The sequence below is a fragment of the Serratia sp. CY38905 genome, from assembly GCF_052168875.1.
Lineage (GTDB): Bacteria > Pseudomonadota > Gammaproteobacteria > Enterobacterales > Enterobacteriaceae > Serratia > Serratia sarumanii.
On sequence record NZ_JBJNLV010000019.1, the window covers coordinates 1 to 47,499 of the forward strand.

Below are 47,499 nucleotides of genomic sequence, written 5' to 3' on the forward strand. Positions count from 1 at the left end.
CACCGTCACACCCGGTGGGATTGTTGGGTTTCTCATCGTGAGTTACCGGTTCAATATTCCAGACAGACTCGTGGTTCATTTGAGCGTCCATGCCCGCCCTGAACTCCGGGCACACTATAGGTCACATCACCGCACCACACCTGATTTGGCTCGGTCACGGCGAACTGCCGTTCAAGGTAGTTAGGGATAGCAACATGTTCATGACCACCACGTTTATACCGGTAAGTCGGCTGCTGACAGCTGACCAGCCCCAGCTCTTTCATGAGTCTGCCAGCAAGCCAGCGCCCCATCTGGTAGCCTCTCTGGGTTGCCATTGTGGCGATGCTTCTTGCTCCGGCAGAGCCGTGGCTGATGCCATGCAGTTCAAGTACCTGGCTGCGTAATACAGCCCGTCTGCCGTCTGGCTTTTCAGGACGGTTTTTCCAGTATTTGTAGCTGCTGCGATGGACCCCGAACACATGGCAGAGAGTGGCCACAGGATAACGCGCCCTGAGTTTCCCGATTATCGAGAACTGTTCAGGGAGTCTGACATCAAGAGCGCGGTAGCCTTTTTTAATATTTCATTTTCCATTTCAATACGTTGTAGCTTTTTCCTGAGCTCACGGATTTCAATTTGTTCCGGGGTAATGGGGGAGGCTTTTGGAGTTTTTCCCTGCCGCTCATCACGTAATTGTTTCACCCATCGCGTCATTGTGGAAAGGCCGACATCCATAGCGCTGGCTGCATCTGCCACGGTGTAATTCTGGTCAACGACCAGTTGAGCGGATTCGCGTTTAAACTCTGCGCTGAAATTTCTTTTTTTCATTATGGCACCTGTGTTGTTCTGAGGTGAGCATATCACCTCTGTTCAGGTGGCCAAATTCAGTAAACCACTTCACCCTGAGCACGGCGCTGATAAAGCGCTCCGATCGTTACGCCAAATAACCCCAGCATGACCGACCCAAAAGCCACAGGATCCAGTGCAAAACTATGCTGGCCTGGCGAGAGCACCAGGAAAACGCCCGCAAAGCCAATCGCAATACCCAGCCATTTCCGGGGATGCAGGGACTGACGGTGCATGAGTGAAACCAGTATTGCAGTCAGTACCGGCTGCAGGCCGGTGATGAGCGCCACAATGCCTGACGGCATGCCACGATGGATGGCATAAAAGCATCCGCCCAGAAAGAAGCTCTGCAGGAAAAGTCCGACAATCAGGTTGCGAACCATTCCTCTGCCGGACGGAAAACGGGCCCTGAACCCCAGTGTAAGCAGCAGAAGGACCAGACAGGAAAATGCGCCACGCAGGAATAAAAGATGAAACGGCGCGCTGTACTGCACGGTAAATTTGGCTGCGACAAACCCTGACTCCAGAGGAATACAAAAAGCCAGGGCGCAAGAGTAATGAGCCATTTTTTTGTGAGGCAGTGATATTCATAGTATTGCAGGTGGGTTCTTGTCGGGCGATATGAAAGGGGATCTTCCCGGTCACTATTGTGTGCACCGGGAAGGAAGGTGATCAGACTGCGGGTGACCACAGGTCGTAATTCAGTGCGAAGCTGTTACCTTCACGGATAACCTTACCGGTAGTAGGCAGGTTGAAGTGCATACCACTGACAGCCAGGTTATCGCTCGCTGCGCGGTCAAGCACTTTGCTACGGATGGCCGCCGCCGCCGCAGGATCGCTGTCGAACGCGATAGTAACGTCAGGCTGAGCAACCTGAATGTGCGGGAAGTGAACAATATCACCCCAGATGAGCAGCGACTCTTTTTCATCACCCAGCAGATAACCGGTATGTCCTGGTGTATGGCCGAACAGCGGTACAGTCTGAATACCTGGTAAAATCGCTTCCTCGCGGAATGGCACCAGTTTGTCGTCATAAGCGCTGAAGGCGTTCCTTGCTACTTCAAAGAACGGCTTGAATGCGTCAGGCGCGCCAGCGGAAATGGTTTCATCACGCCAGAAAGCGAGTTCTTTCTCATGCACAAACAACTGCTGAACATTGCGGAAAACGGGAGTCTGCAGGGGGCCTGCAAGCCCGCCGATATGGTCAGGATGCGCGTGAGTCAGGAGAAGGGTATCAATCTGAAGCGGGTCAATGCCTGCCGCGGCCAGGGCTACCTGAAGCCGACCGCCCCAGCCATTGATACCTCCGGCACCACTGTCAATCAGGATGGTTCGCTCAGGCGTCTGGATAACGTAGACGTTGATATTAATACGGGGTACTGCTGGCACACCGCGCTTCTGCAGTAAATCCTCGGCACGTGAGCCGTCAATACCAGACAGCAGCTCAAAAGATACGTCCAGATAGCCATCACTCAGCATGGTCACAGTCATGTCACCTACTTTTTTGCGATTGATAGCCGGGGCCTGCCAGTTCAGTTGTGAAGTCATATTGGTCTCCGTTACGATTAGAGGTCATCAGGTTTTACTTTAGCAATAGTAACGAAATTTCTGGTTCGAACTGCTCATCCTGCTACGTAAACCGCTCATTCTTAAAATCCGGAGCACAGCAGGTTATATTGCTTTTGCCTTTCTCATGTAAGGTGTCGGTATTATCTTTACCGGAGCCTGTAATGGACATTATTGGAATTATCATGTCGGCGGGAAAAGCCTCTGACCAGTCCTCAAGCACCCGACAATAGTGTCCCGCCTCAATCCCCGCCAGGGCAGAAGACTCCGGCAGGTAGGCCAGGCCGTAGCCATCTTTTACTGCCTGAAGCATTGGATAAATGCTTGAAAAAGTAAGCTGCCCGTCCACTTTTTTCACAATCTCCCCCTGCCTGACAAATTCCCAGCCATACAGCGGGCCTGTGGGTGACAGACGTATATTGATGCAGTCATGTTTTTCCAGCTGAGAGGGATGTAGCGGCAGACCTCTTTCTGCAAGATAGGTGGACGATCCAATGACGACAAACCGTATGTCCGGTGCGATTCGGACGGCCACCATATCCTTTAATATGTCATCACCAATTCGGACTCCGGCATCAAAATTGCCCTCAACAATGTCGACAAAACCGTTCTGCTGCGACATTTCCACCTTGATATCCGAATATTTTTTTAGTAACGGTGACAATCGTGGCCAGAGACATTCATGAATCATGTGATCTGATACCGTAAGTCTGACCAGCCCAGCCGGTGTATGGCGCAGTCTCTGAAGAGCTGTCACGCCCGCTTCAATGCGCGCAAGACCGGGTTCAAGCGTCAGTAATAATTGTTTACCGGCTTCGGTGACAGCCACCCGCCTGGTTGTACGCATAAGTAACGGCATGCCAACGCGCTCCTCGAGACGACGTATCGTGTGTGAAAGCGTGGATGCCGAGATCCCGAGGCGGACAGCAGCCCGTGAAAAACTGCACTCCTGTGCTACTGCCATGAATGCAACATAGTCATTAAAATCGTGACGCATACCGTTCCCGTTCAGGATCTCCGATAACATTATCAGAACCATTTAGGTTCATGATGCCGATTCTGTGAGCCATCAGGCAACCCCCCCGTTCCGCTCATCCGATCATAATTTTTATAAATCTAGATATTGATAAATCTCAATATGTGGAATAAAGTGTCGTGGTTCTGCGGCTACATCGGCCGAACGACGACATGCCAGGTCGTAAATGCTGAGACATGGCGTTTCAGTGATATTGAAAATTCGCTATATCAGGATATGTAATGAAGACGAAAAACCTGTTCTCTCCCACCAGACTAGGTCCCTACACCCTGAAGAATCGTGTTGTACTTCCGCCTTTAACCCGCTCACGGAGCTCACAACCGGGTGATATTCCGAACGAACTGATGGCTGAATATTACGCACAGCGCAGCAGTGCCGGGTTTATGGTGACCGAAGGAACACAAATCGAACCTCGTGGGCAGGGTTATGCGTGGACCCCGGGGATCTACAGCTCACGGCAAGTGGAAGGCTGGAAGAAAGTGACGCGGGCAGTGCATGAAAAAGAAGGCATCATTTTTGCCCAGCTCTGGCATGTCGGAAGAGTATCCCATAACTCCCTGCAGCCATGTAACGCCTCGCCTGTCGCTCCGTCGGCGATACCGGCAGGGGAAAACGTTAAGGTATTCATCGAAACCGGGCCGGGAGAGGGTGCGCTGGCTACCGCTTCCTGCCCCCGCGCACTGGAAAAAGAGGAAATTAGTGAGATTGTCAGGATGTACGCCGGGGCAGCTCAGAACGCCCTTGATGCCGGTTTTGACGGTGTGGAAATTCACTGTGCAAATGGATACCTGGTTAACCAGTTCATGTCATCCCATAGCAACAAAAGAGAGGATGAATATGGTGGCTCATTACATAACCGGCTGCGGTTTCTGCGCGAAGTGACGCAGGCTGTCGCTGATGTGGTCGGTAAAGACCGTGTGGGAGTCCGTTTTGCTCCGCTCTTTCAGACCACGGATGAAGTAAGGGTCTATCTTGGCCTGGTGGAAGATGATCCCCATGAAACCTATACCGAAGCCGTTAAAATTCTTGAAGAAATCGGAATAGCCTATATTTCTCTTGCTGAAGCCGACTGGGATGATGCTCCCGAATTGCCTGAAGCATTCAGAGCTGAAGTCCGTAAGTTATTCAGCGGTGTAATTATGTATGCCGGGCGATATACGCAAGAAAAAGCCGAACGGATTATCGGTGCTGGCTGGGGAGACATTATCGGATTTGGCCGCCCGTTCATAGCTAATCCGGATTTACCGCAGCGCCTTTATCATGAATGGCCACTGAATCCGGTCGATCCAACAACCATGTATGGTGGAACGGCAAAAGGCTACACAGATTATCCCGCCTTTGGCTAACCATTCTTATGAGCATCAGCTTTTCAAAAGCTGATGCTTAACGTAGAGAAGTATCGTAACATTGCAATTCCTCAATGCGACAAGTGACAGAGTTTATGCCTGATATTGATTTGAATGACGTGATTAAGGCGCTGGGAAACCCTGTTAGAAGAAAAATTCTGCATATGCTCAAGGAACCGAAAATACACTTCCATCAGCCTTATGCTGATGCGGACGAGTTCGGTGTGTGTGTCAGTATCATTCAGGAAAAGGTCGGGCTCTCACAGTCTACCGTTTCTCTTTACCTCTCAGCTCTTCAACGGGCACAACTTGTTACTTCTCAGCGCATCGGTCCCTGGACGTACTACAAACGTGACAATGATAAAATAAGGGTTGTTCTTGAGTTGCTGAAAAATACAATCTGATACAGGACTGAGCACATTCAGTGTAACAGTACCGGGGGTTCGTACTTGCGATCCCGGCAGGCATTCCATGAAAGCGCACTAATTCCTCAATATCAGGCTGCAGACCGGTCATAAGAGGCTAATAGTTTTGCAAAATATCCACCAGTTTGGGTCAAATCACTCTGTCGGTTGGTGTGCATACTCGGTGCAAGGACCTGCAGATATTTAAGATGGCGGATAGCTTGTTACAGTGCCGCTGATGACATTCCGACCCTGTTGCCGTCCGGGTAAGATAATACCTCTGACAGCGGTCATAAAAGCCCAACATAATTGTCTTTCGAGCCATATATTAATCGCTCATCGCGCTCTCTTTTTCGAAGAGGTGTCACTTAATCATGATCGGTCAGTACAAAAAGACAGTGCTTTTCCAAATTCCGGACGGTTGTATGCGAAAACGGTGAAGCTCAACAAATGGTGTCATCGCTGTGCAATGCTCTGCGGGCTCATTCTTTCAGTTAACTGTTTGGTTACAGCTTCAATGAAGTATTTCAGTTAATTCACAGCGAGGGTTTGAGGAAACCACGCTGTGATTACCCAACGCTCATCCGGAGCATCCGGATTGAACTGTCGCTGGAGCTTGTTGGGCGACACGATACTGGCCTCGCCTTTACATGCCCTCGGGCTCCGGTATCCGACCTGAGCCTTTATCCCGACACGTTTCATCAGTCGCCAGACTCTGTTCACTCCGCACTGTTGCCCGCTGTCCCGCAGATCCAGATGGATTTTGCGATAACCATAGACGCATCCCGATTCCAGCCAGAACTGTTTAATCTGTCCTGTCAGTCTCAGGTCTGCCTGATGGCGTTGTGAATGCGGCTGCTGAAGCCAGGCGTAAAAACCACTGGGATGTTCATCCAGCACCCGACAGAGCAGGCGAACAGGCCAGCAATAGGTGTTGTCACGAATAAAGGCGTACCTCAGTCGGACAGCTTTGCGAAGTACGCCGCGGCTTTTTTTAATATGTCCCGTTCGTCGGTAACCCGCTTCAGCTCTTTCTGAAGACGGCGGATCTCGGCCTGAGCATCTGACTATTCTTTATTAGTGGAAGAATCCGGACCGTAGTTCTTTATCCAGGCGTAAAGGCTGTGGGTGGTGATATCGAGACGCGTTGCAACGCTGGCAACAGAATAACCGCGATCAACAACCTGTTTGACTGCTTCAATTTTAAACTCTTCAGGATAACGCTTACCGCTCATGGGCACCTCTCTTTAAGTCATCTTAAATGACTCTGAGGTGTCTGTTAAACCTGTGGCGATTCACCTCGCGTCCTTCCGTTCAGTATAGCCTCAGTCCCTGACACCACCCGAGAACGGAATGACGTCCCCTTTCTCCCTCCCGGTGTTGCGTTCAAGCTCCCTGACATACTGCTGTAAAAGTATAAGGTTATGTAACAGCTCTACATTTTCAGCCATCATCTTTTTGATTTCTTCCCTCAGCTCATTTCTCTGACGGCGATACTTTTCTTTCAGCTTGATCTGCTGCTCAATGCCCTGCTCATCAACCGGCGCGGTGCCCTGGCACGTTTTTTTCAGACTGCGGATAGCCTCCCTGACCTGCCTGTACTCAGGACAGTTATAATTCAGGGTGCCGTTTGCCAGCCCCGCTCGTTTTTCCACAGCATACTGGCTGATACGCTCCCCTGATAACATCAGTTCCCTCAGGGCCTGCTCTGCTCTTGCCTGTGTTTTTTTAACCCCCGACTGTTCGTTCGTCATGCTCTATTCATCCTTTTCAAAAAAACGGACAGCATCTGCATAAAAATCTCTCTCAAGCATCAGAAAATCCCTGTCAGCCTGAGGAGCATTATTTCGCACGGCAATCTCCAGAAGGTTGTCATAATGAGCCATCCTGCGTTTCCACACGGGAACAGAATCAGCTCCGGCCAGCATGTTCTCACATCCCGGATTGCAGGACGCTGACTGAACAACCGCCTTAAACTCGCAGTCATGGCCATTCATGCAATAAAAACCGTTTCCAAGAGATACCAGTTTTTGCCCGCCTCGTTTAGCCATGCTCATCGCTTTTTTCAGTGTAGGAAACGTCATCTGATGTAAGTGCCCACCTCTCTGGGACATCAGTAACTTCCCGCCTTCGCCATAAAGCAGGCCTTCATGCTGATAAGAAACAGCCCTGGAAGCTGAGAGTTCGGTATCAACCCTCTCAATCTCGGCAGCGAATGCCTGAGGGATCGCCCGGCTAAAATGCGAAGCGTTGAGTGCACCGGACATATACCACTCCGTCATGCCTCTGATTAAGTGCTTAAACTGCCGGATAAGATCATTAGTAGAAATCAGATCAAGACGCCTGAGGTGTACAGCAAGTGAACGGCGAAACTGATGGGTTCGCAATGGCCAGAAAGCCCCCTCCCGAATCTCCATCGCAACGCGTTCATCATCACGTATGTTTGGATTTAAAAGCCTGAACTCATCAATATGGTCACGTCGGATGAACAGATGGTGTCTTTTCACAAATTTCTTTGCCCACTCAGTCTGGCGCTGCGTCCCCATAAAAGAGAGTTTTTGCTCCGAGAACCACGACCTGATATTTAAAGACAATGGAACATTGTCCAGCGTCTTCCCGTCCAGGCCTGTCATGATTTGATTAATTCTGCGTAAATGCTGAAAAGGCTTTTCCACATAGCGACAAACAACCCAGTCTTCGTGACTTCCACCTTCCGGGGCGAACTTATGCAACACCGAACGAAGTCCCAGGATATCACCATCATAAATCAGTGAACCGTGCATCACGCCAAGCACTTCGCTGTGTCTCATCCCCGACATGGCCTGTATCACATTCATGACTTTTAACGTCAGCTCAAAATGCCAGGTGTTCAGCTTTATGTGATCAACGCCAATAAAATCAGATCTCCAGCGCTTATTTTTATGTACCGAGAACCAGCCCTGCATCCCGGGGCCAAGTGTCGCGAAAAGCGCCCGAATTTCCCCGGCAACAATATTGTAGTAATACGCGGCCCGGTAATCCGGTATGCTTTTTGCTGTCCCTCTTTTACGGGCTTCCAGCATCGACGTATAGTAAGGCGAATCATAAAAACCGTTTATGATAGCGCACAGCCGGGAAAACCCGTCAAAATCGAAATCACTGATTTCAGCATCCAGTTCAGTAATCAGCCCTTCCCAGACAGACATCATAAGACTGAAAGGCATACAATATGTCTGGTTTGAATCATCCACACTGTTGTAACTGTCGAAGCTAATATCAGGAAAGTAACCGTATTTTCGAAGACGGGTATGACCTGTCAGCGAGATATCCGCCAGGTCCATAAAGTAATTACGTAATGTTCTTTCAGAACGCTTCCTGCCGTGCTCATCCTCCTCCTTCATCTTTACAATGAAAGCATTCCGGACAAGCGGAAAACGAAGCTGAAACAGACTGCGATACCCCATAGACTCAATAATACGGGCTCCCGCCACAATGTTTGCACATTTCCGGATCAGGGACTGCGTCTTCGCGGTCCTGCCGACAATCCAGAGCAGGCTGGCTGAGATGATTTTGGCTTCAAGACGCAGTTCAGGATCCCGTATGCCTGAAAAATTAACGGTTCTTAACGTTTCACCAATATGGGTTCTGACATAGCGATTGGTCCAGACATCATCCCTGAAATAAATATTCAGCGTCTCCTCATTGATAAAACGCATATCATGTTCATCTGAGCTGGCGATAACCAGGCAGTTATTCAGACGTTCAAAGCTTTTGTTTTCTAGTGCCTCACAGATGATATCCTCAGTCGGAAACTCATCCCCTGAACGAAGCGGCGTTCCGGCAGGAAACTCCGCCATTCGACTACGGCTTACCTCTTTTTTCTTCAAATCTGCCATACCGGAGCCACACCTTCTCGCTGAAGTTTAACGCGCGCTTTTTTCAGGGTCGCCTCATCTACCAGCCCAAGCCGTAAATCAATCTTCAGGAGTAACGTTTCATAACGCTCCACAGCATTGACCGAACCGATGTACAACGGTTTTCCATACTCGATAGCATGCCTGAATGACAGCAGGAGCCATACAGACTCCAGCGTTTCCACAACGCAACTTTTTGAACATTCGACACAATGAGAAAAATCCGCACAAGCCTTTGGTGTCCGGCCAAATCGTTTTTGCTTTTTTATAAAGCGCAATTCAATATCTGTAGGCGGCTCCTGCGATCGACATCCCAGGCCATTCAATAAAAGATCCACACCCTCATCGCTTCCACGCAGATCGATCCCCAGCTCATCAGCAACTTTTACCCGCTCGGATAACGCACGTGTCGCAATCCCCTGATTCATAAGCGTATCAAGTGCAGCACTGAAGTTTTCCTTCGCCCCCTGTGGGTTACCTGCAGCATAATTCCGCCTGTAAGTGCCCCAGTTATGCTGTGCTTTTTCCGCCGTAATCAGACCATTCTTTAATGTTCTGTCCGTATACTGCTCAGACGTTTTGCGCAAGCCAGAAACGGTAATTGATGGAAGCGAGGGATTAAGCTGCCGCATCGTGGCCCACGCCCCCTCAGAGTTAGAAAATTTAGTCAGATGACTGGGATTAAGAGAATAAAGCTTACGGAATTTCACCTGCGGCTCACTCAGAAACAGCGCCTGTACCGGAGGGAAGTTATCTGCGGAAACCAGATAGTTAACGATGTCGTCCCTGAGCCTGATAAAAGACAGAAACCAGTAATAGCCCGCACGTTTGGTCACATACTCCGATTTACCTATCGTCAGACGTATATACTTATTCGCTCTCCCCTTATAAACATAATCAGTGCTGATACCCTTTTCATCCAGATGTATATCATCCCGCGTCAGACCCAGAACCTGAGAGGTGTTTCCCCATGTGTGGTAACAGAACAGAAAAAAAGAAGTAAGAAAGTAATTTTCCAGAACGTCCCTGATGATGATCTCTGCCCTGCTGACCCCGTTCTCTCCCGGATACCGGAAATACGCTTCATAAACAGGTGCCAGCAAAGACGGTGAGAAATGCCGCACCCCTTTTTCCGATTTAGCGATATGCTCCCGGATACATCCCGCAAGGAACTCATTCATGGATGACAACTGCCTCAGGATCTCGGAAAGTTCATTCCTGGTATAGCTATCCCTTCCCTGCTGCTGATACGTTCCTTTCGGTAAGAATTCATATTCATACCGCCTCTGAATCTGCCCGCCCGTAAGCAAAAACCGGTTGACCACGGACAAGTAGTGTCTTGCCATCCTGACTGAAATTTTTCGCCGACGAATATCGTTCATGAGATGTTTAATATACATTTCAACGCCTTCAGCCGTGCCATAGTCATACTGATTGACTGACTGCCATATAAAAAACATATTGAGATAACGGAAAATGGTTAACCTTCCGGCGGGACGGTAAGACAGAAGAAATCGTTTCAGAGAGGCAATAAAATCGCGTTTTTCAGGGCGGGCAAGATGCGAATGTTCACTAAACCATCCGGGGAGCAACACATAATCTGAAAAATGAGCCTGAAGATAAACGTCAAGTAAATAATATCGGTTCAGATCCCGCTGAGTGATGTGTCCGCTGACCGTCTCCCATGACAGCACATTTTCGGCCATCCACGTTATCTGCGTTTCACTCCGGCTCATATATGGCTCCATCGCGACCTGCAGCACCGTCAATCAATGCGTCCATGACCCCGGCGACTGCATCAGAAATCTGGTTTTGCTGAAGAAAGACGATGTATTTCATCGTCGTATTTTCGCTTTTATGGCCCATCCAGTATTTTACTGTACCCAGCGCATTTGCGGCCTGATCGGGATAGCAACTCAGTGCCGAGCGTAAAAAATGGGTCGCAAACGTTGCCCGCAAATCATGGGGTTTATGTCTGAACACATTTCCCGGAGCAGACCGGGCCAGGCGATGGCGAAAACTGTACCAGCGGGAGTAAAAGGCTTTTTCAGACATCCGTTTCCCGTTTGCCATTAAAAATAAAGGCTCGTGCCGCCCTTCCCCACCCTGTCGTGCACGCCATTTTTGGATCTTCTTTTCATACTCCTCATCCGCCAGATAATCCAGAACCTGCTCGTACAATCGTCTGGTGATGAAGAGTTCTCGCGTCATCCCAAACTTCGTATGAACTCCGCATCTCGGACCAATATGAAGCCCCCTGATGGTCAACTCAGATACAGGGACACTGGCAAGGTACTCTTCAGTAAAGAGTGACGACGGCAGGGTCAGCATTTCATCCAGCCGTAACCCACAATTTTTCATCAGCACAATCATTAAACTGAACAACCCGGACTCAGATTTCAGTGCCTCATCCAGGATATGAACCTCTGCATCATTCAGTGGGTTGATTGTCCTTTTTGTTGTGCTGGTTATCCTGATGGCAAGATCCGAACTTATCACCTTGCGTCGCCCGTCAACGACTTTTTCGACCAACGTAAAAAATGAGCTGGCAGCCAGCTCACCACACTTGCCCAGAAATACGTAAAACCGTCGGATAACGCTGATGTACACCGCCGCGGTGGATGAGGCGATGCGCCCCTGCCTTACGGCCCCCAGAAGATACTCCCTGAAGCCATATGTAGGGCTTTGGTATTTCAACGTTCCCGGGGTGAAAGGGTCAAGTCCGTTATCCTCCAGCCACCTTATCCAGCGTAAAAATGCCCGGGCTAAAGGCTTTAAATCCCTGGCCTGCAGGATAGCTTTATCCATAAGATAAAAGTGTACATATCGGCTCAGTTTTCGATTCTGGATGCCGCTAATATAAGGTATTTCAGCATACAGAAATCCGGGTTCAAATTTCAGTTTCGGCTCTGTTGCATCCAGTTTGCTGACACGCCCATAACGCGCATGAATGTTAGTGATTATCCTCACAGTCTGTCGCCCTGAAACGCCACCTCATGCCTACACTATAAATCCGGAAGAAGAAAAAACAAACAACCAGGTTGCCGGGAGTGAATATGCAAATCAGGAGGAAAGTAAAAGATGTAACGACACCATCACGATGCAATACATTGACCTCAACACGTTACCCGGACCATACGTGATAAACATCACAAATCCTTTGAGTGAAGAACTTAAGATGTGATTTTCATTTCCCGGCACAAACCGTGCCCTTAAAAAACAGGCAACGGATACATCTTAATGCCAGAAGTAAACCTTAATTGATTGAATACAGCCTGAGTCCATTGCAAAAATAACACACAGGGTAAATTCGCATATACAGAACCCAACGAAAAGCAAAAGAAACCTGTAACACATTTCGTTTACCTGTCACTTTCAATTGTAAAAGCCAGCAGAAAAAGCGCATATAACTATATTTATCCCTGCGGGGACTTTTGTTTGTGCTATATATTTTTTACAGAGAACCGCAACGCGTCCAAACACAAGAATATATTTACCTCTGGAAAATGGTCTGACTCCCTTTCACGTGGTTGTAGTGACCTGTTCTGTGATTCATGTAATGTCTTTTCTGGATGAGGAAAATATGTCATCACTGATATTTTATACAGACGAAGCACAAGCACTGATTGTAACAGATACCCTTGCCGTCACCGATAATGGGGAGCCGTTATCTTTTGTTTCCAAAGCAGGTTACATCCCCGCGAATTCAACTTCGAAGTGCAATTCCCGATTAAAAATCAGGCTGCTTTCAGAAGTTCGTCAAAAACCACCTGTGGTTGTTTAAATCCCAAGCATTTGCGCGGCCTGAAGTTCAGCCGCTTTTCGACGGCTGACAGTGCCTCTGCTGTCACCACACTCAAATCACTGCCTTTGGGCACATATTGCCGCAGCAGACCATTGCTATTCTCATTCTGTCCCCGTTCCCATGCACTGTATGGATGCGCAAAGTACACCTGCGCTTCCAGCTCTGCTGCAACACGTTCATGTTCGACAAACTCGCTACCATTGTCAGCTGTGATGGTATGGACATGTGCCTGGTAGGGTTTCAGCATGCTGATAATGGTGTCCGCCACCGCGCTGGCTGTTTTGCTGGGAACGTATTGAACCAGGTAGAGCCGGCTCTTACGCTCCAACAGACTCACTATTGCACCGCTGCCTTGCTTACCCAACACGGTATCGACTTCCCAATCTCCCACACGGCTCCGCTCATTGACTATCGCAGGGCGTTCATCAATCGATACCGGATTGGGAATGACACTGCGTTTGCTGTTCTTACCCTTGCGATAGCGTTTGTGACCCTGACGCAGATGCCGGTATAGCGTGCCACCGTTGGCCTTGTCGCGTGCCACATAGCGGTATATCCACTCGTGGCTAACCGGGCAGTTAATCATGTCTCCAACGCCACTGATTTGCTCGGGACTCCAGTCCGCGACCAGCGCCATGCAAACAAAGTCGATGGTATCAGACGGGACAGTACGCTTCTGACTCGTCAGCCGTCGTGCCGTGGCAAGTTGGTGAGCCTGCTGCGGCTGATAGGCCTGCCCAGCACAATTACGACGAAGCTCACGACTGATAGTCGATGGATGAACCCCGAGCTGTTTGGCAATGCGGGCCTGTGACAGGCCATGGTCACGGAGGCAGGCAATCTGGTATCGTAGCCCCTCGGTCAACTGCTGGTATTTCATGGTGTATCGCTTTGTTTCTTTGGCGAGAAGAAGCGTACCCTAACTGGTAGTTGACCGCCTCTCTCCTATGCACCATGGGCATTGCACTTATTATCTGAATTCACGCCCCAGCTAAGAACCATCATAGCAGGTACGGGGGCAGGTGGATTTTCTAACACCTGGTTGCTTGAAGCATCAACCAGAATGGTCGTATCAGGTATACAAAATCTCAATTATCATACATCGGCCTGTCTAAGGAGGCTGTGGAAACAATACAAGCATGACCATGCAATTCCCTCTTCTTCAACGGTGACAACCAGTGTTTATCAGTTCGCAATTTGCGAGGAAACAGGAAATATCGTTTCGTTCGCCTATCGCTCAGTCCATGATTTCGAATCAGAGCAATTACAATACGGAACAGGAGTAAAACCTGAGTGCCAAATCCTGGATGGGGATTTGTTGCAGACAATTCCTGTAATGATGAATGAACAAAGGGCTATACAGGCGACATACTCACACCCGGAACGGATCCATATTGGCGGTGAGATGATTGCGCATTATCTGACATCATCTATGTATCAATGCTTTAAGATTGGGGAATTTGAGGATTTCAGAACTCAGGGAGAGTATATATTGAGCAGGATTTAGGCAAAACGCGGTTCAGATAAAGTGCTTTTAACAGGCTTGCTGAACATTAAAAGGATATCTCTCAATTACGATGAATAGCTTGAATTCTAAAAATAGAAAAGTAGAGTTTAACTCTAAATACATAAAAACAAGAGTAAACGAGCAGCCGCCGTAGCAGCCGCGCATGATATTCACCGAGAAACGGATCATGTCATAGGCCGGAATGCGATCCTGGCCGTAGGACGGGTGCGGCACGCGCTGATAAGGCAGCGCGAAGACGCTGTCCATCTCCGGCGTGGTCAGCGGGATCGCCGGCGGGTTGATCCACACGTAGCGGTCGCCGTGTTTCTGCATCAGCGCACGGGCGCAGCCCGGGTTGGTTTCATGGTGCAGAATGCGCGAGGTGTGCGCATAAAGCACCTTGTCGCCCTTCACTTTCTCGAAGGACGGCAGCAGCACGTAGGTCTTCTCCCACGGCTTCGGCTTGGCGGCGCGCACGTTGACAGGCTTGGCTTCCGGCTCTTTCGGCTTGGCGCCGTCGGCACACGGCAGATCGTCGCCGTACGGGTTCGGGATAGGTTCGATGCGGCCCGGCTTGTCGAGGCGGGTGGAATCCACGCCGCTCCAGCCCGGCAGCGCTTCTTTGCGCATTACGGCGGTATTGCGAATATCGTGGATGTCGCCAATCTTCTCACCGGCGGCCAGGCGATGCGCCACTTCCACCAGCGGGCGTTCACCGTTGCCGTAGATCAGCATGTCGGCCTTGGAATCCACCAGCACCGAGCGGCGCACGGTATCCGACCAGTAATCGTAGTGGGCGATGCGGCGCAGGCTGGCTTCGATGCCGCCCAGCACGATCGGCACGTCTTTGTAGGCTTCTTTACAGCGCTGGCTGTAGACCAGGGTGGCGCGATCCGGGCGTTTGCCGCCGACGTTGCCGGCGGTGTAGGCATCGTCGTGGCGCAGTTTGCGATCGGCGGTATAGCGGTTGATCATCGAGTCCATGTTGCCGGCGGTGATGCCGAAGAACAGGTTCGGTTTCCCCAACCGCATGAAGTCTTCTTTGTTGCTCCAGTCCGGCTGCGCGATGATGCCGACGCGGAAGCCCTGCGCTTCCAGCATGCGGCCGATGATCGCCATGCCGAAGCTCGGGTGATCGACATAGGCGTCGCCGCTGATGATGATCACATCGCAGCTGTCCCAGCCCAGTTGATCCATCTCTGCTCGCGACATCGGTAAAAACGGCGCGGTGCCAAAACATTCCGCCCAATAAGGCTTATAGGAAAACAGTTCACGATCGGGTTGGATCAGGCTGGTGGTGCTCATTCTGCTGCTCTTTTTACAGGTTAATTAATCGCCGGGCGGCGATTATACGCACTAGCTGCAAAAAGAGCATGGTTATTTCGCTAACCGTTCACTTCGAATTCATAAACGTCGCTGCGGCACAAGATATCGCTGAACTCCAGCGCCTCACCCTGGGCATTGCGGCTGGTCTGGGTGATGTGCAACAACGGCGCGCCGCACGGCACGTTGAGCAGCTCGGCAACCTCGTCGCTGCAGGATACCGCCTTCAGCAGAAAGTGTTTATCTTCGGGCACGATGCCGCGCGATTGCCATAACGCATACAGCGAATGTTCCAGCTGCCCCGGTTCGGGCAGGAAGCGCGGCGGAATATAGGTGGTTTCCAGCGAGACCGGGCTGCCGTTCAGCAAGCGCAAACGCCGCAGTTTGACCACCTCATCCCCTTCCGTCAGCCCCAGCGCCGCCGCGGCCTTGGCCGGCGCGCCGACCCGGGTGCGCAGCAGCCATCGATTGCTGACGCTGCTGCCGTGACGCAGCGCCTGAGCGGTGAAACCGCTGTCCTTATCGAGGGAATAGCCAATGTGCATCGCCACGCGGGTGCCAACGCCCTGCTGTCGCAAAATCAGCCCCTTCTCCTCCAGCAGTTTCATCGCCTTGCTGACGGTGACGCGCGACAGCGCCAGGCCTTCAGCCATCTGCCGTTCGGGCGGCAGAAACGCCTCCGCCGCCAGCACCTGCTGCCTGATTGCGGTTTCTATCGCCATCGCCAGCTGAATATAACGCGGCGCTACCGCCCCCTGCGCCAGATGGCCACGCAGCCAGGCCATAAAATCCGTCATTCGCCCGCCCTCTTACCTATGCCATTTGTCTGGATTTCGTTTTTTATCCTATCGCCGATCCGGCGATAAGCCCCTCACCTTAACTAAAATATCGCTAATGTTTTCAGAGTGGCATCACAATTTTTGCCTAATGGACTTTCATTGGATCTAGATCGCGCGTAATCTGTGCTTATTGATGTTGATACATCAATCGCACCAACACCAGGGACCCACTTTAAAAACAATAAAAAACCCGCTGCCAGCCCTAAAGGATACCCTTGATGGCCGGTAGCGGGGATATACTGTCAGCACAAACGGCCGAGAATAAGCAACGTAGCTAATGGATAGCTTGCTCACTGCTCATAGCCACATCACAGGATCCCCTCGCGGTGGGCGCAACGGATCGATGTCGGCAAATAGAAACGTTCCCGCTTCGCCAAACCCCGCTGCAGACCCACTCTTTGACTACACTCATTGGCGCCGTGCGGCCGACGTGCCTCACCCGATAAGGCGGATACCGCCCTCACTTTGACAGACCCGGCGGTCTCAGCCGCTACACACTGCGCGGAATCGGCGTCTTCACCGACAACGGAATAGCCGGCGTCAACCGCGCCAACGGAATCGATTTTCAGTCAACTGCGGCGGCCCTCGCGGCCCTGCGCTACAGGGATCATTTGCTATGACCGATATCAATCGCAATGAAGCATGGAAGGTAGAAAGCACCGGTATCGATCGGGTGCCGGACGCGGAACAGACCGGCAAGCCCATCGAGCTGTTTTGGATCTGGTCGGCGGCCAATATCGGCATTCTCGGCGTGGTGTACGGCGCCATTATCGTCGGCTTCGGCTTATCCTTCCTGCAATCGGTACTCGCCGCGCTGGTCGGCGTCGCCAGCTTCGTGCTGGTCGGTCTCACCAGCTTCGCCGGCAAGCGCGGGCGCACCTCTACGCTGACGCTCTCGCGGGTGATTTTCGGCCTGAAGGGCAACGTGGCGCCCACCCTGTTCAGTTGGATCAACCTGATGGGCTGGGAAGCGGTCAACGTGATCACCGGCACCCTGACGCTGGCGGCGCTGTTCGAGGCCTTCGGGTTGGGTAGCAGCCACCTGCTGACCGCGCTCAGCCTGCTGCTGTTCGGCGGGCTCACTGTCATCGTCAGCCTGCTGGGGCAAAATACCGTGGTCTGGATGCAAAGCTGGTTCAGCCGCATCTTCGGCACCATGACGCTGATCGTGGTGCTCTATATCCTGTTCAACACCGAGTGGAGCCAGGTGCTGGCGCTGCCTTCCGGCAGCTGGTTGACCGGCTTCCTGCCGGCGGTATCGGTGATTGCCGCCGGTACCGGCATCAGTTGGGCGATCGCCGGCGCCGATTACAGCCGCTATCAAAGCCCGAGCTCGTCGAGCAAAAGCATTTTCGCCGCGGTAATGGGCGGCGCCTGTTTGCCGCTGATGCTGCTGATGCTGGCCGGCATCCTGCTTTCCGTGCAGCTGCCCGATCTGGCCAGCGCCGCCAACCCCATCGCACTGATAGGCTCGGTGCTGCCCGCCTGGATGGCCATTCCTTATCTGCTGGCCGCCACCGCCGGCATCGTCACCATCGCGGTGCTCAGCCTGTATTCCGCCAGCCTTAACCTGCTGACTATCGGCGTGCAGGTCAAGCAGTGGCTGGCGGTGTCGATCGACGCGGTGGTGGTGTTGGGCATCGCCCTGTATGTGCTGTTCATCTCCGGTGATTTCATGGGGCCGTTCATCTCCTTCCTGGTGTTCTGCGGCGTCTTCCTGGCGGCCTGGGAGGCGATTTTCCTGCTCGATTACCTGTGCCTGCGCCGCCGCCACGGGTATGATGGCAACGCTTTGTACGGCCTGCATGGCCAGAACCGCGGCGTGCGCAAAGCCCCGCTGTTCTGCTGGTTCCTCGGCGCCCTGTGCGGCCTGCTGGTCACCAAAACCGGTTTTATCGACGGCCCGCTGGCCAAAGGCCTGTTCGCCGATTCCAGCCTGGGGCTGTTTGTGTCGTTCGCGGTGAGTCTGATCGCTTACGGTCTGTACCTGACCCAACGCAGAGAACATCAATGAGTGAGTGGGAAGCTGTAACACCTGTCCTGGTGATTGGGGGCGCGGTCGGCGATCTGGTGATGACGCTGCCGCGCCTGCCGACCAGCGGCGAAGATATCGAAGCCCAGCCGCAGGCGCGGCAAATCGGCGGCTGCGCGTTCAACGTGGCGCGCGCGCTGGTGCGCCTGGAAACGCCGGTGATTAACGGCATGCCGGTTGGCAACGGCGAATGGGGCGCGGCTGCCGAAGCCGCCATGGGCGAGCTGGGGCTGGAGGTGCTGTTACGCCACGGCCAGATGGACAACGGCTGGTGCCTGGCGCTGGTGGAGCCGAACGGCGAACGCACCTTCATCACGGTTTCCGGCTGCGAAAGCCAATGGAATAAAGCGCAGCTGGCGACGCTGCCGCTGACGGAGCACACCCTGATCTACGCCAGCGGCTACGAGCTGGCGGGCGAAAGCGGCGAGGCGCTGCGCGAGTGGCTGACGCGCATGCCGTTCGACCAACCGCGCCTGATCGATCCCGGCCCGCGCATCGCTCAGCTCAGCGAAGATTTCTTCGCCATGCTCAGCGACAGCCACACCCTATTGACGCTCAACCGCGACGAAGTGGCCGCGCTGTGCGGCGGCGGCGACGCCGTGGAGGCCGCGCAGCGCTATGCCGCCGCCCGTAACCTGACGCTGATTTGCCGCCTGGATCGCGACGGCGCGTGGATCTGCGACGGCCGCACGCCGCCGCTGCACGTGCCCGCCTATCCGGTAGACGTCGTCGACACCATCGGCGCGGGCGATGCCCACTGCGCCGGTTTGCTGGCGGGCTTGTCCGCCGGCTGGCCGCTGCCGCAGGCGGTCGATCTGGCCAACCGGGTCGCCGCTTGCGTGGTGGCCAGCCTCGGCGCCGCCAATCCGCCGGACCGGCAGCAGTTGCAACAGCGCTTCCCGCAGGCCTGACGTTTCAAGGCGCCGTCACGCGGCGCCTTCTGCCTTACTGCGCCGCCGCCGCGCTCTCCTGCGGCGGGTGGCGGTAGTTGAAGCTCAACGCGAACACGATCCCCAGCACCAGCGTATACAGCGCAAACACCAGCCAGATGCTCTGCCAGTCTTTCACGCCGTCATGGCTGAAGAAGTCCACCACCTCGCCGCTGGCGAGCGCCCCCAGATAGGCGCCCAAACCGTTCACCATGGTCATGAACAGCCCCTGCGCGCTGGCGCGGATGCGGCGATCGGCCTCTTTCTCGACGAAGATAGCGCCGGAGATATTGAAGAAGTCGAACGCACAGCCGTAGACGATCATCGACAGCAGCAGCAGAACGAAACCAAAGCCGACCGGCGTGCCATAGGCCAGGAACAGGAAGCGCAGCGTCCAGGCCGCCATGCTGATCAGCATCACCTGCTTGATGCCGTAACGGCGCAGGAAGAAGGGAATGGTGAGGATAAAGAACACTTCGGAGATCTGCGACAGCGACAGCAGCACCGCCGGATACCGGACGCTAAGGCTGTCCTGATACAGCGGGTTGAGCGACAGATCGTGCAGGAACGGGTTGCCGAAGGTATTGGTTATCTGCAGCGCCGCGCCAAGCAACATGGCGAACAGGAAAAACAGCGCCATGCGCCGCTGGCGGAACAGCACCAGCGCATCCAGCCCCAGCACGCTCACCCAGCTCTTCGACTCGGCCGCGCGGTTGGTCGGGCAGCGCGGCAGCGTCAGTGAATAAGCGGACAGCAGCAGCGACGCCGCAGAAGCCAGATACAGCTGCAGATTGCTGAGCTCGATTCGGCTGAAGCCGACCAGCCACATCGCCAGAATGAACCCCACCGTGCCGTACACCCGCACCGGCGGAAAGTCCTTCACCGTGTCAAAGCCGTGCTTTTCGAGACAAAAATAGGAAATGGCGTTAGAGAGCGCGATGGTCGGCATATAGACCATGGCGTTGAACAGCATCACCCAGAACATCAGCATCGGTTGCTCGACCTGCGCCGCGCAGTACAGCGCCAGCGCCCCGAGCAGGTGACAAAGCGCATACAGGTAGTTGGCCTTCATCCACCGATCGGCGATGATGCCCGCCAGCCCCGGCATGATCAGCGCGGCGATGCCTTTGGCGCTGTAAACCATCCCCACCTGCATGCCGCTGAAATGCAGCGTGTTGATCATGTAGGAGCCCAGCGTCACCAACCAGGCACCCCAGATAAAGAACTGCAGGAAAATCATGACCTTCAATCGTGCTTTTATCGCCATCGCCATCACCTTGTTATTATGCTTTCAACGATGATTGGTGCGGCGGGCCCCTGCAGCCCACCGCCGGTTTGCCTGCGGTGTTACAGCGTTTTGAACAGCTCGCGGATCAGGCGCATGAAATCGTCCGCCGCCAGCGCCGCGCAACTGAGCGTTTGTTCATGGGAGAGTGGCGTATCCGACAGCCCTTCGGCGTAGTTGGTCATCGCGGACACCACCAGCACCTTGAGGCCGCAGTGGCGCGCCGTCAGGACTTCCGGCACGATCGACATGCCCACCACGTCGCAGCCCAGGGTCTGCATCATGCGGATCTCCGCTGGCGTTTCGAAATTCGGCCCGGTGTAGGCGGCGAACACCCCTTCCGCCAGCGGAATGCCCGCGCTTTCGGCCACCGCCGCCAGCCGGGCGCGCAGATCGCGATCGTAGGCGTTCGCCAGGCTGAAGAAGCGCGGCCCGAAGCGCTCGTCGTTGGCGCCGACCAGCGGCGATTCCGGCATGAAATTGATGTGATCGGTGATGGCCACCAGGCTGCCCGGCGCCACCGAGCGGCGCAGCGAACCGGCGGCGTTGGTCGCCAGCAGGAATTCGCAGCCCAGCAGTTTGAAGGTGCGCACCGCGGTGGTCATCACCTGCATGCCGCGCCCTTCATAGAAATGACCGCGCCCTTTCATGCACAATACCGGCACGCCTTCCAGCTTGCCGGCGACCAGTTGCCCGGCATGGCCGGCGACGCCGCTCACCGGGAAGCCCGGCAGCTCCGCGTAGTCGATGGTGACGGTTTCGGTCATCACCTCCGCCAGGGCGCCGAGCCCGGAGCCGAGAATCAAGGCCGCTTTCGGCTGGAAACCCGGCAGGCGTGCGCGGACGGCATCGGCGCAGGTAAAAGCATCTTCTTGATTAAACATCGTATTCTCTCTTTCAGCGGGGGATAATAATCCCCATAGTAGAGAGCGAGGCGCGGCCGAGACCAATACATTCTTGGCGGCCGATTTATTCCATTTACCTATAAGTTGAGCTGCGTCACAAGGAGGCGATACCCCGGATGAATCAGCCCCATGCCCTGCCCGATCCCGGCCGGATTAACTTCCGCCTGCTGCACTATTTCCGCGTGGTGGCGGAAGAGATGAACTTCACCCAGGCGGCGCGGCGGCTGAATATGTCACAGCCGCCGCTCAGCAAGCACATCAAGGAGCTGGAAAGCCAGCTCGGCGTGGTGCTGTTCAAACGCACCACCCGCTCCATGACGCTGACGCCGGCCGGCCGCACGCTGCTGCGCAACGTCGAGCGGCTGCTGGATCAGGCCGACAGCGCGCTGCATCAGGTGCAACAGATGGGGCGCGGCGAAGGCGGCCACATGGTGGTCGGCATGGTCGGTACCTCGGCCTGGGGCGGCCTGATCGCGGCGCTGCGGCGGTTCAGCGAGCAAAACGCCGGCGTCACCTGGTCGTTGAACGAGCTGACGCCCAGCCAGCAAATCGCCGCGCTGCAAAAGCGGCATATCGATATCGGGGTCTGGCGAGAGGCGCAGCAGCAGACGCTGCCGGGGTTGACCTGCCAACGCTTGGCGAGCGAGAGCATCGCCGTGGTGCTGCCGCTCGATCATCCGCTGGCGCAGCAGGAAAGCATCCCGCTGGCGGCGCTGCAGAACGACAGTTTCATCGTGCTGCCGCCGCACGAGGCCAGCCTGGGGCTGTATCTGCACAATCTGTGCCTGCAGCAGGGATTTTTGCCGGACGTCGCTTATCAGGTCAACGAACCGCAAACCCTGCTGGCGCTGGTGGCGGAGGGCTGCGGCATTACGCTGCTGCCGGACAGCTACGGCCGCATCCCGTGGCCCGGCGTCCGTTTTTGCTCGCTGCAGCAGGCGCCGCCGGCGGATCTGTACGCGGTTTACCGCGCCGACAGCGTCACGCCGGTCGTAGAGGCCTTTCTGGAGATGCTGCGGGCGCCGTAAGCGGCCCGCAGCGCAGATTACATCGTCGGCTGCACCATCAGCTGGCCGGCGGTGCCGCGATCGGCCATCTCCAACGTCTGGCTGTAATACAGGAACGGGAAGTGTTCGGAGGTAGGTTGGTTGAAATACACCAGCAGCTCGACGTCGCCATCGACCCAGACGGTGTCCTTCCAGCCGCGATCTTCCGCCATCGGCTGCGCGCCGTTGACGCGTTTGATCAGGAACTGCACGCCCTGAATATGGAACGACTGCGGCGTATCCGCATGAATGTTCCAGCGTTCCCAGGTGCCTTGCTGCGCCTGCACGTCGATGCGGTTCATGTCCCAAATCGCGCCGTTGATGCCGACGCCGCCGTCGCCCAGGCGGAAATCGCGAGTGCGGCTGGCGCTGCCGTCCAACAGCTGATCCGCTAGCAGGCGCATCGGCAGGTTGTCGGTCACCAGCGGCAGCAGGCCGGTCGGGCGCAGCGTCAGCACCTGGGTGGACACCAGAATGCTCGACGGCTCGAACAGGCCGCGCAGGCGATCCATGATGCCCGCCGCTTCACCGGCGGTGATGGTCACCTCCTCGCCCTTCGACATGTCGATCAGCACTTCCCGGCGTTCGCCCGGCGCCAGCGACAGCTGCTGCACCGCGACCGGCGCGGGCAGGAAGCCCTGATCGCTGGCGATCACGTTGAATGGGCGCCCGTCGCTGAGCTGCAGGGTATAGCGGCGCGCGTTGGAGGCGTTGAGCAGGCGCAAACGCACCCAGCCGCGCGACACCTCGACATACGGATTTTGCACGCCGTTGACCAACAGCGTATCGCCGACGAAACCGCCCTGCGACGGCGCATCGTATTGCGGCGTGCCGAAGTTATCGAAGCGCTTGTCCTGAATGATCAGCGGGAAATCGTCGACGCCGTAGTGGTTGGGCAGCGGCAGCGCTTTGCTGACCGCATCCTCCACCAGCCACAGCCCGGCCAGCCCGTTGTAAACGTGCGGCGCCATGCGGTTCGGCGTATTGGCGTGGTACCAACAGGTGGCCGCCGCCTGACGGATGGGCAGCACCGGCGACCAGTCGACGTTGGGCGACATCATGCGCGGCGCGCCGCCCATCAGCGTGCCCGGCACCTGCAGACCGCTGACGGTCATCGCCACCGGCTCCTGCAGGCGGTTGCTGTAGATCAGTTTGACGTCGTCACCGCTGTAAACCCGCACCGTCGGTCCCAAATACATGCCGTTGATGCCCCACACCGCCGCCTTGCGGCTATCCATAAACGCCCAGTGGGCGCGCTGCAGGGTCAGGAACAGCGGCTGACCGCGGCGAGACTCCAGCAGCGGGGGGATGGGTAATGGGGTCTGCGTTCCGCTCGCCTCTGCCCTCAGCGGCACGGCGCTCGCGCACAGCGCCAGGCCCGATGCCTGTATAAACTGACGTCGACTGAGTGACATATTTTCTCCATGAAAAGCAATAACTAAACCGTGTGCAAAACCCAAACGCCCGCCAATCAAGATTAGCAGGCGCTCAGGCGTTAACGGCGCTGAACGCCAATTAAAAACGTATTCTTTGAAGCCGGTAGACTCTTATTTTTTGGCGGCGTTGCGCTGGGCGACTTCGGCGTCCAATTGGGCGATTTTCGCCTCCATCAGCTCGCGGCAATGCGCCGCCAGCTCGCGCACGTTTTCTTTGCCGTATTTGCTGGTATCCACCGGCGCCAACATCTCGACGATCACGTGACCGTTATTCCAGCGATTAAGATTTATATTACCGCTGGTGGTCGATACGCAGATCGGCACAATCGGCACGCCGGCGGCGATGGCCGCGTGGAACGCGCCGGTTTTAAACGGCATCAGCCCGCGACCGCGGCTGCGGGTCCCTTCCGGGAACATCCAGATCGAAATGTCTTTCTTTTTGAACTGCTCCGCCACCTGGGCGATGGTGCCGTGCGCCTTGGCGCGATTATCACGATCTATCAGCAGATTACCGGTCAGCCAATACAGCGGGCCGAAAAACGGGATCCACACCAGACTTTTTTTACCGACGGTCACGGTGCGCGGCTGCACGATATTGGCGGCCGTCACCATGTCGTAGTTATTTTGGTGGTTGGCGATATAGATGCAGTTGCCGTTGTTGGCCGCATCGGCCGGCACGCGGGTTTCAACCTTGATGCCGAACAGCGTCGACAGGCGGCCGAAAAGGTGGCCGAAGGTCGCCACGTGGCGGGGATTGCGCGGGCTGAACAAGCAATAAACAGAACCGAAAATACACACCAGAATACAGAAAAGAGTGGCGAGAACGGCACGCAAAATCAATAACATAACAACCTCATTAGCACACTGCCAACGCAGTTTACTTCGCTGCGCAGATTCCTTTACTCATTATTTGCCGGCCAGGCGATAAGCACGCCGATGTCGCCTGCCTTTCTCGCTATTTTCCCGCCAGCCGGCAATACGCACAATAATTTTATGCGCAGAAATGTTAACTATTTGGAAAATAAACGCCAGTAAAAATAAATAAGGCGGCCACAGCATGCTGCGACCGCCCGTTAACGCTGGCGCCAACGCTTACTCTTCGCTGTCGCCGCCCGACGCCCGCACCGGCGCATCCACTTCGACGCGATCGATGCGCTGCAGGCCGCGCGGCAGCTGGGTGCCCTTGCGCCCGCGCTCGGCGCGGAATTTCTGCAGATCCTCCGGCCGCAGCGTCAGCTTGCGTTTGCCGACGTGCAGCGTGACGGACGCCTGCGGCGGCAGCACAAACAGCCAAGCCAGCTTGTCGTCACCGGCCGCCGCCTGGGCTGCCGGAATGGAGACGATCTTGTTGCCTTTGCCCTTCGACAGCTGCGGCAGATCGGCGACCGGGAACATCAGCATGCGCCCGGCGGCGGTGATCGACAGCAGCATGTCGTCTGCGCCGTGGATTTCCATCGGCGGCAGCGCCCTGGCGTTGTCCGGCAGCGTGATCATCACCTTGCCGGCGCGGTTGCGCGCCACCAAATCGTTGAAGGTGCAAACGAAGCCGTAACCGGCATCGGACGCCATCAGCAGCTTCTGATCGTCGGCCGCCATCAGCACTTGCTCAATGGTGGCGCCCGGCGGCGGCGTCAGCTTGCCGGTCAGCGGCTCGCCCTGCCCGCGCGCTGAAGGCAGCGTCATCGGATCGAGCGCATAGCTGCGCCCGGTGGAGTCGATGAACACCACCGGCTGGTTGCTCTTGCCGCGCGCCGCGCCGCGGAAGCTGTCGCCGGCCTTGTAGCTCAGGCCGGCCGGATCGATGTCGTGGCCCTTGGCGCTGCGCACCCAGCCCATTTCAGACAGCACGATGGTCACCGGCTCGGACGGCACGAAGTCGTGCTCGCTCATCGCCTTGGCTTCCGCGCGCTCGGTCAGCGGCGAACGGCGATCGTCGCCGTAGGTCTGCGCATCGGCCTGGATCTCTTTCTTGATCAGCGTGTTCAGCTTGCGCTCAGACGCCAGCAGCGCCTGCAGCTGATCGCGCTCTTTCGCCAACTCATCCTGCTCACCGCGGATCTTGACCTCTTCCAGCTTGGCCAGGTGACGCAGTTTCAGCTCGAGGATCGCTTCCGCCTGGGTATCGGAGATGCCGAAACGCTGCATCAGCACCGGCTTCGGCTCATCTTCGCTGCGGATGATGTGGATCACCTCGTCGATATTGAGGAACGCCACCAGCAAACCTTCGAGGATATGCAGGCGTTTCAGCACTTTCTCGAGGCGGTAGTTCAGGCGGCGGCGCACCGTGTCGCGACGGTAGGCCAGCCATTCGGTGAGGATCTCCACCAGCCCTTTGACCTGCGGGCGGTTATCCAGACCGATCATGTTCATGTTGATGCGGTAGCTGCGTTCCAGATCGGTGGTGGCGAACAGGTGGTTCATCACCTGTTCCAGATCGATACGGTTGGAGCGCGGCACGATCACCAGACGCGTCGGGTTTTCGTGGTCGGACTCATCGCGCAGATCTTCGACCATCGGCAGCTTCTTGGCGCGCATCTGGCTGGCGATCTGCTCCAGCACCTTGGCGCCGGACACCTGGTGCGGCAAGGCGGTGATCACCGCGCTGCCGTCTTCTTTCTTCCACACGGCGCGCATGCGCACCGAGCCGCGCCCGCTCTGGTAAATTTTGCGGATTTCATCGCGCGGGGTGATGATCTCGGCTTCGGTCGGGAAGTCCGGCCCCTGCACGAATTCGAGCAGATCGTCGAGCGAGGCGCCCGGCTTGTCGAGCAGCGCCACCGCAGCGGCGGCGACTTCGCGCACGTTGTGCGGCGGAATGTCGGTCGCCATGCCGACGGCGATGCCGGTGGTGCCGTTCAGCAGGATGTTCGGCAAGCGCGCCGGCAACATCTTCGGCTCTTGCAGCGTGCCGTCAAAGTTCGGGATCCAGTCGACGGTGCCCTGCCCCAGCTCGGCCAGCAAGACTTCGGCATATTTGGACAGGCGCGATTCGGTATAACGCATCGCCGCAAACGACTTGGGATCGTCCGGCGCCCCCCAGTTCCCCTGGCCGTCCACCAGCGGATAGCGATACGAGAACGGCTGCGCCATCAGCACCATGGCTTCATAACACGCGCTGTCGCCATGCGGGTGGTATTTACCCAGCACGTCGCCCACGGTGCGGGCGGATTTCTTGAATTTGGCGCTGTTGTTCAGCCCCAGCTCAGACATGGCGTAGATGATACGGCGTTGTACCGGCTTCAAGCCGTCGCCAATATACGGCAACGCCCGATCCATGATGACGTACATGGAATAGTTCAGATAGGCGTTTTCAGTGAATGTGTGCAGCGGTAAACGCTCTACACCATCATGAGTCAGATCACTCATTACTCAATTATCCTCAGACCGTGGCTTGGCAATCCCTGGACGACAATAAGGCATCGCTTGTCGATTCTGCCCGCGATAGTAACCCATCTGCGGGGTAGCTGTCACAGTTGGCGCAAGGATCGCCGACCGAAGCCGCTGCCATCAGGGGGTTTAGGCAAAATTCCACCGAGATTGTTGATTAGGAGTCAACACTGTTGTGCCTGCCGTCACGTTTTTACTTGCTTAGTCAGCGATTACACTCTCGTTCAGCAAGCTGTTTTTGCGCACTGCAGCGGAAAACGGCATCAATCTTAACTCTGACGGGAGCCGCAAAAGATGAGCAATATCCTGATTATCAACGCTAAAAAGCAATTCGGCCATTCCAACGGCGAACTCAATCAAACCCTGAGCGACGTGGCGGAAAGCTTCTTGCGCGATCTGCAGCACGAGGTTCAGGTCACGGTGGTCGACGACGGTTATGACATTGACGCCGAGGTGCAGAAATACCTATGGGCCGACGCGGTTATCTATCAGATGCCGGGTTGGTGGATGGGCGAACCCTGGATCCTGAAAAAATACATCGACGAAGTGTTCACCGCCGGCCACGGCAGCCTGTACGCCAGCGATGGCCGCACCCGCTCCGACGCCGGCAAGAAGTACGGCTCCGGCGGCCTGATACAGGGGAAAAAATACCTGCTGAGCCTGACCTGGAACGCCCCGCTGGAAGCTTTTACCGATCCCGATCAGTTCTTCCACGGCGTCGGCGTCGACGGCGTTTACCTGCACTTCCACAAGGCCAATCAGTTCCTGGGGATGGAAGCCTTGCCGACCTTTATCTGCAATGACGTGATAAAACAACCGGATATCGAAACGGACATCGCACGTTATCGCGAGCATCTGGCGGGAATTTTTGCTTAACTGGCAGCGAAGGGCTTAACCAACGAGGTAATGATGATCACCGTAATCGCAGAAATCAAAGTCAAACCCGGCCACCGCGCCACCGTGTTACAAGCCATTGAAAAACTGGTGCCGCTGGTGCTGGCGGAAGAAGGCTGCGGCGAATACACGCCGATGGTAGACAGCCACACGCAGGCTCCCTGGCAGAAACTGTCGCCGGATTCGGTGTTTATGCTGGAAAAATGGCAAAGCCAGACGCATCTGGAAAAACACCTGCAGATCGACCATATGCTCAAGCACCGCGAAACCATCAAGGACTACGTGCTGGGCACCGAGATCTACGTGCTGGAAAACGCGCTGTAATCCCTTCAGAGGCCCTCTGCGGCCTCTGGCGGCTCTCCCTCAAGGCGGGCGCTGACGTAGTCGAGAAAACAGGTGAGGCGCGCCGCCAGCTGGGCGTCGTGGTAATACACCGCGTTGATCGGCTGGCGCACGTCCAGCGTCTCCCGCACCAGCAGCGGTACCAGCCGGCCCGCTTCCCGATCGCGGCGGGTCATGAAGTCCGCCAGTTGGACAATGCCCGCCCCGCGCAACGCCAACTCACGCAGCGTCTCCCCGCTGGAGGCCAAGATCGTCGGTTCGATGGCGAAATACCGCGCCTGCCGGTAACGCAGCGGCCACTGGTTCAGCGATTCCGGGTAGGTGAATCCCAACAGGCAATGGCGGTGCAGATCTTCCACACCGCACGGTTCGCCATGCCGTTGCAGGTAATCCGGGCTGGCGAGGATGCGCAACCGGCTATGCCCCAGCAGGCGCGCATGGAGCGTGGAGTCGCGCAGCGCGCCGATGCGGATCGCGATATCGGCGCGTTTCTCCAGCAGGTCGATATTGCGATCGTCGGTGTCCAGCTCCAGCTCAATCTGCGGATAACGGCGGCGGAACTCCGCCACCATCGGCACCAGCACGTGCGCCATGAACGGGGCGGCGGCGTTGACCCGCAGCCGACCGGCGGGCAGCTGGCGCCGCAGCGCCATCAGTTCTTCGGCCTGATCCACCGAACGCAGGATTTCGCGCGCAGGCGCCAGGAAGCTCTGCCCTTCTTCGGTCAGGCTCAGGCGACGCGTGGTGCGGCGCAAGAGCGTAGCGTCGAGTTTCGTTTCCAGGCGGCTGAGTGCGCGGCTGACGCCGGAGGTGGTTTGGCCGAGCCGATCGGCGGCGGCGGTGACCGAACCGCTGTCGACCACCGCCGTGAACGCCAGCAGCTCTTCGAGGGTGATCTTCACGCGGTTCGCCCCAGGTTGACGGGCGCCGCATGCAACGCCCTGCGGGAAAGCAGGCCCGGCATTTCACCGGGCCAGGGTCAGGCTCAGACCGCCAATTCGGCCATGTCGCCCTTGTCTTGCAGCCAGTTGCGGCGATCTTCCGAACGCTTCTTGGCCAACAGCATGTCCATCACCGCCAGCGTCTGATCGACGTCATCCTCTGCCACCGTCAGTTGCACCAGACGGCGGGTGTTCGGATCGAGGGTGGTTTCGCGCAGCTGCAGCGGGTTCATCTCGCCCAGCCCTTTAAAGCGCTGTACGTTCGGCTTGCCCTTCTTGCGCTTCAGCTGTTCCAGCACGCCGGCTTTCTCTTCTTCATCCAGCGCGTAGAACACCTCTTTACCGAGATCGATACGGTACAGCGGCGGCATGGCGACATAGACGTGGCCGCCTTTCACCAGCGAGCGGAAGTGGCGCACGAACAGCGCGCACAGCAGCGTGGCGATATGCAGGCCGTCGGAGTCCGCATCCGCCAGGATGCAGATTTTACCGTAGCGCAGTTGGCTGAGATCTTCGCTGTCCGGATCGATGCCGATCGCCACGGAAATGTCGTGCACTTCCTGCGAGGCCAGCACTTCGTCCGAGGAGACTTCCCAGGTGTTCAGGATCTTGCCCTTGAGCGGCATGATCGCCTGATATTCGCGATCGCGCGCCTGCTTGGCCGATCCACCCGCCGAGTCCCCTTCCACCAGGAACAGTTCTGTCATGGCCAGATCCTGCGAGGTGCAGTCCGCCAGCTTGCCCGGCAGCGCCGGCCCGCTGGTCAGCTTCTTGCGCACCACTTTCTTGGCGGCGCGCAGACGGCGCTGGGCGCTGGAGATAGCCAGCTCGGCCAGCTGTTCCGCCGCCTGAACGTTCTGGTTCAGCCACAGGCTGAAGGCGTCTTTCACCACGCCGGAAACGAAGGCAGCGCACTGGCGCGAGGAGAGACGCTCTTTGGTTTGCCCGGCGAACTGCGGATCCTGCATCTTCACCGACAGCACGTAGGCGCAGCGATCCCAGATATCCTCCGCCGACAGCTTCACGCCGCGCGGCAGAATATTGCGGAATTCGCAGAACTCGCGCATCGCGTCCAGCAGCCCCTGACGCAGGCCGTTGACGTGGGTGCCGCCCTGCATGGTCGGGATCAGGTTGACGTAGCTTTCGGTTAGCAGCTCGCCGCCTTCCGGCAGCCACAGCAGCGCCCAGTCCACCGCTTCGGTGTCCCCGGCGAAATTGCCGACGAACGGCGCTTCCGGCAGGGTGATCAGGCCGTTGACCGCTTCCATCAGGTAGTCGGTCAGACCGTCCTGATAGCACCAGCGCTGTTCGGTGTTGTTCACCTTGTCGATGAAATAGATCTCGACGCCGGGGCACAGCACCGCTTTGGCTTTCAGCAGGTGAGTCAGGCGCGATACCGAGAAGCGCGGGCTGTCGAAGAACTGCTCGTCCGGCCAGAAGTGCACGCTGGTGCCGGTGTTGCGTTTGCCGCAGGTGCCGGTCACCGTCAGATCTTGCACCTTGTCGCCGTTTTCGAAGGCGATGCCGTAGACGTTGCCGTCGCGGCGCACGTTGACTTCCACCCGCTTCGACAGGGCGTTGACCACCGAGATCCCAACGCCGTGCAGGCCGCCGGAGAACTGGTAGTTTTTATTCGAGAATTTACCGCCGGCGTGCAGCCGGCACAGGATCAACTCAACCGCCGGCACGCCCTCTTCCGGGTGGATGTCCACCGGCATGCCGCGGCCGTCGTCGATCACTTCCAGCGACTGATCGGCGTGCAAAATCACGTCGATGCGCTTGGCGTGACCGGCCAACGCTTCGTCGACGCTGTTATCGATCACCTCTTGGCCGAGGTGATTTGGGCGCGTCGTGTCGGTATACATGCCGGGACGACGGCGCACTGGTTCTAGACCGCTGAGTACTTCAATGGCATCAGCGTTATAGCTGGATTGAGTCATCGTTGATTATTTTTTCGTGGTTAAAGGGAGGTGCCGGAACGGTCCGTCAGACCGCGTTTAGCCCTAAAAAATCCACAATCTGGGGGAAGTAGTGCTCGAAACCGACGAAGGCGTGGTTTCCACCCGACTCCACCGTTTGCCGACACGCAGTGTAATACGCCACTGCCTGGCCGTAATCGAGAATTTCATCGCCCGTTTGCTGCAGCAGCCAGATTAAATCCGGCGACTCCAAGGGATCGATCTGCATCACTTTCAGATCGTAAACGTGCCGAGACTCTAACACATATTGCTGGCCGGTGTAGGGGTTCTCGTTGGCGCCGAGATAGTCGACCAGCAGCTCAAACGGCTTGACCGCCGGGTTGACCACCACCGCCGGCAGCGAAAAACACTGCGACAGCCAGGTGGCGTAATAGCCGCCCAGCGATGAACCGACCAGCCCGAGCGTTTGGCCGGCGCGCTCCAGCACCATATTCTCCAGCATCTCGGCGGCCTCCGCCGGAAAGGCCGGCAGCTGCGGCACCAGCATCTCGATATCGGGATGGTGCTCGGCCAGCCAGGCCTTGAAGGCCACCGCCTTGGCCGACTGCGGCGAACTGTTGAAACCGTGCAGGTAGAGCAGTGTCGAAGGCATCAGTATCCATCCGAGTCCATATCGGGGCGGAAATCGTCGTTTTCCAGGCGGAACACCTGCGTCTCGACGCGGCCGTCCGGCAGCAGATCGAGGTAGCGCCAGCCGGGGGAGACGTCGTCAATGGTGAAGTTCGTGCAGTGCGGCTTGAATTGCACGCAGGTGGACGGCGTCGCCAACAGGCGTCGGCCCTGCCATTCCAGATCCAGATCCTGGTGAATGTGCCCGCACACCACGGTATTCACTTTCGGATAACGCAGCAGGATCGCGCCCAGCATATGCGGGTTGCGCAGGCTGTGCTGATCGAGCCAGGTGCAGCCGGAAGGCAGCGGATGATGGTGCAGCAGCAACAGCGTATAGCGCTCGGGGTGAGCCTGCAGGCAGCGCTCCATCCACTCGAGCTGGTATTCGCTCAATTCGCCGTGCGGCACGCCGAACACCTGGCTGTCCAGCATCAGCACCTGCCAGCTGTCGCCCAGCAGCACCTGTTTGGAAGGCGCGATGCCGGCTGCGGCCAACGCATCGACCATCGCCGGTTGAAAATCATGGTTGCCCGGCAGCCACACGCAGGGAGCCGGCAATTGCGCAATGCCGGCGGCGAAGTGGCGGTAGGCCTCTTGCGAATGATCCTGCGCCAAATCTCCCGTGGCGACGATCAAATCGACGTCGCGGCGCTGCGCCTGGATGGCGTCCAGCACCGCGTGATAGCTGCGATAGGTATTGATGCCGAGCAACGTCTCGTGTTCGCCGGCAAAAAGGTGGGTATCTGTTATTTGTAGAATCCTGACCGCGGCCCCACTCGCCACGGGCAGTTTAAACAGGCTTTCCAAATGGTGTCCTTTGTTATTTCAGTCTGTCTAACAAACCGGAACCGCCATCGCTCCATGCGCCAAACAGTAGCGCAGCCAATCAGCAAGAAACTGGTTAATTTGATGCTTTTCGTCGCGTTGATGCAACTTTTTATTAGGATAATCATAACGCGCTTTAAAGCGATAGATCTGCTGACTGGAACACACTTCCGCAACCATGGCGTCATGGTATAGCCGCACCGTCATCGCGGGCAGGCTCCAGTAGCTGACCGCCGGAAAGATCTGCTCGATCTCCACCAGCGACGTGTAACGCGTGGACTCAACGATGGTCAAACGATAGCCGGCGCCGTTCACCTGATAAGTCACCGTTTCGCCCGCTTCGTCGTTGCGCGGCAGCAAGCGGCGCAATTGCGCGAAGTTGGTTTCGCACAATCTCATCATTTCGGGGAAATCAGGGGTATAGCGCTGTTTCATTAGTTGGCCCACTCTTTTCTCAACGATTCATGGTGCAACGCCAGCCATTGCAATGCAATCACTGATGCGGCGTTATCGATCGCGCCCTCCTCAACCCAGCGGTAAGCCTGCTCGCGGCTGACCACGTGGACGCGGATATCTTCATGTTCTTCCGCCAGGCCGTGGATGCCCTCAGCGGTACCGGCGTCCACCTCACCGACCATGATCGACAGACGTTCGCTGGTGCCGCCGGGGCTGGCCAGGTAGCTCAGCACCGGCTTGCAGCGCCCGACCACCACGCCGGCCTCCTCCTGCGCTTCGCGGCGGCACACGTCCTCGACGCTTTCGCCGGTCTCGATCATACCCGCCACCATTTCCAGCAGCCAGGGCGAATGGCTGGTATCAACCGCGGCGATGCGCAGTTGTTCAATCAGCACAACCTCGTCGCGCACCGGATCGTAGGGCAGCAGCACCGCCGCATGGCCGCGTTCAAAAATTTCACGCGTGATTTCAGGGCTCATTTCGCCATTGAACAACCGATGGCGAAACCGGTATAAATTGAGTGAAAAAAAACCACGGTACAGCGTCTCGCGTGCAATAATTTCTACATCTTTTTTCTCGAAAGTAACGGGCGACGGCTGCGAACGGTTCATGCGCGAATTCTCCTGCTTGAGTATGCCGATAAAATAATCGGTTTTGATGACAGAAACAGCGGGACTCTCCGCCGCGGCTTTATGTTAGGCTGTTTTCCGCCGCCGGATGCGGCACGTTTGTGCGCTCGCAGGTAATAGCGGGAAACAATCCGGATTGTCAGCCATAATATCAGCTGCAGTCGACCCGGGCAGTACGCCAAGGTAAATGGGCGGTCTGAAAGGTAAAAGTTACGTGAGATGGCACATTCAGCCACCTGATGCGTACCCCAGACTCTGCTAGAATCGGCAACTATTTCGTCTATCGTCAGCGCTAACATAGCAATATTGCTGCACAACAAGGAATGCAAATGAAGAAACTGCTCCCCCTTCTTATCGGACTGAGCCTGGGCGGCTTCAGTGCAATGAGCCAGGCAGAGAACCTGCTGCAGGTCTACAAACAGGCCAGGGAAAGTAACCCGGATCTGCGCAAAAGTGCTGCTGACCGCGACGCCGCATTCGAAAAGATCAATGAAGCGCGCAGCCCGTTGCTGCCGCAGCTCGGTTTAACCGCAGGTTACGATTACACCAACGGTTATCGTGACAGCAATGGCGTTAACAGCAACGTGACCAGCGGTTCGTTGGCGCTGACGCAAACTATTTTCGACATGTCGAAATGGCGCCAGCTGACGCTGCAGGAAAAGACCGCCGGCATCTCCGACGTCACCTTCCAGACCGCTGAGCAGCAGCTGATTCTCAACACCGCCACCGCCTACTTCAATGTGCTGAAGGCGATCGACACGCTGTCCTATACCCAGGCGCAGAAAGATGCGGTATACCGCACGCTGGATCAAACCACCCAGCGCTTCAACGTGGGCCTGGTGGCGATCACCGACGTGCAGAACGCCCGCTCGAACTATGACACCGTGCTGGCGGCGGAAGTCTCCGCCCGCAACGATCTGGATAACGCGCTGGAAACGCTGCGCCAGGTGACCGGGGCCTTCTACCCGGAGCTGGCCTCGTTGAATACCGATCGCTTCAGTACCCAGCGCCCGGAAGCGGTGAACAACCTGCTGAAAGAAGCGGAAGCGCGCAACCTGAGCCTGCTGTCCGCCCGTCTGAGCCAGGACCTGGCGCGCGAGCAAATCCGCGCAGCCCAAACCGGCTATATGCCGACAATTGACGTCAGCGCGTCAACCGGCATCAGCAATACCAAATACAACGGCTCCAACACCGGCGGCGCGAATGCCGCACGCTACAGCGACTCCGATGCGGGCCAAAATAAGGTCGGCATCAGCTTCAACCTGCCGCTGTACAGCGGCGGCGCGACCAACTCGCAGGTCAAACAAGCGCAGTACGGCTTCGTCGGCGCCAGCGAGCAGTTGGAAAGCTCACACCGCAGCGTGGTGCAGACCGTGCGTTCGTCGTTCAACAACGTTAACGCCTCGATCAGCAGCATCAACGCCTACAAACAGGCGGTGATCTCCGCGCAAAGCTCCCTGGACGCGATGGAAGCCGGTTATCAGGTCGGTACCCGCACCATCGTCGACGTGCTGGACGCCACCACCACGCTGTATAACGCCAAACGTCAGCTGTCCGACGCGCGTTATACCTATCTGATCAACCAGCTGAACATCAAGTCGGCGCTCGGCACGCTGAACCAGAACGATTTGCTGCTGTTGAACGGCGCGTTGGGCAAACCGGTGTCGACCGCACCTGACGCCGTCGCACCGCAGAATCGCGCGCAGGACGCCTATGCAGACGGCTATCAGGACAATGCGCCGATGCAGCAAACCGCGGCGCCGGTACCGGCGGCCACTCGCGCATCCGCGCCGGCCGTTACCACCAGCCAACCGGCTCGCAACAGCGGCAACCCATTCCGCAACTGATGCGCGCACATTGATAAACACGGGGTTCGGCCTGCGCCGCGCCCCGTTTTTTTTGCCTCGATTTCACCACTTCTGCCCGCCGTCTCACAGCCGCCGCCACGTCAGGTGGTATCATCGTCACTCTCGTTTTCGCAGTCTGGTGAGGTTCGATGGACAACGATTCACGCTGGCAGCGCTTGATTAACGACGGCGAACTGCCGCCGCCGCTGCGCCCGACACAGGCGGTTTACGCCTCCTGGCTGCGCTGCCGCAGCCTGATGCAGCCCGACGTCTGGCAAGCACCGCACCGCGCCCAGGGCGCCACCTTCGAATCGATTTGCCGCCGCAAGAACGACCTGCTGACGCTCGGCCAGGCGGCGCTGGAGGACGCCTGCGAATACATGGAGCCACGTCGTTGTCTGTTGATGATCCTCGACGAGAGCGGCTGCATGCTGTGGCGCTGCGGCGACGCCCAAACCTGGGAACATTTACAGCAACTGGGGTTCGCCCCCGGCGCTTACTGGGCCGAAGGGCAGATCGGCACCAACGCCCCGGCGCTGGCGGCAACGGAAGGCCACCCGGTGCGGGTGAGCGGCGGGGAGCACGTGCGCCGGGCGCTGCACGGCTGGTCGTTCTGCGCTACGCCGGTCTACGACAACAGCGGCCGCCAGCGCGGTTCGATCGCGCTGGGCTGTCTGTTGGCCGACTGCGCCGCCGGCGATCTGTCGCTGACGCTGGCCATCGCCCGCGAAATCGGCAACTCGCTGAACGCCGACGGCCTGCTGGCGGAATCCAACCGCCATCTGAATCAGCTTTACGGCCTGCTGGACGGCGTGGACGACGGCGTGATGGCTTGGGATCACCGTGGCTACCTGCAATACATCAACCAGCGCGCCGCCGCCCTGCTGAAGCTGGACGAGCAGCAGAGCCAGGGCAAACCGCTGGCGCAGCTGCTGACGCTGCCCGCCCTGCTCAAGCGCGCCATCGCCGACCGGCAGCCGCTGCAACACGTCGAAGTCACCTTCGAAAGCCAGCGGCAGTTTATCGCCGCCCTGCTGACGCTAAAGCCGATTTTCGACGGCGATCGCTGCAGTTTCATCGCCCTGCTGCACCCGCTCGAGCGGCTGCGCCAGTATGTCAGCAGCCAGCTGGGGCACGTCAGCCACAGCTTCGAGCAAATGCCCTCCGCCTCGCTGGAGATGCGGCGGCTGATCCGTTACGGGCAGCAGGCGGCCAAGGGCCAGCATCCAATCCTGCTGCGCGGGGAGGAAGGGGTTGGCAAAGAGCGGCTCAGCCAGGCTATCCACAACGCCGGCGAACGCGCCGCCGGGCCGTATATCGCCCTCAACTGCCAGCTGCTGCCGCAGGCGCAGGGGCTGCGTGAACTACTGGGCAGCGACGCCAACGAAGAAGAGGCGGGCCAGCTGAGTAAATTCGAATTGGCCAACGGCGGCACGCTGTACCTCGAACAGATCGAATACCTGCCGGCGGAGATGCAGTCGGCGTTGCTGCAGGTGCTGAAAACCGGCGTGGTGATCCGCCTCAATTCCAGCCGGGTGATCCCGGTCGATGTCCGAGTCATCGCCGGCAGCGCCGCCGATCTGCCGCTGCTGGTGCAGCAAAACCGCTTCCGCCGCCAGCTGTTTTACAGCCTGCAGGCGTTCGAGATCCAGATCCCGCCGCTGCGCCAGCGGCTGAGCGATATTCCGCTGCTGGTCAAACACCATCTGCGCACGCTGGAGCAGCATTTTCAGTGTCGCTTTCGGGTGGATGACGAAGTGATGGCCCAGCTGGCGCTCTACCTGTGGCCGGGCAACGATTTGGAACTGAAAGGGGTGGTGGAGCGCGCGGCAATGATCTGCCACGGCCACCACATCCAATTGGCGGATCTGCCGGCGCACCTGCTCGGCCAGCCGTCGCTGCTGGAAAGCGATCCGCAGCCCGGCGCGCCGCTGCTGACGCTGACGGACATGGAGCGCCAGGCGATCCTGCGCGCGGCGACCGTCAGCCGCGGCCAGCTGACGGAAATGGCGCAGCTGTTGGGCATCGGCCGCACCACCCTGTGGCGGAAGATCAAACAGCACGGGATCGACATCCGCCAGTTCAAGCTGCGCGCCTGAACGCCTAGTGGCTGAGCTGCAGTACCCCGCGCGCGGCGTCCAGCATCGCCTTCTGCCCGCTGCGGGTTTTGCTCAGGCAATCCTGCATGCCGACCACCATCGGCATGCCCATCGCCTTCGCCAGAATGGCGCTGTGCGACAGGGCATTGCCGCCGCTCAGGCAGATGCCGAGCACCAGCCGCCTGTCGAGCATCACCACCTCCGAAGGCATCAGTTCGTCCATCACCAGTATCGACGGCTCTGCCAGCGCAATCGTCGGTAACGGCAGCCCCTGCAGATGGCACAGCGTGCGGCGCAGCATGTCGCGCACGTCCAGTTCGCGCGCCCGCATATAGTCGTCATCCAGCTCGCGGTACTCTTCGGCGATCGCCTCCAGCACCTGTCGCCAGGCCTGCTCGGCGCTGCACAACTGCTGCGCGATGCGGGTGTACGCCGCCTGCTGCAGATCCGGATCGTCCAGCAGCATGCTGTGGGCGCCGAAGATCGCCGCCTGCGGCTTGCCGATCAGCGTGCCGGTGCGCTCTGCCAGCCGGTTCAGATCGCTCAGCGTGCGCTGCAGCGCCTCACGCAGGCGTTGCTGTTCGCCCAACACCTCGTCCGCGCCGATTCGTCGATCGACGGTTGGCGGCCAGAAGCTGTGGGCCTGGAACACCGGCCCGCTGGTGACGCTTTCCGCCACCGGAATGCCATGCAGCGAAGGCTGCTGCCGCTCGGAAACCGTCTCGCCGAAATGCTGTTCCGCCAGCGCTTTGAACGCCGCCAGCGCTTCGTCCGCCTGCGCGCCGTCGGCGATCAGGCGAATAGTGTCGCCGTGGCGCACCTGCAGCAGCGCCAACTGATTGAGGCTGCGCGGATCGACGCACTGCCCTTGCTTTTCCAGCACCAGCTCAGCCTTGTACGGCGCCAGCGCCTCGACCAACCGCGCCGCCGGGCGCGCGTGCAGCCCATGCGGGTTTTGCACCGTCCAGGTTGCGCTTTTGCCCTGCGCCAGCGGCAAGGCCGCGCTTTTTGCGGCCGGCGAGCCTTCGCCCAGCTGCGCCTGTTTGGCCTGCAGCGCGCCCTGCGCCTCCGCCACCACCTGCTCCAGCGCGGCACCAGAGTTGGCGGCCACCACCGCCGCCAGCGTGCCTTCGACCAGCGGCGCCGCACACAGCCGCACTTTGACAGCCACGTCCGGATCCAGCAGATCGAGCGCGGTTTCGGCGCTGAGCAGCGCGCTGCCCAAATCCATCAGCACCAGAACGCCGTCACCGTCGGCGACCGCTTCGATCGCCTCCATCACTTTGACCGCGTCGGTGCCGATCGGGTGTTCCTCGTCATCCACGCCCGCCGCCAGCGCCAGTTTGCAGCCGTCGCCGCGCATCATCTGCCGCGCCAGTTGCTCAACGCCGCGCGCCAGCAACGCGCTGTGCGAAACCACCACGATATTAATCATCTCGCCTCCTGCTAGCTGCCGGCGACCTCGGCCAGCGTTTTCATCATCAACATCACCGAAGTGGCGCCGGGATCCTGGTGGCCGATGCTGCGCTCGCCCAGGTAACTGGCCCGCCCCTTGCGCGCCTGCATGGTAATGGTGCTCTCCACCGCCCGCTCGGCGCTGTCGGCGGCGCGCTGCAGCGCCTCCGCCACGCTCAGGTTCTGCTGCGCGGACTGCCCGAGGCTTTCCACCACCGGCCACCAGACGTCGCACATGGTCTTGTCGCCCGGCTCCGCCTTACCGCGCATCACCACGCCTTCAACCCCCTCTTGCATCATTTGATGCAGCTCCGCCAGATCCAGGCTTTGCTTGGCGTTCGCCGCCTGCGCCGCGCGGATGAAGAAGGTGCCGAACAGCGGGCCGCTGGCGCCGCCCACGCTCGACAGCAGCGTCATGCCGGTGTTTTTCAGGATGAAGCCTATGTCCTTGTCCGCCACCGACGGCAGCTTTTCCACCACCTTGTTGAAACCGCGATTCATGTTCAAACCGTGGTCGGCATCGCCGATCTCGGTGTCCAGCCGGGTCAGAAAATCTCGCTCCCGGCTGAACACCTCGCCGCAACGCATCAGCCAATCGACAACCTGTTGTTTGGTCAACGCCATGATTCCTCCTCAGCAACCCCAACGCAGCGCAGGCGTTTTCACCGGCGCATCCCACAAGGACAACAGCTCGTCGTCCACGTTCAACAGCGTGATGGACACGCCCTGCATATCGAGCGAAGTGCAGTAAGAGCCCACCAGATTGCGCTCAATGATGATGCCCGCCTCGGCGCAGCGCTCCGCCAGCCGATGGTATACGCCGTACAGCTCAGACAGCGGCGTGGCGCCCAGGTTGTTGACCAGCGCGATCGCTCGATCGCCGCGCGTCAACGGCTGCTTGGTCTGCATCTCGTCGCGCCACTCGCCCTGCTGACGATCCCAGACGCGGATCGTGCGCTGATAGTGGCCGTGGTCGATCAGCGTATGGAACATGTCGTCCACCGCCGCGTTGAGCGTGGTGAACGGACGGCGCGCAATGCCCGGCTCGCCGTGAATGCCGACGCCGAACTCCATTTCGTTCTCCGCCAGGGTAAACGACGGCTTGCCGGCGGCCGGCACGGTGCAAGCGCCCAGCGCGATGCCGATCGAATGCCCGTGGTTATTGATGCGATGCCCTAACGTCACCACGCTGTCCAGATCGTCGCCGCGCGCCGCGGCGGCGCCCAGCAGTTTCTCCATCAGCACGGTGTTGGCCACCCCGCGCCGCCCGGCGGTAAACAGGCTGTCTTTGACCGCCACGTCGTCATCCACCAGCACCGTCGCCACCGCGACGCCGCTGTCGTGCAGCAGCTCGGTGGCGGTTTCGAAGTTGAGCACGTCGCCGGTGTAGTTCTTGATCAGCATCAGCACCCCGGCGCCGCCGTCGATCGCCTGGCCGCACTCGTACATTTTATCCGGCGTCGGCGAGGTGAAAATCTCGCCCGGACAGGCGCCATCGAGCATCCCTTCGCCGACGAAACCGCAGTGCATCGGCTCATGGCCGCTGCCGCCGCCGGACAGGATCGCCACCTTGCCCGCCACCGGCGCATCGGCGCGGGTCACGAACAGCGGATCCGCGTGCACCAGCAACTCGGGATGGGCCTCCGCCAGCCCCTGCAACTGCTCTTCCAACACCGACTCGACCTGATTAATCAGTTTTTTCACGATGGTTTCCTCTGTAAGAACAGGGGCGCGGCGCACCGCGCCCCAACGATATCAATGATGCTGCAGCCAGGCGGCGCCCAGCCGATCCGCCGTCAGGATCGCCGCCTGCACGCCCGCGGGAGTAACCTTGAACGGCATGTTGTGAATGGTTTCGCCGGCGGCGCAGCTGGCTTCGGCCACCGCCATGATCTTCGCCGCCGCATCGCCGGTGACGCCCATCTGCGCCAGCGAGATCGGCAGGCCGATGCCATGACAAAACGCCAGCACGGTTTCAATCTGCGCCATCGGGCTGTTCTGCAGCACCAGCTGCGCCAGGGTGCCGAACGCCACTTTCTCACCGTGATACAGGTGGTGGCACTCTTCGAGCACGGTAAAACCGTTGTGAATGGCGTGCGCCGCCGCCAGCCCACTGCTCTCGAAGCCGATGCCGCTCAGATAGGTATTGGCCTCAATGATGCGTTCCACCGCTTCCGTCACCACGCCGGCCTCGACCGCCAGTTTGGCTTTCACCCCTTCCGCCAGCAGCGTGTCATAGCACAGCCGCGCCAAACTGAGCGCCGCCAGCGTCGATTTGCCGCCGGCCATGCTGGTGGCCTGGGCGTCGAAGCAGGCCTGGGCTTCGAAATAGGTGGAGAGCGCGTCGCCCATGCCGGCCACCAGCAGGCGCACCGGCGCCTTGGCGATGATGGCGCTGTCCATCACCACCATGTCCGGGTTGCGCGGGTAAATCAGGTATTCGGCGAATTCGCCCTGTTCGGTGTAGAGAACCGACAGCGCGCTGGTCGGCGCATCGGTGGAGGCGATGGTGGGAATGAGCACCACCGGCAGCTGTTGGTAGTGCGCCACGGCCTTGGCGGTGTCGAGCGTCTTGCCGCCGCCGACGCCGATCACGCCGCGGCAGCCGTGAGCCTGCAGCTCATGCCCGAGCCGGTCTATCTCCTTGCGGCAGCATTCGCCGTTGAAGCGGGCCGCATGATGTTTCACGCCGTGCTGCTGCAGGCTGCCCATTAGGGTGTCGCCCGCCAGCTGCATCACGAAGTCGTCGGCGATCACCAGATAGTGATCGGCGAGGGATTTGGCGTATTCGCCGACGGCGGCCAGCGCATTGGCGCCCTGAATATATTTGCCTGGTGACTGGATGATTCTCAACATAACCGGATCCTTGTAGGGAGTTGGCGATGGTAACGTTCAGATATCAGGTGATGATGCGCCGACTTCGCCGCCGGCTTGTTGTTGTGCTTCGACTATGAGCGCCCGCCACCCGCCTGGCGAGCCTCGCGATTTTTGTTCCATTATGGAACATCATCATAGCGACAACGTTTCATGATGAAACGCCAACGCGCGTTTTTTCGCCGCGAAAGCGAACTGGCGCACACCCCAACGTATAACTGCGTAAAGAGTCGATTCTGCGGGCGTTTCAGCTTTAATTTTGACCATGTTTCCCCTATCCTTAGCGCCACTACTGGGAAAGGGCGAAAACAGCCCGCATGATGGGATTGATAACGATGAAACGGACAAAAAACATCAACCAAGAGACGTTCCGCAAATCCTGGCGCAGTTACCGTGTCGCGCCCGTGGCTTTGGCGATCAGCGCCGTCTTTATGCTGGCCGGCTGCGAGAAGAGCGATGAAACGGTCTCCCTGTATCAGAATGCCGATGACTGTTCGCGCGCCAATCCTTCGATGAGCGAGCAGTGCACCACCTCCTACAACAATGCCCTGAAGGAAGCGGCGAAAACCGCGCCGAAATACGCCACCCGCGAAGACTGCGTCGCCGAGTTCGGCGAAGCGCAGTGCACCCAGGCGCCGGCACAGGCCGGCATGGCGGCGGAATCGCAAAGCAGCGGCAGCTTCTGGATGCCGCTGATGGCGGGCTACATGATGGGCCGCCTGATGGGCGGTTCCGGCTTCGCGCAGCAGCCGCTGTTCACCTCCAAGAACGCCGCCAGCCCGGCGAACGGCAAGTTTGTCGACGCCAGCGGCAAGAGCTACGGCCCGGCCACCGCCGGCGGCCGCACCATGACGGTACCGAAAACCGCCATGGCGCCGAAGCCTGCGGTCACCAACACCGTGACCCGCGGCGGCTTCGGCGAGACCGTAGCCAAGCAGACCAGCATGCAGCGCAGCAGCGCCACCTCCAACTCCGGCTCTCGCAGCATGGGCGGTTGATGCATGAAACGTATTGCTATTACCGAGCGCCCGGACTGGCGTGAAAAAGCGACCGAGTTCGGTTTCCGTTTCCACACCATGTACGGCGAGCCGTACTGGTGTGAAGACGCCTATTACCAGTTCACGCTGGCGCAGATTGAAGAGATCGAAAGCGCCACCGCCGAGCTGCACCAGATGTGTCTGCAGGTGGTGGAAAAAGTGGTCGGCAGCGACGAGCTGATGGCCAAGTTCTGCATCCCGAAACACACCTGGGAGTTCGTGCGCAGTTCGTGGCGCACCAATCAGCCGTCGCTGTATTCGCGTCTCGATCTGGCCTACGACGGCGTTAACCCGCCGAAGCTGCTGGAGAACAACGCCGATACGCCAACCTCGCTGTATGAGGCGGCCTTTTTCCAGTGGCTGTGGCTGGAAGACCAGATCAACGCCGGCAAGTTGGATCCTGAATCGGATCAGTACAACAGCCTGCAGGAGAAGCTGATCGAGCGTTTCGCCGAACTGAAAGCGCATCACGGCTTCGGCCTGTTGCACCTGGCGTGCTGCCAGGACAGCGAAGAAGATCGCGGCACGGTGCAATATCTGCAGGACTGCGCGCAGGAAGCCGGTCTGCCGACCGAGTTCCTGTTCATGGAAGAGATTGGCCTCGGCGAAAAAGGCCAGTTTACCGATCTGCAGGATCAGGTGATTGGCAACCTGTTCAAGCTCTACCCGTGGGAATTCATGCTGCGCGAGATGTTCTCCACCAAGCTGGAAGACGCCGGCGTGCGCTGGCTGGAACCGGCCTGGAAGAGCATCATCTCCAACAAGGCGCTGCTGCCGCTGCTGTGGGAAATGTTCCCGAACCACCCGAATCTATTGCCGGCTTATTTCGCGCAAGACGATCATCCGCCGATGGATCATTACGTCACCAAGCCGCTGTTCTCACGCGAAGGCGCCAATATCCAGATCGTCGAAAACGGTCAGGAAGTGGCGCGCGTCGATGGGCCGTACGGCGAAGAGGGCATGATCGTGCAGCAGTTCCACCCGCTGCCGAAGTTTGAAGACAGCTACACGTTGATCGGCAGCTGGCTGGTGAACGATCAGCCTTGCGGCATCGGCCTGCGCGAAGATCGCGAACTGATCACGCAGGATCTGTCGCGCTTCTATCCGCACACCATCCTCGGCTGATAGCCCCGCCGAGACCAAAACGCCAGTCTCTGACTGGCGTTTTTCTTTAGCCCACCTGCACCGACAGCATGCTCAGCGCTCCCATTTCGATACCGTCGATCGGCACGCTGATGGCCTCTTTGCCATCCCAACTGCCAAGCACGTACAGCAACGGCAGATAGTGTTCCGGCGTCGGATTCGACAGCGCCGCGCCTTCGTGGCGCATGAAATCCACCAGCGGATGGTTATCGCCCCGATAACGCAGGTTATCCCGGACAAAGTTATTGAACGATTCCGCCCACGGGTAGGCGCTGGTGTCGCCCTGCCATTTCACCATGCGCAGGTTGTGCACCACGTTGCCGCTGGCGACAATCATCACCCCCTCATCGCGCAGCGCCGCCAGTTTGCGCCCCAGCTCATAGTGATAGGCCGCCGGCTGCGTGCCGTCGACGCTGAGCTGCACCACCGGGATGTCAGCATTGGGGTACATCTTGATCAACACGCCCCAGGTTCCGTGATCCAACCCCCACTCGCCGAGATCGGCCGTCACCGGCACCGGCGCCAGCATTTGCTGCAGCTGCGCAGCCAGCGCGGGAGAGCCCGGCGCCGGATAACGGGTATCAAACAGCGCCTGCGGGAACCCGCCGAAGTCGTGAATGGTTTTGGGGTTTTCCATCGCGGTAACCGCAGTGCCGCGGGTATACCAATGCGCGGAAACCGCCACGATCGCCTTCGGGCGCGGCAATGACTCACCCAACGCACGCCATGCCCGGGTGTAGCGGTTGTCTTCCAGCACGTTCATCGGGCTACCGTGGCCAAGAAACAGTGCCGGCATACGAGAGGTGTTCATAGGGAGATCCTTAGTTCAAATTGTGCTATGCCGCTACATTACGCCCTTTGCCGCGCCAACACAGCCGGATAACCGTGATGAAGATATTCAATAAATTTGAATTAAAAGCGGAGGAATGCGCCGGCAGACAGAAAGATAAAAAATTAATATATTTCAATAGATTAATAAGATCAGTGAATGCCATGACATTACTGCCACACAGATCTAATTTGTGAATAATTTATGTATTTTTTGTTAACGCAATCTATACACTCCTCCTCTGCCGACGGGTAGCAGGCAACCCCGCCGCGCGATGGGAATTACGTCTCACCAAGGAGGAATTCATGTTCAGACTCACACTGGCAACCCGCCTGGCGCTTTCCATATCCTTGCTCACCGGCTGGACGGCCACCGCCGGCGCGGCGGACAACGCGCAGCTGACGCAGCGCGAAGATCCTTACTTCCTTCAGGCGCAAGCTCAGCTGCAACAGCGGCTGAAACAGACGCCAAACACCAACCGCGCCAAAAACGTCATTCTGGTGGTCGGCGACGGCATGGGGTTTTCCACCGTGACCGCCGCCCGCATTTTTGAAGGGCAGCAGCGCGGCGTGGACGGCGAATCCAACGTGCTGGCTTGGGAGGCCTTCCCCTATCTGGCGGCAGCCAAAACCTACTCCGCCGACGCCCAAATCACCGACTCCGCGCCCAGCGCGGTGGCGATGACCACCGGCGTCAAAACCATCAACGATCTGATGGGCCTCAACCATACGGCCACCCTCAACAATTGCGAGGATCAGCAAACCAAGACCGTCACCACGCTGTGGGAGATGGCCGCAGCGCTCGGCATGGCCACCGGCGCCGTGACGACCGCCACCATCACCCACGCCACGCCGGGCGCGACCTATGCCCATATCGCCAACCGCGATTGGGAATCCGACGCCAAAATGCCGGCAGCGGCTCTGGCCGCAGGCTGCCGCGATATCGCGCGCCAGCTGGTGGAAATGAAGTACGGCGACGGCCTTAACGTGGCAATGGGCGGCGGGCGCGCCAACTTCCTGCCCGATAGCGTGAGCGATCCGGAATACCCCGGCAAGAAAGGCGCCAGAAAGGATGGCCGCGATCTGACGCAGGCCTGGCTACAACGCTATGGCGAGCGTGGGCAATATGTCTGGAATCAGGCGCAGTTCGACAAAATCGAACCGGGTAAGGTCGATCATCTGCTGGCCCTGTTCGAGCCGTCGCACATGAACTTCGAGCACGATCGGCGGCAAGACGCAGCGGGAGAACCCTCGCTGGCGGAAATGACCGGTAAGGCCATCGATATTCTGGCCAGGAATCCCGAAGGCTACCTGCTGTTGGTGGAGGGCGGACGCATCGATCACGGTAGCCACAACGGTAACGCCTACCGTACGCTGAGCGACGCGGTCGCCCTGAACGAGGCGGTGAAAACCATCGTCGACAAGGTCAACCTGGACGAAACCCTGGTGATCGTGACCGGCGATCACAGCCACACATTGACCATCGCCGGCTATGCCAAGCGGGGTAATCCTATCCTCGGCATTTCCGTCGGCGTCGACGGCAAACCGCGGCTGGGTAGCGACGGCAAGCCTTACACCACCGTCGGCTTCGCCAATGGCCCCGGCGGCACGATCCCGCTGACCGAACGCCCGACATTGACCATGGAACAGGCCACCGCGCCCGACTTTATTCAGCCGGCGCTGGTGCCGCTGAAAAGCGAGACCCACGGCGGGGAAGATCTCGGCATCTACGCCATCGGCCCCTGGGCCCATCTGTTCCAGGGTACGGTGGAAGAGAACTACACCTTCCACGTGATGAATTACGCCAGCCGCATCGGCGAACGCCTGTCAGAACGGTAGATACAAAAAAGCCGCGTTACGCGTAATGCCGATCGTTTAAGGATCAATTGACCGATCCGGTAGTTGCTGTAAAAAGGGTTCATGGCATCATCATGGACCCTTAAAATGGAACTTTCCCAGGCTCTTGGCATTATCAA

37 protein-coding genes and 3 pseudogenes are annotated in these 47,499 nt (G+C 57.9%); 12 read left to right on the plus strand and 28 right to left on the minus strand.

Annotation, left to right across the window (positions count from 1 at the left end; genetic code table 11):
* Positions 1 to 116: 116 nt before the first annotated feature.
* The 4 genes and pseudogenes from ACJ8MK_RS24020 to ACJ8MK_RS24035 form a co-directional block, all read right to left on the minus strand.
* Positions 117 to 805 (minus strand): annotated as a pseudogene (locus tag ACJ8MK_RS24020) (IS3-like element ISEc52 family transposase); the annotation flags it as partial.
* Between the two features lie 56 nt (positions 806 to 861).
* Positions 862 to 1,389, minus strand: coding sequence for a DMT family transporter (locus ACJ8MK_RS24025; RefSeq protein WP_314523319.1), 528 nt, complete (start codon positions 1,387 to 1,389; stop codon positions 862 to 864).
* 106 nt (positions 1,390 to 1,495) lie between these two features.
* Positions 1,496 to 2,371 carry an MBL fold metallo-hydrolase gene (locus tag ACJ8MK_RS24030; RefSeq protein WP_017384065.1) on the minus strand — a complete coding sequence of 292 codons (876 nt, stop codon included), beginning with the start codon at positions 2,369 to 2,371 and terminating at the stop codon, positions 1,496 to 1,498.
* An 82-nt stretch (positions 2,372 to 2,453) separates the two neighbouring features.
* Positions 2,454 to 3,386: a LysR family transcriptional regulator gene (locus ACJ8MK_RS24035; RefSeq protein ID WP_158002126.1), complete on the minus strand. Its 933-nt coding sequence runs from the start codon at positions 3,384 to 3,386 to the stop codon at positions 2,454 to 2,456.
* 260 nt (positions 3,387 to 3,646) lie between these two features.
* Between ACJ8MK_RS24035 and ACJ8MK_RS24040 the strand changes: the two genes are divergently transcribed.
* A complete protein-coding gene (locus ACJ8MK_RS24040) occupies positions 3,647 to 4,771 on the plus strand; it encodes an alkene reductase (protein WP_023279877.1) in 1,125 nt (374 codons plus the stop codon).
* A gap of 95 nt (positions 4,772 to 4,866) precedes the next feature.
* Positions 4,867 to 5,175, plus strand: a complete 309-nt coding sequence (locus ACJ8MK_RS24045) for an ArsR/SmtB family transcription factor (protein WP_032415288.1) — start codon at positions 4,867 to 4,869, stop codon at positions 5,173 to 5,175.
* A 546-nt stretch (positions 5,176 to 5,721) separates the two neighbouring features.
* On the opposite strand, the pseudogene ACJ8MK_RS24050 reads toward ACJ8MK_RS24045, so the two are convergent.
* The 8 genes and pseudogenes from ACJ8MK_RS24050 to ACJ8MK_RS24085 all read right to left on the minus strand — a co-directional run.
* Positions 5,722 to 6,410, minus strand: a pseudogene (locus tag ACJ8MK_RS24050) (IS3 family transposase); the annotation flags it as partial.
* Positions 6,411 to 6,500: 90 nt separating this feature from the next.
* A complete protein-coding gene (locus tag ACJ8MK_RS24055) occupies positions 6,501 to 6,929 on the minus strand; it encodes a hypothetical protein (protein WP_017384060.1) in 429 nt (142 codons plus the stop codon).
* Positions 6,930 to 6,932: 3 nt separating this feature from the next.
* Entirely contained in the window at positions 6,933 to 9,050 is a 2,118-nt protein-coding gene (locus ACJ8MK_RS24060) for a hypothetical protein (RefSeq protein WP_017384059.1), read from the minus strand.
* Positions 9,038 to 10,804, minus strand: coding sequence for a hypothetical protein (locus tag ACJ8MK_RS24065; protein WP_007897920.1), 1,767 nt, complete (start codon positions 10,802 to 10,804; stop codon positions 9,038 to 9,040). The genes ACJ8MK_RS24060 and ACJ8MK_RS24065 overlap by 13 nt, the downstream gene beginning before the upstream one ends.
* Entirely contained in the window at positions 10,791 to 12,038 is a 1,248-nt protein-coding gene (locus ACJ8MK_RS24070) for a tyrosine-type recombinase/integrase (RefSeq protein ID WP_007897923.1), read from the minus strand. Before ACJ8MK_RS24070 ends, ACJ8MK_RS24065 begins: the two co-directional genes overlap by 14 nt.
* A gap of 767 nt (positions 12,039 to 12,805) precedes the next feature.
* Positions 12,806 to 13,753 carry an IS30-like element ISAeca1 family transposase gene (locus ACJ8MK_RS24075; RefSeq protein ID WP_012564931.1) on the minus strand — a complete coding sequence of 316 codons (948 nt, stop codon included), beginning with the start codon at positions 13,751 to 13,753 and terminating at the stop codon, positions 12,806 to 12,808.
* Between the two features lie 762 nt (positions 13,754 to 14,515).
* Positions 14,516 to 15,685, minus strand: a pseudogene (locus ACJ8MK_RS24080) (YgiQ family radical SAM protein); the annotation flags it as partial.
* Between the two features lie 80 nt (positions 15,686 to 15,765).
* Positions 15,766 to 16,500: a GntR family transcriptional regulator gene (locus ACJ8MK_RS24085; RefSeq protein ID WP_033654833.1), complete on the minus strand. Its 735-nt coding sequence runs from the start codon at positions 16,498 to 16,500 to the stop codon at positions 15,766 to 15,768.
* 658 nt (positions 16,501 to 17,158) lie between these two features.
* Between ACJ8MK_RS24085 and ACJ8MK_RS24090 the strand changes: the two genes are divergently transcribed.
* Both ACJ8MK_RS24090 and ACJ8MK_RS24095 read left to right on the plus strand, forming a co-directional pair.
* Positions 17,159 to 18,556, plus strand: a complete 1,398-nt coding sequence (locus tag ACJ8MK_RS24090; protein ID WP_033649075.1) for a purine-cytosine permease family protein — start codon at positions 17,159 to 17,161, stop codon at positions 18,554 to 18,556.
* Positions 18,553 to 19,485, plus strand: coding sequence for a PfkB family carbohydrate kinase (locus ACJ8MK_RS24095; protein WP_039569299.1), 933 nt, complete (start codon positions 18,553 to 18,555; stop codon positions 19,483 to 19,485). The genes ACJ8MK_RS24090 and ACJ8MK_RS24095 overlap by 4 nt, the downstream gene beginning before the upstream one ends.
* 34 nt (positions 19,486 to 19,519) lie before the next feature.
* Here the strand turns inward: ACJ8MK_RS24095 and ACJ8MK_RS24100 are convergent, their stop codons facing one another.
* Together ACJ8MK_RS24100 and xapA are read right to left on the minus strand one after the other, a co-directional pair.
* On the minus strand, positions 19,520 to 20,770 hold the full coding sequence (locus ACJ8MK_RS24100) for a nucleoside permease (RefSeq protein WP_033649108.1): 1,251 nt from the start codon (positions 20,768 to 20,770) through the stop codon (positions 19,520 to 19,522).
* A gap of 80 nt (positions 20,771 to 20,850) precedes the next feature.
* Positions 20,851 to 21,672: a xanthosine phosphorylase gene (xapA, locus tag ACJ8MK_RS24105; protein WP_047570483.1), complete on the minus strand. Its 822-nt coding sequence runs from the start codon at positions 21,670 to 21,672 to the stop codon at positions 20,851 to 20,853.
* Positions 21,673 to 21,809: 137 nt separating this feature from the next.
* Between xapA and ACJ8MK_RS24110 the strand changes: the two genes are divergently transcribed.
* Positions 21,810 to 22,721 carry a LysR family transcriptional regulator gene (locus ACJ8MK_RS24110; RefSeq protein ID WP_033654828.1) on the plus strand — a complete coding sequence of 304 codons (912 nt, stop codon included), beginning with the start codon at positions 21,810 to 21,812 and terminating at the stop codon, positions 22,719 to 22,721.
* Between the two features lie 17 nt (positions 22,722 to 22,738).
* On the opposite strand, the gene ftsP is transcribed toward ACJ8MK_RS24110, so the two are convergent.
* The 3 genes from ftsP to parC all read right to left on the minus strand — a co-directional run bounded on the left by ftsP (position 22,739) and on the right by parC (position 27,541).
* The gene (gene ftsP / locus ACJ8MK_RS24115) at positions 22,739 to 24,154 is read right to left on the minus strand and encodes a cell division protein FtsP (RefSeq protein ID WP_033636056.1); all 1,416 of its coding nucleotides are present in this window, start codon (positions 24,152 to 24,154) and stop codon (positions 22,739 to 22,741) included.
* A 132-nt stretch (positions 24,155 to 24,286) separates the two neighbouring features.
* Positions 24,287 to 25,021 (minus strand): 1-acylglycerol-3-phosphate O-acyltransferase, encoded by a 735-nt coding sequence (locus tag ACJ8MK_RS24120; RefSeq protein WP_033636057.1) that lies wholly within the window; start codon positions 25,019 to 25,021, stop codon positions 24,287 to 24,289.
* A 246-nt stretch (positions 25,022 to 25,267) separates the two neighbouring features.
* Complete coding sequence (gene parC / locus ACJ8MK_RS24125) at positions 25,268 to 27,541, minus strand: DNA topoisomerase IV subunit A (protein WP_033636058.1); 2,274 nt, start codon at positions 27,539 to 27,541, stop codon at positions 25,268 to 25,270.
* A 315-nt stretch (positions 27,542 to 27,856) separates the two neighbouring features.
* Here parC and ACJ8MK_RS24130 point away from each other — a divergent pair, with 315 nt between their 5' ends.
* Entirely contained in the window at positions 27,857 to 28,438 is a 582-nt protein-coding gene (locus ACJ8MK_RS24130; RefSeq protein ID WP_442518104.1) for an NAD(P)H-dependent oxidoreductase, read from the plus strand.
* A 33-nt stretch (positions 28,439 to 28,471) separates the two neighbouring features.
* On the plus strand, positions 28,472 to 28,780 hold the full coding sequence (locus ACJ8MK_RS24135; RefSeq protein ID WP_041038125.1) for a putative quinol monooxygenase: 309 nt from the start codon (positions 28,472 to 28,474) through the stop codon (positions 28,778 to 28,780).
* 5 nt (positions 28,781 to 28,785) lie between these two features.
* On the opposite strand, the gene ACJ8MK_RS24140 is transcribed toward ACJ8MK_RS24135, so the two are convergent.
* The 6 genes from ACJ8MK_RS24140 to nudF all read right to left on the minus strand — a co-directional run bounded on the left by ACJ8MK_RS24140 (position 28,786) and on the right by nudF (position 34,222).
* Positions 28,786 to 29,700: a LysR substrate-binding domain-containing protein gene (locus tag ACJ8MK_RS24140; protein WP_442518105.1), complete on the minus strand. Its 915-nt coding sequence runs from the start codon at positions 29,698 to 29,700 to the stop codon at positions 28,786 to 28,788.
* Between the two features lie 83 nt (positions 29,701 to 29,783).
* Positions 29,784 to 31,679, minus strand: a complete 1,896-nt coding sequence (gene parE / locus ACJ8MK_RS24145; RefSeq protein ID WP_025304305.1) for a DNA topoisomerase IV subunit B — start codon at positions 31,677 to 31,679, stop codon at positions 29,784 to 29,786.
* 46 nt (positions 31,680 to 31,725) lie between these two features.
* A complete protein-coding gene (gene yqiA / locus ACJ8MK_RS24150; protein WP_025304306.1) occupies positions 31,726 to 32,310 on the minus strand; it encodes an esterase YqiA in 585 nt (194 codons plus the stop codon).
* Positions 32,310 to 33,137, minus strand: coding sequence for a 3',5'-cyclic-AMP phosphodiesterase (gene cpdA, locus ACJ8MK_RS24155; protein ID WP_033636061.1), 828 nt, complete (start codon positions 33,135 to 33,137; stop codon positions 32,310 to 32,312). The genes yqiA and cpdA overlap by 1 nt, the downstream gene beginning before the upstream one ends.
* Positions 33,138 to 33,164: 27 nt before the next feature.
* On the minus strand, positions 33,165 to 33,590 hold the full coding sequence (locus ACJ8MK_RS24160) for a DUF1249 family protein (RefSeq protein ID WP_004937244.1): 426 nt from the start codon (positions 33,588 to 33,590) through the stop codon (positions 33,165 to 33,167).
* Positions 33,590 to 34,222, minus strand: coding sequence for an ADP-ribose diphosphatase (gene nudF, locus ACJ8MK_RS24165; RefSeq protein WP_033649068.1), 633 nt, complete (start codon positions 34,220 to 34,222; stop codon positions 33,590 to 33,592). Before nudF ends, ACJ8MK_RS24160 begins: the two co-directional genes overlap by 1 nt.
* A 347-nt stretch (positions 34,223 to 34,569) precedes the next feature.
* On the opposite strand from nudF, the gene hasF reads away from it, so the two are divergent.
* Positions 34,570 to 36,087, plus strand: a complete 1,518-nt coding sequence (gene hasF / locus ACJ8MK_RS24170; protein WP_033649067.1) for a multidrug efflux transporter outer membrane subunit HasF — start codon at positions 34,570 to 34,572, stop codon at positions 36,085 to 36,087.
* A 149-nt stretch (positions 36,088 to 36,236) separates the two neighbouring features.
* Positions 36,237 to 38,186, plus strand: coding sequence for a dihydroxyacetone kinase operon transcriptional regulator DhaR (gene dhaR, locus ACJ8MK_RS24175; protein ID WP_442518106.1), 1,950 nt, complete (start codon positions 36,237 to 36,239; stop codon positions 38,184 to 38,186).
* A 4-nt stretch (positions 38,187 to 38,190) separates the two neighbouring features.
* Here the strand turns inward: dhaR and dhaM are convergent, their stop codons facing one another.
* From dhaM to ACJ8MK_RS24195, 4 genes are read right to left on the minus strand one after another with little or no spacing between them, the layout of a single operon-like run.
* Complete coding sequence (dhaM, locus tag ACJ8MK_RS24180; protein ID WP_442518107.1) at positions 38,191 to 39,621, minus strand: dihydroxyacetone kinase phosphoryl donor subunit DhaM; 1,431 nt, start codon at positions 39,619 to 39,621, stop codon at positions 38,191 to 38,193.
* Positions 39,622 to 39,632: 11 nt separating this feature from the next.
* Complete coding sequence (gene dhaL / locus ACJ8MK_RS24185) at positions 39,633 to 40,265, minus strand: dihydroxyacetone kinase subunit DhaL (RefSeq protein ID WP_033636066.1); 633 nt, start codon at positions 40,263 to 40,265, stop codon at positions 39,633 to 39,635.
* Between the two features lie 9 nt (positions 40,266 to 40,274).
* The gene (dhaK, locus tag ACJ8MK_RS24190; RefSeq protein WP_041036734.1) at positions 40,275 to 41,345 is read right to left on the minus strand and encodes a dihydroxyacetone kinase subunit DhaK; all 1,071 of its coding nucleotides are present in this window, start codon (positions 41,343 to 41,345) and stop codon (positions 40,275 to 40,277) included.
* Positions 41,346 to 41,396: 51 nt separating this feature from the next.
* Positions 41,397 to 42,497, minus strand: a complete 1,101-nt coding sequence (locus ACJ8MK_RS24195) for a glycerol dehydrogenase (RefSeq protein WP_060422899.1) — start codon at positions 42,495 to 42,497, stop codon at positions 41,397 to 41,399.
* Between the two features lie 353 nt (positions 42,498 to 42,850).
* On the opposite strand from ACJ8MK_RS24195, the gene ACJ8MK_RS24200 reads away from it, so the two are divergent.
* Together ACJ8MK_RS24200 and ACJ8MK_RS24205 are read left to right on the plus strand one after the other, a co-directional pair.
* Complete coding sequence (locus ACJ8MK_RS24200; RefSeq protein ID WP_015379087.1) at positions 42,851 to 43,513, plus strand: DUF1190 family protein; 663 nt, start codon at positions 42,851 to 42,853, stop codon at positions 43,511 to 43,513.
* A 3-nt stretch (positions 43,514 to 43,516) separates the two neighbouring features.
* On the plus strand, positions 43,517 to 44,677 hold the full coding sequence (locus ACJ8MK_RS24205) for a glutathionylspermidine synthase family protein (RefSeq protein ID WP_033649062.1): 1,161 nt from the start codon (positions 43,517 to 43,519) through the stop codon (positions 44,675 to 44,677).
* A gap of 46 nt (positions 44,678 to 44,723) precedes the next feature.
* Here ACJ8MK_RS24205 and ygiD read toward each other — a convergent pair whose 3' ends face one another.
* Positions 44,724 to 45,506: a 4,5-DOPA dioxygenase extradiol gene (gene ygiD / locus ACJ8MK_RS24210; RefSeq protein WP_342098579.1), complete on the minus strand. Its 783-nt coding sequence runs from the start codon at positions 45,504 to 45,506 to the stop codon at positions 44,724 to 44,726.
* A 323-nt stretch (positions 45,507 to 45,829) separates the two neighbouring features.
* Between ygiD and ACJ8MK_RS24215 the strand changes: the two genes are divergently transcribed.
* Positions 45,830 to 47,362, plus strand: a complete 1,533-nt coding sequence (locus ACJ8MK_RS24215; protein WP_442518108.1) for an alkaline phosphatase — start codon at positions 45,830 to 45,832, stop codon at positions 47,360 to 47,362.
* Positions 47,363 to 47,499 lie beyond the last annotated feature (137 nt).

What these genes read in the sequence shown, in the direction of transcription:
- dhaR (WP_442518106.1), top strand. Translation starts at nt 36,237, where the DNA reads ATGGACAACGATTCACGCTGGCAGCGCTTGATTAACGACGGCGAACTG.
- ACJ8MK_RS24205 (WP_033649062.1), top strand. Translation starts at nt 43,517, where the DNA reads ATGAAACGTATTGCTATTACCGAGCGCCCGGACTGGCGTGAAAAAGCG.
- ACJ8MK_RS24035 (WP_158002126.1), bottom strand. Translation starts at nt 3,386, where the DNA reads ATGCGTCACGATTTTAATGACTATGTTGCATTCATGGCAGTAGCACAG.
- ACJ8MK_RS24045 (WP_032415288.1), top strand. Translation starts at nt 4,867, where the DNA reads ATGCCTGATATTGATTTGAATGACGTGATTAAGGCGCTGGGAAACCCT.
- ygiD (WP_342098579.1), bottom strand. Translation starts at nt 45,506, where the DNA reads ATGAACACCTCTCGTATGCCGGCACTGTTTCTTGGCCACGGTAGCCCG.
- dhaM (WP_442518107.1), bottom strand. Translation starts at nt 39,621, where the DNA reads ATGATTAATATCGTGGTGGTTTCGCACAGCGCGTTGCTGGCGCGCGGC.
- ACJ8MK_RS24200 (WP_015379087.1), top strand. Translation starts at nt 42,851, where the DNA reads ATGAAACGGACAAAAAACATCAACCAAGAGACGTTCCGCAAATCCTGG.
- ACJ8MK_RS24110 (WP_033654828.1), top strand. Translation starts at nt 21,810, where the DNA reads ATGAATCAGCCCCATGCCCTGCCCGATCCCGGCCGGATTAACTTCCGC.
- nudF (WP_033649068.1), bottom strand. Translation starts at nt 34,222, where the DNA reads ATGAACCGTTCGCAGCCGTCGCCCGTTACTTTCGAGAAAAAAGATGTA.
- ACJ8MK_RS24215 (WP_442518108.1), top strand. Translation starts at nt 45,830, where the DNA reads ATGTTCAGACTCACACTGGCAACCCGCCTGGCGCTTTCCATATCCTTG.
- ftsP (WP_033636056.1), bottom strand. Translation starts at nt 24,154, where the DNA reads ATGTCACTCAGTCGACGTCAGTTTATACAGGCATCGGGCCTGGCGCTG.
- ACJ8MK_RS24095 (WP_039569299.1), top strand. Translation starts at nt 18,553, where the DNA reads ATGAGTGAGTGGGAAGCTGTAACACCTGTCCTGGTGATTGGGGGCGCG.
- ACJ8MK_RS24085 (WP_033654833.1), bottom strand. Translation starts at nt 16,500, where the DNA reads ATGACGGATTTTATGGCCTGGCTGCGTGGCCATCTGGCGCAGGGGGCG.
- ACJ8MK_RS24040 (WP_023279877.1), top strand. Translation starts at nt 3,647, where the DNA reads ATGAAGACGAAAAACCTGTTCTCTCCCACCAGACTAGGTCCCTACACC.
- ACJ8MK_RS24090 (WP_033649075.1), top strand. Translation starts at nt 17,159, where the DNA reads ATGACCGATATCAATCGCAATGAAGCATGGAAGGTAGAAAGCACCGGT.
- ACJ8MK_RS24075 (WP_012564931.1), bottom strand. Translation starts at nt 13,753, where the DNA reads ATGAAATACCAGCAGTTGACCGAGGGGCTACGATACCAGATTGCCTGC.
- parC (WP_033636058.1), bottom strand. Translation starts at nt 27,541, where the DNA reads ATGAGTGATCTGACTCATGATGGTGTAGAGCGTTTACCGCTGCACACA.
- ACJ8MK_RS24135 (WP_041038125.1), top strand. Translation starts at nt 28,472, where the DNA reads ATGATCACCGTAATCGCAGAAATCAAAGTCAAACCCGGCCACCGCGCC.
- ACJ8MK_RS24055 (WP_017384060.1), bottom strand. Translation starts at nt 6,929, where the DNA reads ATGACGAACGAACAGTCGGGGGTTAAAAAAACACAGGCAAGAGCAGAG.
- hasF (WP_033649067.1), top strand. Translation starts at nt 34,570, where the DNA reads ATGAAGAAACTGCTCCCCCTTCTTATCGGACTGAGCCTGGGCGGCTTC.
- ACJ8MK_RS24100 (WP_033649108.1), bottom strand. Translation starts at nt 20,770, where the DNA reads ATGGCGATAAAAGCACGATTGAAGGTCATGATTTTCCTGCAGTTCTTT.
- ACJ8MK_RS24120 (WP_033636057.1), bottom strand. Translation starts at nt 25,021, where the DNA reads ATGTTATTGATTTTGCGTGCCGTTCTCGCCACTCTTTTCTGTATTCTG.
- yqiA (WP_025304306.1), bottom strand. Translation starts at nt 32,310, where the DNA reads ATGCCTTCGACACTGCTCTACCTGCACGGTTTCAACAGTTCGCCGCAG.
- ACJ8MK_RS24130 (WP_442518104.1), top strand. Translation starts at nt 27,857, where the DNA reads ATGAGCAATATCCTGATTATCAACGCTAAAAAGCAATTCGGCCATTCC.
- ACJ8MK_RS24195 (WP_060422899.1), bottom strand. Translation starts at nt 42,497, where the DNA reads ATGTTGAGAATCATCCAGTCACCAGGCAAATATATTCAGGGCGCCAAT.
- parE (WP_025304305.1), bottom strand. Translation starts at nt 31,679, where the DNA reads ATGACTCAATCCAGCTATAACGCTGATGCCATTGAAGTACTCAGCGGT.
- ACJ8MK_RS24060 (WP_017384059.1), bottom strand. Translation starts at nt 9,050, where the DNA reads ATGGCAGATTTGAAGAAAAAAGAGGTAAGCCGTAGTCGAATGGCGGAG.
- xapA (WP_047570483.1), bottom strand. Translation starts at nt 21,672, where the DNA reads ATGTTTAATCAAGAAGATGCTTTTACCTGCGCCGATGCCGTCCGCGCA.
- ACJ8MK_RS24065 (WP_007897920.1), bottom strand. Translation starts at nt 10,804, where the DNA reads ATGAGCCGGAGTGAAACGCAGATAACGTGGATGGCCGAAAATGTGCTG.
- dhaL (WP_033636066.1), bottom strand. Translation starts at nt 40,265, where the DNA reads ATGGCGTTGACCAAACAACAGGTTGTCGATTGGCTGATGCGTTGCGGC.
- ACJ8MK_RS24030 (WP_017384065.1), bottom strand. Translation starts at nt 2,371, where the DNA reads ATGACTTCACAACTGAACTGGCAGGCCCCGGCTATCAATCGCAAAAAA.
- ACJ8MK_RS24025 (WP_314523319.1), bottom strand. Translation starts at nt 1,389, where the DNA reads ATGGCTCATTACTCTTGCGCCCTGGCTTTTTGTATTCCTCTGGAGTCA.
- ACJ8MK_RS24160 (WP_004937244.1), bottom strand. Translation starts at nt 33,590, where the DNA reads ATGAAACAGCGCTATACCCCTGATTTCCCCGAAATGATGAGATTGTGC.